General features: G+C 62.0%; 54 protein-coding genes and 2 tRNA genes (1 of these 56 only partly in view). 42 read left to right on the forward strand and 14 right to left on the reverse strand.

Annotation, left to right across the window (positions count from 1 at the left end):
* Positions 1-493: 493 nt before the first annotated feature.
* Positions 494-569: transfer RNA gene (locus BMY52_RS11610), tRNA-Asn, on the reverse strand.
* A gap of 53 nt (positions 570-622) precedes the next feature.
* A complete protein-coding gene (locus BMY52_RS11615) occupies positions 623-1,807 on the reverse strand; it encodes a pyridoxal phosphate-dependent aminotransferase (RefSeq protein WP_090254598.1) in 1,185 nt (394 codons plus the stop codon).
* Positions 1,808-1,883: 76 nt separating this feature from the next.
* Between BMY52_RS11615 and uvrB the strand changes: the two genes are divergently transcribed.
* Both uvrB and BMY52_RS11625 read left to right on the forward strand, forming a co-directional pair.
* Complete coding sequence (gene uvrB / locus BMY52_RS11620) at positions 1,884-3,902, forward strand: excinuclease ABC subunit UvrB (protein ID WP_090254601.1); 2,019 nt, start codon at positions 1,884-1,886, stop codon at positions 3,900-3,902.
* Positions 3,903-3,905: 3 nt separating this feature from the next.
* On the forward strand, positions 3,906-4,883 hold the full coding sequence (locus BMY52_RS11625; protein WP_090254603.1) for a L,D-transpeptidase family protein: 978 nt from the start codon (positions 3,906-3,908) through the stop codon (positions 4,881-4,883).
* On the opposite strand, the gene frdD is transcribed toward BMY52_RS11625, so the two are convergent.
* The 4 genes from frdD to frdA are packed head-to-tail and all read right to left on the reverse strand — an operon-like array spanning position 4,814 to position 8,105.
* Positions 4,814-5,179 (reverse strand): fumarate reductase subunit FrdD, encoded by a 366-nt coding sequence (frdD, locus tag BMY52_RS11630; RefSeq protein ID WP_090254606.1) that lies wholly within the window; start codon positions 5,177-5,179, stop codon positions 4,814-4,816. The genes BMY52_RS11625 and frdD overlap by 70 nt on opposite strands.
* A complete protein-coding gene (locus tag BMY52_RS11635) occupies positions 5,176-5,580 on the reverse strand; it encodes a fumarate reductase subunit C (RefSeq protein ID WP_090254608.1) in 405 nt (134 codons plus the stop codon). Before BMY52_RS11635 ends, frdD begins: the two co-directional genes overlap by 4 nt.
* Positions 5,577-6,326, reverse strand: coding sequence for a succinate dehydrogenase/fumarate reductase iron-sulfur subunit (locus BMY52_RS11640; RefSeq protein WP_090254610.1), 750 nt, complete (start codon positions 6,324-6,326; stop codon positions 5,577-5,579). Before BMY52_RS11640 ends, BMY52_RS11635 begins: the two co-directional genes overlap by 4 nt.
* Before the next feature lie 3 nt (positions 6,327-6,329).
* Positions 6,330-8,105 (reverse strand): fumarate reductase (quinol) flavoprotein subunit, encoded by a 1,776-nt coding sequence (gene frdA / locus BMY52_RS11645; protein WP_090254612.1) that lies wholly within the window; start codon positions 8,103-8,105, stop codon positions 6,330-6,332.
* 191 nt (positions 8,106-8,296) lie between these two features.
* On the opposite strand from frdA, the gene BMY52_RS11650 reads away from it, so the two are divergent.
* The gene (locus tag BMY52_RS11650) at positions 8,297-9,736 is read left to right on the forward strand and encodes a tetratricopeptide repeat protein (protein ID WP_090254614.1); all 1,440 of its coding nucleotides are present in this window, start codon (positions 8,297-8,299) and stop codon (positions 9,734-9,736) included.
* Between the two features lie 22 nt (positions 9,737-9,758).
* Here the strand turns inward: BMY52_RS11650 and BMY52_RS11655 are convergent, their stop codons facing one another.
* The gene (locus BMY52_RS11655; protein ID WP_143050472.1) at positions 9,759-10,397 is read right to left on the reverse strand and encodes a class I SAM-dependent methyltransferase; all 639 of its coding nucleotides are present in this window, start codon (positions 10,395-10,397) and stop codon (positions 9,759-9,761) included.
* A gap of 203 nt (positions 10,398-10,600) precedes the next feature.
* Between BMY52_RS11655 and BMY52_RS11660 the strand changes: the two genes are divergently transcribed.
* A complete protein-coding gene (locus BMY52_RS11660; RefSeq protein ID WP_245740815.1) occupies positions 10,601-10,969 on the forward strand; it encodes a DUF4870 family protein in 369 nt (122 codons plus the stop codon).
* A 58-nt stretch (positions 10,970-11,027) separates the two neighbouring features.
* Here the strand turns inward: BMY52_RS11660 and BMY52_RS11665 are convergent, their stop codons facing one another.
* A complete protein-coding gene (locus BMY52_RS11665; RefSeq protein ID WP_425429237.1) occupies positions 11,028-11,891 on the reverse strand; it encodes a glycine betaine ABC transporter substrate-binding protein in 864 nt (287 codons plus the stop codon).
* Positions 11,892-12,016: 125 nt separating this feature from the next.
* On the opposite strand from BMY52_RS11665, the gene BMY52_RS11670 reads away from it, so the two are divergent.
* From BMY52_RS11670 to BMY52_RS11765, 20 genes are all read left to right on the forward strand, one after another.
* A complete protein-coding gene (locus BMY52_RS11670) occupies positions 12,017-12,478 on the forward strand; it encodes a cobalamin biosynthesis protein (RefSeq protein WP_218140430.1) in 462 nt (153 codons plus the stop codon).
* Entirely contained in the window at positions 12,475-13,191 is a 717-nt protein-coding gene (locus BMY52_RS11675; protein ID WP_245740817.1) for a TVP38/TMEM64 family protein, read from the forward strand. The genes BMY52_RS11670 and BMY52_RS11675 overlap by 4 nt, the downstream gene beginning before the upstream one ends.
* Before the next feature lie 68 nt (positions 13,192-13,259).
* Complete coding sequence (locus BMY52_RS11680) at positions 13,260-14,765, forward strand: protein adenylyltransferase SelO (RefSeq protein WP_090254618.1); 1,506 nt, start codon at positions 13,260-13,262, stop codon at positions 14,763-14,765.
* Between the two features lie 93 nt (positions 14,766-14,858).
* Complete coding sequence (locus BMY52_RS11685) at positions 14,859-15,290, forward strand: DUF1289 domain-containing protein (protein ID WP_090254620.1); 432 nt, start codon at positions 14,859-14,861, stop codon at positions 15,288-15,290.
* Positions 15,291-15,489: 199 nt separating this feature from the next.
* Positions 15,490-17,421: a threonine--tRNA ligase gene (gene thrS, locus BMY52_RS11690; RefSeq protein WP_090254622.1), complete on the forward strand. Its 1,932-nt coding sequence runs from the start codon at positions 15,490-15,492 to the stop codon at positions 17,419-17,421.
* A gap of 3 nt (positions 17,422-17,424) precedes the next feature.
* Positions 17,425-17,943 (forward strand): translation initiation factor IF-3, encoded by a 519-nt coding sequence (gene infC / locus BMY52_RS11695; protein WP_090254624.1) that lies wholly within the window; start codon positions 17,425-17,427, stop codon positions 17,941-17,943.
* 88 nt (positions 17,944-18,031) lie between these two features.
* The gene (gene rpmI / locus BMY52_RS11700; RefSeq protein ID WP_090254626.1) at positions 18,032-18,229 is read left to right on the forward strand and encodes a 50S ribosomal protein L35; all 198 of its coding nucleotides are present in this window, start codon (positions 18,032-18,034) and stop codon (positions 18,227-18,229) included.
* Between the two features lie 27 nt (positions 18,230-18,256).
* Positions 18,257-18,610 carry a 50S ribosomal protein L20 gene (gene rplT / locus BMY52_RS11705; RefSeq protein WP_090254628.1) on the forward strand — a complete coding sequence of 118 codons (354 nt, stop codon included), beginning with the start codon at positions 18,257-18,259 and terminating at the stop codon, positions 18,608-18,610.
* Positions 18,611-18,781: 171 nt separating this feature from the next.
* On the forward strand, positions 18,782-19,801 hold the full coding sequence (gene pheS, locus BMY52_RS11710) for a phenylalanine--tRNA ligase subunit alpha (protein WP_090254629.1): 1,020 nt from the start codon (positions 18,782-18,784) through the stop codon (positions 19,799-19,801).
* A gap of 18 nt (positions 19,802-19,819) precedes the next feature.
* Complete coding sequence (gene pheT, locus BMY52_RS11715) at positions 19,820-22,198, forward strand: phenylalanine--tRNA ligase subunit beta (RefSeq protein WP_090254631.1); 2,379 nt, start codon at positions 19,820-19,822, stop codon at positions 22,196-22,198.
* 3 nt (positions 22,199-22,201) lie between these two features.
* The gene (gene ihfA, locus BMY52_RS11720; protein WP_025281356.1) at positions 22,202-22,501 is read left to right on the forward strand and encodes an integration host factor subunit alpha; all 300 of its coding nucleotides are present in this window, start codon (positions 22,202-22,204) and stop codon (positions 22,499-22,501) included.
* Positions 22,482-22,865, forward strand: coding sequence for a MerR family transcriptional regulator (locus BMY52_RS11725; RefSeq protein ID WP_090254633.1), 384 nt, complete (start codon positions 22,482-22,484; stop codon positions 22,863-22,865). Before ihfA ends, BMY52_RS11725 begins: the two co-directional genes overlap by 20 nt.
* Before the next feature lie 55 nt (positions 22,866-22,920).
* Positions 22,921-22,997: transfer RNA gene (locus tag BMY52_RS11730), tRNA-Pro, on the forward strand.
* 50 nt (positions 22,998-23,047) lie between these two features.
* Positions 23,048-24,409 (forward strand): AmpG family muropeptide MFS transporter, encoded by a 1,362-nt coding sequence (locus BMY52_RS11735; RefSeq protein ID WP_090254635.1) that lies wholly within the window; start codon positions 23,048-23,050, stop codon positions 24,407-24,409.
* A 50-nt stretch (positions 24,410-24,459) separates the two neighbouring features.
* Positions 24,460-25,521 (forward strand): hypothetical protein, encoded by a 1,062-nt coding sequence (locus BMY52_RS11740; RefSeq protein ID WP_090254636.1) that lies wholly within the window; start codon positions 24,460-24,462, stop codon positions 25,519-25,521.
* Positions 25,518-27,239 carry a single-stranded-DNA-specific exonuclease RecJ gene (recJ, locus tag BMY52_RS11745; protein ID WP_090254638.1) on the forward strand — a complete coding sequence of 574 codons (1,722 nt, stop codon included), beginning with the start codon at positions 25,518-25,520 and terminating at the stop codon, positions 27,237-27,239. Before BMY52_RS11740 ends, recJ begins: the two co-directional genes overlap by 4 nt.
* Positions 27,240-27,296: 57 nt before the next feature.
* On the forward strand, positions 27,297-28,013 hold the full coding sequence (locus BMY52_RS11750) for an ABC transporter ATP-binding protein (protein WP_090254745.1): 717 nt from the start codon (positions 27,297-27,299) through the stop codon (positions 28,011-28,013).
* Positions 28,010-30,520, forward strand: coding sequence for an FtsX-like permease family protein (locus BMY52_RS11755; protein WP_090254639.1), 2,511 nt, complete (start codon positions 28,010-28,012; stop codon positions 30,518-30,520). Before BMY52_RS11750 ends, BMY52_RS11755 begins: the two co-directional genes overlap by 4 nt.
* On the forward strand, positions 30,517-31,647 hold the full coding sequence (locus BMY52_RS11760; protein WP_245740819.1) for a lipocalin-like domain-containing protein: 1,131 nt from the start codon (positions 30,517-30,519) through the stop codon (positions 31,645-31,647). The genes BMY52_RS11755 and BMY52_RS11760 overlap by 4 nt, the downstream gene beginning before the upstream one ends.
* A 35-nt stretch (positions 31,648-31,682) precedes the next feature.
* Positions 31,683-32,372 carry a cytochrome b/b6 domain-containing protein gene (locus BMY52_RS11765; protein ID WP_090254642.1) on the forward strand — a complete coding sequence of 230 codons (690 nt, stop codon included), beginning with the start codon at positions 31,683-31,685 and terminating at the stop codon, positions 32,370-32,372.
* A 120-nt stretch (positions 32,373-32,492) separates the two neighbouring features.
* Here the strand turns inward: BMY52_RS11765 and BMY52_RS11770 are convergent, their stop codons facing one another.
* Entirely contained in the window at positions 32,493-32,942 is a 450-nt protein-coding gene (locus BMY52_RS11770; RefSeq protein ID WP_090254643.1) for a c-type cytochrome, read from the reverse strand.
* 240 nt (positions 32,943-33,182) lie between these two features.
* Between BMY52_RS11770 and BMY52_RS11775 the strand changes: the two genes are divergently transcribed.
* From BMY52_RS11775 to BMY52_RS11785, 3 genes are read left to right on the forward strand one after another with little or no spacing between them, the layout of a single operon-like run.
* Entirely contained in the window at positions 33,183-34,799 is a 1,617-nt protein-coding gene (locus BMY52_RS11775) for a methyl-accepting chemotaxis protein (protein WP_245740821.1), read from the forward strand.
* Between the two features lie 6 nt (positions 34,800-34,805).
* Positions 34,806-35,516, forward strand: a complete 711-nt coding sequence (locus tag BMY52_RS11780; RefSeq protein WP_090254647.1) for an HAD family hydrolase — start codon at positions 34,806-34,808, stop codon at positions 35,514-35,516.
* The gene (locus BMY52_RS11785; protein WP_090254648.1) at positions 35,513-35,716 is read left to right on the forward strand and encodes a hypothetical protein; all 204 of its coding nucleotides are present in this window, start codon (positions 35,513-35,515) and stop codon (positions 35,714-35,716) included. Before BMY52_RS11780 ends, BMY52_RS11785 begins: the two co-directional genes overlap by 4 nt.
* Here BMY52_RS11785 and BMY52_RS11790 read toward each other — a convergent pair whose 3' ends face one another.
* Positions 35,717-36,337, reverse strand: a complete 621-nt coding sequence (locus BMY52_RS11790; RefSeq protein WP_090254650.1) for an arylesterase — start codon at positions 36,335-36,337, stop codon at positions 35,717-35,719. It lies immediately after the preceding gene.
* Here BMY52_RS11790 and BMY52_RS11795 point away from each other — a divergent pair.
* From BMY52_RS11795 to truD, 7 genes are read left to right on the forward strand one after another with little or no spacing between them, the layout of a single operon-like run.
* Complete coding sequence (locus tag BMY52_RS11795) at positions 36,336-37,025, forward strand: ABC transporter ATP-binding protein (protein ID WP_090254652.1); 690 nt, start codon at positions 36,336-36,338, stop codon at positions 37,023-37,025. The genes BMY52_RS11790 and BMY52_RS11795 overlap by 2 nt on opposite strands.
* On the forward strand, positions 37,022-39,514 hold the full coding sequence (locus BMY52_RS11800) for an ABC transporter permease (RefSeq protein ID WP_090254654.1): 2,493 nt from the start codon (positions 37,022-37,024) through the stop codon (positions 39,512-39,514). The genes BMY52_RS11795 and BMY52_RS11800 overlap by 4 nt, the downstream gene beginning before the upstream one ends.
* 48 nt (positions 39,515-39,562) lie before the next feature.
* Positions 39,563-41,737 (forward strand): GTP diphosphokinase, encoded by a 2,175-nt coding sequence (relA, locus tag BMY52_RS11805; protein ID WP_090254656.1) that lies wholly within the window; start codon positions 39,563-39,565, stop codon positions 41,735-41,737.
* 35 nt (positions 41,738-41,772) lie between these two features.
* Positions 41,773-42,372, forward strand: a complete 600-nt coding sequence (locus BMY52_RS11810) for a tetratricopeptide repeat protein (protein WP_245740823.1) — start codon at positions 41,773-41,775, stop codon at positions 42,370-42,372.
* Positions 42,369-44,315, forward strand: coding sequence for a DNA repair helicase YoaA (gene yoaA, locus BMY52_RS11815; protein ID WP_342707706.1), 1,947 nt, complete (start codon positions 42,369-42,371; stop codon positions 44,313-44,315). Before BMY52_RS11810 ends, yoaA begins: the two co-directional genes overlap by 4 nt.
* Before the next feature lie 11 nt (positions 44,316-44,326).
* The gene (gene tsaB, locus BMY52_RS11820; RefSeq protein WP_090254659.1) at positions 44,327-45,055 is read left to right on the forward strand and encodes a tRNA (adenosine(37)-N6)-threonylcarbamoyltransferase complex dimerization subunit type 1 TsaB; all 729 of its coding nucleotides are present in this window, start codon (positions 44,327-44,329) and stop codon (positions 45,053-45,055) included.
* Positions 45,052-46,071 carry a tRNA pseudouridine(13) synthase TruD gene (gene truD / locus BMY52_RS11825; protein WP_090254661.1) on the forward strand — a complete coding sequence of 340 codons (1,020 nt, stop codon included), beginning with the start codon at positions 45,052-45,054 and terminating at the stop codon, positions 46,069-46,071. The genes tsaB and truD overlap by 4 nt, the downstream gene beginning before the upstream one ends.
* On the opposite strand, the gene BMY52_RS11830 is transcribed toward truD, so the two are convergent.
* The 3 genes from BMY52_RS11830 to BMY52_RS11840 all read right to left on the reverse strand — a co-directional run bounded on the left by BMY52_RS11830 (position 46,068) and on the right by BMY52_RS11840 (position 48,108).
* Positions 46,068-46,793 carry a Crp/Fnr family transcriptional regulator gene (locus tag BMY52_RS11830; protein ID WP_177169946.1) on the reverse strand — a complete coding sequence of 242 codons (726 nt, stop codon included), beginning with the start codon at positions 46,791-46,793 and terminating at the stop codon, positions 46,068-46,070. The genes truD and BMY52_RS11830 overlap by 4 nt on opposite strands.
* Before the next feature lie 75 nt (positions 46,794-46,868).
* A complete protein-coding gene (locus BMY52_RS11835) occupies positions 46,869-47,444 on the reverse strand; it encodes a Tll0287-like domain-containing protein (RefSeq protein ID WP_090254665.1) in 576 nt (191 codons plus the stop codon).
* A 118-nt stretch (positions 47,445-47,562) separates the two neighbouring features.
* Positions 47,563-48,108, reverse strand: coding sequence for a Smr/MutS family protein (locus BMY52_RS11840; protein WP_090254667.1), 546 nt, complete (start codon positions 48,106-48,108; stop codon positions 47,563-47,565).
* A 76-nt stretch (positions 48,109-48,184) separates the two neighbouring features.
* Between BMY52_RS11840 and surE the strand changes: the two genes are divergently transcribed.
* Genes surE through rpoS form a run of 5 tightly spaced genes read left to right on the forward strand, consistent with a single transcriptional unit; the run spans position 48,185 to position 52,130 of the window.
* The gene (gene surE, locus BMY52_RS11845) at positions 48,185-48,940 is read left to right on the forward strand and encodes a 5'/3'-nucleotidase SurE (protein ID WP_090254669.1); all 756 of its coding nucleotides are present in this window, start codon (positions 48,185-48,187) and stop codon (positions 48,938-48,940) included.
* A 23-nt stretch (positions 48,941-48,963) separates the two neighbouring features.
* Complete coding sequence (locus tag BMY52_RS11850; protein WP_090254749.1) at positions 48,964-49,602, forward strand: protein-L-isoaspartate(D-aspartate) O-methyltransferase; 639 nt, start codon at positions 48,964-48,966, stop codon at positions 49,600-49,602.
* Positions 49,599-50,183 (forward strand): YqaA family protein, encoded by a 585-nt coding sequence (locus tag BMY52_RS11855; RefSeq protein ID WP_090254671.1) that lies wholly within the window; start codon positions 49,599-49,601, stop codon positions 50,181-50,183. The genes BMY52_RS11850 and BMY52_RS11855 overlap by 4 nt, the downstream gene beginning before the upstream one ends.
* Before the next feature lie 16 nt (positions 50,184-50,199).
* Complete coding sequence (locus tag BMY52_RS11860) at positions 50,200-51,027, forward strand: peptidoglycan DD-metalloendopeptidase family protein (RefSeq protein ID WP_090254673.1); 828 nt, start codon at positions 50,200-50,202, stop codon at positions 51,025-51,027.
* Between the two features lie 35 nt (positions 51,028-51,062).
* Positions 51,063-52,130: an RNA polymerase sigma factor RpoS gene (gene rpoS / locus BMY52_RS11865; RefSeq protein WP_218140431.1), complete on the forward strand. Its 1,068-nt coding sequence runs from the start codon at positions 51,063-51,065 to the stop codon at positions 52,128-52,130.
* Positions 52,131-52,135: 5 nt separating this feature from the next.
* On the opposite strand, the gene BMY52_RS11870 is transcribed toward rpoS, so the two are convergent.
* Positions 52,136-52,510, reverse strand: a complete 375-nt coding sequence (locus tag BMY52_RS11870; RefSeq protein ID WP_177169947.1) for an Mth938-like domain-containing protein — start codon at positions 52,508-52,510, stop codon at positions 52,136-52,138.
* 138 nt (positions 52,511-52,648) lie between these two features.
* Between BMY52_RS11870 and alaC the strand changes: the two genes are divergently transcribed.
* The 3 genes from alaC to BMY52_RS11885 form a co-directional block, all read left to right on the forward strand.
* A complete protein-coding gene (alaC, locus tag BMY52_RS11875; RefSeq protein WP_090254753.1) occupies positions 52,649-53,848 on the forward strand; it encodes an alanine transaminase in 1,200 nt (399 codons plus the stop codon).
* A gap of 332 nt (positions 53,849-54,180) precedes the next feature.
* On the forward strand, positions 54,181-54,546 hold the full coding sequence (locus BMY52_RS11880; protein WP_090254677.1) for a response regulator: 366 nt from the start codon (positions 54,181-54,183) through the stop codon (positions 54,544-54,546).
* Positions 54,547-54,583: 37 nt separating this feature from the next.
* Positions 54,584-56,835 carry the 5' portion of a chemotaxis protein CheW gene (locus tag BMY52_RS11885; RefSeq protein WP_090254679.1) on the forward strand. It continues 136 nt past the right edge of the window, so only the first 2,252 of its 2,388 coding nucleotides appear in the window; it begins with the start codon at positions 54,584-54,586; its stop codon lies off the right edge, out of view.

Consider the following 56,835-nt stretch of genomic DNA (forward strand, 5'->3'; position numbering starts at 1 on the left):
CTGCTGCCCTATCACTGGGAACCGCGCACCCAGGCCTGCGGGGAGAATGCCAGCGGGGAGTGAGGGGGTCTATATGGGTCCTACCGGACGCGTACTGCGGAAAACAGTCGGGGATCTCAGAACGGTGCGTTTGGGCAGCGGGGGCAGGAATGGTCCGACTGACGACGACCACCCGAGGGGATGTGGAGCGGCCAAGAGTCCAACGCTCTCGCCTACACGCGAATGGATGTGGGATTGCCTGATGGAGCGGGGGGAGAGGAGGGCATAGCAGGTGAGATGGAGATCCAGCAGACCGCTGGGCTCGACCTCATGGGTATCGTCAACATCCATGCACGGCCTCCTTGGCGACGGGGCTCAAATCTCCCTTGACCCTAGCAAATGGAAGGACGAATTGCACGCCAGCGGTGATGGTCCACTTCAGTGGGCGCTTGAAACCCACCCCCCAGAAACGAAAAAGGCCACCCAAAAAGGTGGCCTTTTTCGTCATTTTATTTGGCTCCCCGGGACGGGCTCGAACCGCCGACCTAGTGATTAACAGTCACCCGCTCTACCAACTGAGCTACCGGGGAATTGCTTGGAAGCCCGGCATATTACGGATATCGCCGGGCTTCGTCAAGGGCCTTTATGCCCCTACTGCGCGACCAATGCGCTCCACGGCCTGCTTGAGGTTATCCAGGCTGGTGGCGAAGGAAATGCGCACGTGGCCTTCGGCGCCGAAGGCGGAGCCGGGGACCAGGGCGACGCCTACCTGATCGAGCAGGTGTTCGGCGAATTTCACGTCACTGTCCATGCCCAGCTTCTCCATGGCGCCCTTCACGCTGGGGAAGGAGTAGAAGGTGCCGTCGGAGGGCAGGCACTCCACGCCCGGGATGGCGTTCAGGGCTTCCACCAGGTAGTCGTGGCGGTCCTGGAAGGCCTTGCACATCTCGGCCACGCAGGACTGATCGCTGTTGAGCGCCACCTGGGCCGCTTCCTGGGCGATGGACGTGGGGTTGGAGGTGCTCTGGGACTGGATCTTCTTCATGGCGGCGATCAGCGGCTTGGGACCACCGGCATAGCCGATGCGCCAGCCGGTCATGGCATAGGCCTTGGAGACGCCGTTGAGCACGATGGTCTGATCGTACAGGTCGGGGCAGGCCATGAGAATGTTGCAGAAGGGTACGTCACGGAACATCATGTGTTCGTACATGTCATCCGTGGCCACCACCACATTGGGGTGACGCAGCAGCACCTCACCCAGTGCGGCCAGTTCCTCACGGCTGTAGGCCACGCCGGTGGGGTTGGAGGGGCTGTTGATCACCACCAGGCGAGTGCGGGGCGTGATGGCTGCTTCCAGTTGCTGGGCCGTCATCTTGAAGCCCTGGGACTGGTCGGCACTGACGATCACCGGCTTGCCGTCGGCCAGCAACACCATGTCCGGATAGGACACCCAATAGGGGGCCGGGATGATGACTTCATCACCCTCGTTCAGCAGGGCCTGGCAGAGGTTGAAGAAACTCTGCTTCCCGCCGCAGGACACCAGGATCTGATCCGGCTGGAAGCTGTGGCCGTTGTCGCGCTGGAACTTGTCGATGATGGCCTGCTTCAAACCCGGCGTGCCGTCCACGGCGGTATACTTGGTCTTGCCCTCGCGGATGGCGGTGATGCCCGCCTCCTTGATGTGGTCCGGTGTGTTGAAGTCGGGTTCGCCAGCGCCAAGGCCGATCACGTCGCGTCCTTCGGCCCGCAACTGGGCGGCGAGGGCGCTGACGGCCAGTGTGGGGGAGGGCTTGATGCGCTGAACGCGGGATGAGAGCTTGATGTCCAAGGCGGTATCCGGGAATGCTGGTGGATGGAAAAATCAATTCAAAATGATACTCAAACTGTGCTGATAAGATAAGCCCATGGAGCAACCTTTCCACCTTTCCACCCGCTTTGACCCGGCGGGAGACCAGCCCGCGGCCATCGAGGGCCTGCTGGATGGCCTGGATTCGGGCCTGGCCCACCAGACCCTGCTGGGTGTGACCGGCTCGGGCAAGACCTTCACGATCGCCAACGTGATCCAGAAGTCGCAGCGGCCCACCATCATCATGGCGCCCAACAAGACCCTGGCAGCCCAGCTCTATGGCGAGATGAAGGAATTCTTCCCGGATAACGCCGTGGAATACTTCGTCTCCTACTACGACTATTACCAGCCTGAGGCCTATGTGCCGTCGTCGGACACCTTCATCGAGAAGGATTCGTCCATCAACGATCACATCGAACAGATGCGCCTGTCCGCCACCCGGGCCCTGCTGGAGCGCCGCGATGCCATCATCGTGGCCAGCGTCTCGGCCATCTATGGCCTGGGTGATCCGCGGGCCTACCTGCAGATGGTGATGCACCTGAAACGGGGGGATGTGATCGATCAGCGGGAGATGCTGCGCCGGCTGGCGGAATTGCAGTACACCCGCAACGATCTGGAGCTCAAACGGGGCACCTATCGGGTGCGCGGCGAGGTGATCGATATCCACCCGGCGGACTCCGAGCGGGAGGCCGTGCGTATCGAGTTGTTCGATGAGGAGATCGAGCAACTGTCCTATTTTGATCCGCTCACCGGCGAGGTGCTGCGGCGGGTGCCACGACTGACCATCTACCCCAAGACCCACTACGCCACCCCCCGAGAGACCCTTCTGGAGGCGGTGGACCATATCAAGACGGAACTCAAGGAACGTCTGGACGCCCTGCGTCAATCGGATCAACTGGTGGAAGCCCAACGCCTGGAGCAGCGTACCCGCTTTGATCTGGAGATGATGCTGGAGCTGGGCTACTGTTCCGGGATCGAGAACTATTCCCGCTATCTCTCCGGGCGCAAGGCCGGTGAACCGCCCCCCTGTTTCCTGGACTATCTGCCGGAAGACGCCTTGCTGGTGATCGATGAGAGTCATGTCACGGTCCCGCAGTTGGGGGCCATGTACAAGGGCGATCGCTCCCGTAAGGAGACCCTGGTGCAATATGGCTTCCGCCTGCCTTCAGCCATGGACAATCGCCCCTTGCGCTTCGAGGAGTTCGAGGCTCTGGCACCCCAGGCTATCTACGTTTCAGCCACGCCCGGCCCTTATGAGCAAAAGATGTCGGGGCAGGTGGTGGAGCAGGTGGTACGACCCACGGGCCTGGTGGACCCGGAAGTGGAAGTGCGACCGGCGACCGCTCAGGTGGATGATGTGCTCTCGGAAATCCGGCTGCGCACCGCGGTCAACGAACGGGTGCTGATCACCACGCTCACCAAACGCATGGCGGAAGATCTCACCGAGTACCTGGGAGAACATGACATTCGTGTGCGTTATCTGCATTCCGACATTGATACCGTGGAACGCGTGGAGATCATCCGCGATCTGCGTCTGGGGAAGTTTGACGTCCTGGTAGGTATCAACCTGTTGCGCGAGGGCTTGGATATGCCTGAGGTCTCGCTGGTGGCGGTGCTGGACGCCGACAAGGAAGGCTTCCTGCGTTCCGACCGCTCGCTGATTCAGACCATCGGCCGCGCGGCCCGCAATCTGAACGGCAAGGCCATCCTCTATGCCGATAAGGTGACCGGGTCCATGCAGCGGGCCATGGATGAAACCGAGCGACGCCGCGAGAAGCAGGTGGCCCATAACCAGGCCCACGGCATCACGCCCAAGGGGGTGGAGAAGCGCATTGCCGATATCATGGAGGGTGCCTACGCCGGTGGGTCCATGGCCACCCCGAAGCGTTATGCCAAGGTGGCCGAGCAAGAGGCGGAATACGGGCGTATGTCACCCAAGGAAACAGCCAAGGAGATCACTCGTTTGGAGAGCCAGATGTTTGAACATGCCCGCAACCTGGAATTTGAGGAGGCAGCCCGTTTGCGGGATCGGGTCGAGAAACTCAGGGAAGGGATGCTGGGCGTGGTGGAGGGCTGAGGTATGACAAACCGTTCATTGTGTTTGGCCCTGGCGTTGTGCCTGTTCGCCGGCCCGCTGTCAGCCTTTGAGCGGGCTTGGCCCGTCGAGGAAGATGTGGATGTCGTGGGCGAACTCAGTCATGTGGAAGCCACCTACGAGGATACCCTGATCGACGTGGCGCGCCGCCACCAAGTGGGTTTTGAGGCGATCCGCCGGGCCAACCCCGAGCTTAACACCTGGATTCCCGGAGAGAATGCCCGGATCCTGTTACCCCATCAATTCGTGTTGCCCGACGCCCGACGGCAGGACATCGTGATCAACCTGCCCGAGATGCGCCTGTATTATTTTCCTCGGGGTGAATCCCGGGTGGTGACCTACCCGGTGAGTATTGGTCGCATGGATTGGGGCACTCCGGTAGGCACCCTGGATGTGATCGAAAAACGGGAAAATCCCACCTGGACGCCGCCAGACTCCATACGCAAGGCCTACGCCGAGCGCGGTGAGGAGTTGCCCCGCGTGGTGGCACCGGGGCCAGACAACCCCATGGGAGAATATGCCATTCGCCTGAGCCGGCCCAGTTACCTGATACACGGTACCAACTGGTCCACCGGGATCGGCATACGCTCTACGCACGGCTGTATCCGCATGGATAATGACGACATTGGTGAGTTGTATCCCCGGGTCTCGCTCGGTGCATCAGTCAATATCGTCAACCAGCCGATCAAGGTGGGTTGGCGAGACGGGATGCTCTACCTGGAAGTCCACCCGCCATTGGAAGAGTTGGAGGATCAGGCCCAAGGCATGGACCAGGCCGTCACCAAGGTGATGGAAGCAGTGGGAGAACGGGATGCCCGGGTGGACTGGCAGCGAGTGCGTCGCGCGATAGACGAACTGACCGGGGTGCCCCAGGTGATTGGCTGGGACATTGATCAGGCCCGGACGACCAGTACCAGCGCGACCAGTACTGCCAGCGCCGAGCCACCGACTGCCGATCCATAGCAGATCTGCTTGAGTCGGGGCGTTGCGTGCACACCCAGGTCATGCAGGGTGTGCAGGATGCGGTGTGCCGCATGGAAAAAGAACAGGGCGATCAGTATGGCCAGTCCGAACCCCACCAGGGGATGACCCAACAGGGCGCGCATCTGTTCATAGCCCATGGCATCCGGCCCGAAGCCCATGCCCATGGGCACCAGCAGCCCCACGATCAGTACCAGGATGGGCCCCACCAGGGCCGCCAGCATGCCGCCACCGCCGAACAGGGACCAAAAGATGGGTTCATGTGAGCGTGGTTTCATTGCAGGCCTCTCAGGGCAGCGACCAGGATCACCAAAGACACCACGCCCCAAGCCCATAAGGCCATGCGGTTCAGGGTGGCATCGGAAAATCCCCGGGGAAAACGGCGTGTTTTGAAGGGTGGAACGGTCAAGGGCAGAACCTTGAACCAGGTCCAGGCATGGAAGGTAAACGCGGCCAGCACCACCAGGTGCAGCAACCAGGAGAGCGGCGAGAACAGCACCGCACGCCAGGCCTCAAAGGCCCCTGGCCCCACGGCCAGGGCGGCCATGCCCATCAGCAGGAACACCCCATACAGGGCGATGACCACACTGGTGCCCTCGCGCAACAGATAAAACTGGTAACTGGGGCGGCGCAGCCACCAACGCTGCATGCCGCGGGTGTAGGTTCTGGGTGGGTTCATCGGCGCCCCCTCGGCTTCAGGAACCGCAGGAAGTAATCCTGGGTGCTCACAATCTTGTTCTGGTTGATGGCTCGGGCCGGGTCCACGTGTTTGGGGCACACCTCCGAGCATTCCCCCACCAGGGTGCAGCCCCAGACACCTTCCTCGGCGTTGATCACGTCCATGCGCTGTGCCTTGCCTGCGTCCCGGGAGTCGGCATTGTAACGATGCAGCAATGCCAGGGCGGCCGGACCGGTGAACGCCTCATTGAGGCCGTACTGGGGACAGGCGGCATAGCACAACAGGCAATTGATGCATTGCGCGTAGCCCAGGTAGTCCTGGATCTGATCCGGTGTCTGGTTGCGCGGCTGATCGCCCGGATCGTCATCGGCCGAAGGGATCAGGTAGGGGTGTACCGACTCCAGTTTGGCGAGAAAGTCCGTCTGGTCGATGGTCAGATCCCGCAGGATGGGGAAATGCGCCAGGGGCTCCACCCGAATGCGGGACGGATGGTAGTCCCGCAGGAAGGTCTGACAACTGAGCACGGGCTCGTTGTTGACCATGCAGCCGCAACTGCCGCAGATGGCCATGCGGCAGGACCAGCGAAAGGTCAGGGTGCCATCCAGGTGATCCTTGATGTACTGCAGGCCCTCGAGCACGGACATCTCCGCCGTGAAGGGCACCTCGTAGCTCTGGTAATACGGTGCCTCATCCGTCTCCGGATGAAAGCGCAGGCATTCGATGATGATGGTGCGGGTCTGGGTCATCTCTTACTCCTCCCGCGCCGTCTGATCGGGCTGGCTGTCGCGACCGTAGATACGCTCCCTCGGGCTGGAGCGGGTGATGGTGACCGGTGCATGGGAAATGCGGGGTGGCCCATTGCCTTCATGATGAGCCAGGGAGTGACAGAGGAAGGCTTCGTCGTCGCGTGTATCGAACCCATCCTGGCGCAGGTGCGCGCCCCGTGACTCCTTGCGGGCCAGGGCCGAATGCGCCATGGCCTCCGCCACCTGCAGGGTATGGCCCAGTTCGATGGCGGTGAGCCATTCGGTGTTGAAGCAGCGCCCCCGGTCATCCAGTTTCACGCCCCGACGATAGCGATCGCGCAGGGCCGACAGGCGTTCGCAGGCCTGGCTCATGCGCTCGGCGTCGCGGACAATGCCGACGCCGGATTCCATGATGTCATGCATTTCCGAGCGTATCACCGCCACTCGTTCTCCCTCATCGGCGTTGAGCATGTTCAGGCGCCGGGCTTCGGCCTCGTGTGCCTGGGCGTTCAGGTCGGCGGGCGCCGCGGTGATCTCCCGGGCCAGTCGCGCCGCCGACTCGCCTGCAGCGCGACCGAAGACCAGCAGTTCAGCCAGTGAGTTGGACCCCAGCCGATTGGCGCCATGGATGCCCACACTGGCACATTCGCCGACGGCGAACAGACCTTGCAGCGGGGTGGCGCCGTTCACGTCACATTGCACGCCGCCCATGGTGTAGTGCACGGCTGGCCGCACGGGAATGGGGCTGTGCACCGGATCGGTGGCAGCGAAGGTGCAGGCCAGTTCCCGGATCATGGGCAGGCGTTCCATGATCTTCTTCTCGCCCAGATGCCGCAGATCCAGATGCACGGCACTGCCATTGGTTGTCTCCACGGTGCGACCGGCCTGATCCTCATGCCAGAAGGCCTGGGACACGCGATCCCGGGGACCCAACTCCATGGCACGGGGGCGGGGCCAGGGGTCCAGTGGACCCATGCCGTAGTCCTGCAGATAGCGATAGCCGTCCTTGTTCAGCAGGATGCCGCCCTCACCGCGGGCCCCTTCGGTGATCAGGATGCCTGAGCCGGGCAGGGCGGTCGGGTGCCATTGCACGAATTCCATGTCCCGCAGGGGCACACCCTGGGAATAGGCCATTCCCATGCCCTCACCGGTAACGATGCCGGCATTGGTGTTCTGCCCGAAGACCCGACTGGCGCCACCGGTGGCCAGGACCACCGCCTTGCAGCGCAGCAGCACACTCTCGCCGGTGGCGATATTGAAGGCCAGAACACCCTGAACTCGATCGCCTTCCACCAGCAGGTCCGTGCAGAAGAATTCATCGAAGCGCCGGATGGATGGATACTTGAGCGAGGTCTGGAACAAGGTGTGAAGGATATGGAACCCGGTCTTGTCGGCGGCAAACCAGGTGCGTGGCGACTTCATGCCCCCAAAATAGCGCACGTTGATGCCACCGTCTTCCTGGCGACTCCAGGGACAGCCCCAGTGCTCCAACTGGGTCAGTTCCCGGGTACACTGGCCGATAAAGTACTCCACCACATCCTGTTCGCACAGCCAGTCGCCGCCGGAGACGGTGTCGTCAAAGTGCTTGTCCAGGGTGTCGTCCGGGTGGATCACCCCGGCGGCGCCCCCTTCGGCGGCCACCGTGTGGCTGCGCATGGGAACCACCTTCGAGACCAGGGAGATGGATAGCCCGGGATCTGACTCGGCGGCGGCGATCGCTGCCCGCAGTCCCGCCCCGCCACCACCGATGATGACCAGATCTGATTCAATCACATCCATCCTGCTCAACCTTGTTTGACGATGAGGATTTGCGTTCGCGCAACTCGAACAACGTCGCCATTAGAGGACATCTGCCCGCCAAGTTCAAATCCCGAGTCTGAGATGGCCCCGGGGTTCGTCCCGCGGGCTCAAGTTGGCTATGATCTGCGCTGCACCAAGGCAGCACCATCCACCTCGAGTACCCGGATAGCATGAAGCGGCTAAGAACCCATTATGAAAACCTGCAGGTGACCGAAAATGCCAGTCAGGAGGTCATAAGGGGAGCGTACAAGTTTCTTTCGCAGAAATGGCACCCTGACAAGAACCAGGCGCAGCGGGAAAAGGCGGAGCGGGTCACCAAGATCCTCAATGATGCCTATACGGTACTCTCCGACCCGGAACAGCGTCGCGCCCATGATGAGTGGATCGCCGAGCAGCGCACCGTGCGCAAACTGGCAGATCAATCCGATCATCCCGGCAGCAGCAGTTCCAAGAACTACGTATACCATTACTCCTATGCCCTCAGCCCCGAGTTGGCAGGACATCGGGAGAGATATGTCAGTCTCAATGATGGCACAGTGATGGATGTGCGCACGGGCCTGCACTGGTTCTGCCATTCCGTAGGCGAGCGCTGGCACCCAGGGGGGATCTTCACCGGCACGCCGCAGTTGCACGATGCCGAACTGGCCGCGGCCTTGCCCGCGCGGGTCAACACCGGCGAGGGGCAGGGACGGTTCAAGGACTGGCGGCTACCCAGCGAAAAGGAACTCAAGTCGCTGTATACCCGCAAGGGGATCAGTCTGCGGCGTGTGCTTGATGACTCGATCTTTTCCATTGACGACAAGGGCCCTTACTGGACGCTGACCGACAATCCCTGGCTATATGACAACGTACCCCGGGTGGTGACCCTGCAAGGGGAAGCCCAGCGTGGGGATGGCGAATTGGTGCTGGCACGCGTGCGCCTGGTGCGTGGTCCCGACCGGGCAATGCTGGCCGAATTGATGCATCAGATCGCCACTGATTACCTGGCCCGGGGTGAGCGCCAGGAGGCCATCCACTACTACCAATGCTCACTGGAACTGGCCGAGCAGGCCAGCGGCGTCGAGGAAAGCAATATCATGGTCCTGATGCGGGATCTGGCCTTGGCCCATTTCGAATCCCACCAGCCTACCGAGGCTGAAACCTGGCTACACCAGGTGCTGGAACGCAAGCGCCAGCTCCATGGACAGGATCATCTTGAGGTGTTCAAGGCCCTGGTGGATCTGGCCAGCTTGCACAAGTCGCTGGGTAACTTCCGGGCTGCCCTGGATGACCTGACCGAGGCCTACCGGATTCTGACTCGCCTGGAGAGCGTAAGCCAGGGCATGATGCTGGGCGTACTCTATGACCTGCTGGCCCTGCAGGTCATGCACGGGGAGCAGCGCAAGGCAGAAACGCTGATCAGTCGGTACCTTGAGCACTCCGAGGGGGCGGATCTGGGGGCGTTTTCGGAGCGCACGAACGTGTTGTTCATCATTCTGGGGTTATTGCGCTCCAGTTCCGGCCAGGGGGCTGCGGACCCTCAGCATCTGTATCGGACGTTTCTGGAGTGTTCTCCACCACCGGTGGAGGAGGCGGAGGACTTCACGCGGGCTCCATTTGCCTCGGCCTAGGGGCGGGCGGGCACGGCGATCATCAAACCTGGCCCTTGTGAAACAGAGCGACGTTCTTCACCGGGATCTCGAGTCGCCAGCCGTGGTGCCGGGCAATCCAGGCCATCGTGTCCGGCGAGTAAAAGCAGATGTGGGTTGGGTCGCGCCGGTAATGCCAGCGCAGAAAATGCGCGTCCGCTGGACGAAACTCCGTCATGACCCCCAGCCACCCGCCCGGGCGCAGCAGGGCGTTCAGCCGCTCGAACTCGGCTCCCGGTGCATGGAAATGTTCGGCGGTTTCGCTGCAGGTGATGAAATCATATTCCTGAGCAAGGATCCCCTTGTCCGGGAAGAAGACCGGGTCGTAGTCCCGAGTGGGAAACCCCTTTTCCTCCAGCATGCGGGAGAGGGTGGGACCCGGACCACAGCCATAGTCGAGCCCTCTGGCCCCGGCGCTCAGGCGACTCTGCATGGGCTCGCTCAGGCGCGACAGGAATGCGCGGTAACGGGCATCTTCAGGATCATTGCAGTGAGTGGTGTATTGGGCGCCTTCTTCCTTGGGCGATAGCCAGTGCCTGGGGTCAAGCCAGACCAGCCGACAGTCACCACACAGGAAATAATCGCCCTTCGACAGGTGTGCGTAGAGCCACGGGTGTGTTTTCCCGCACAGGGGGCAGGACATGCCCTCAGTGGCGTCCCATGCCACCCAGGCGCGCGGGCTCGATGATCTCGATCCAGTCACCGTCCGGGTCGGTGACAAAGGCCATGGGGACTCCCGTTGATGGCTGGATGTACTACCAGGGTCAGTTGGAATGCGCATCTTACCCTGCAGGGGCTGGATTGAGTATGCTGAGGACTCAACCTTGCATTCAGGAGTGAAAACTGATGGTCGAAGAAACCCCGGTGCCCATGGAGCACAACCCCCATGCGGACGATCTGCTGATGCCCAAGGTGGTCTATATCCTGTATATCCTGGGCCCCTTCGTCACTTTTACCGGCATCATCGGGGTGATCATCGCTTATGTCTACCAGGGGTCGGCGCCGGACTGGCTCAAGACGCATTACCGATTTCAGATCCGCACCTTCTGGATGGGTCTGGCGTTTCTCATCCCCGGCATTCTGCTCACGATGGTCTTGATCGGCTGGCTTGTCCTGCTGTTCTGGGTGGTGTGGCTCATCGTGCGTTCAGTGAAGGGCATGAAGACCCTGGGTGAACGCCGACCCGTGGAACAGGTGGAGCGCTGGTCCTTCTGAATCAGGACCTCACCTGCCCCCTCTCCCGCTTGCGGGAGAGGGGGCACCTCGTCCAGGTTTACTGGAGCCAGGTATCTACCACGTCACGGTTCTGTTCGACCCACTGCTTGGCATTGTCATAGGGGTCACCGCCTTCTTCGTTCATGACCATCAATTCAGCCACTTGGTCCGTCGTCCAGTTGAAGTTATCCAGAATGGCGTAGACCTCGGGCATGTCGTCCTTAAGGCCGGTGCGGACGATGGTGTGGATGGCTTCTTCACCGCCATAGACACCCTTGGGATCTTCCAGGTACTTCAGGTCCCAGCGACCTTCCTTCCAGTGAGGCGTCCAACCGGTGACCACGACCCAGTCATTGGTGCGAATGGCGTTGGCGAGCACACCAGTCATGGTGGCGTCAGAGCCTTCCACCAGGCGAAGATTCAGGTCATACGCCTCAATGGCTTCTTCAGTGCTGCTCATGATACCCGCGCCCGGGTCGATGCCGATGATCTGGCCACCAAAACGACCAGCGTTGTCGTTGAGTTCGTCAATGGAGTCGATCTCAACATAGGTAGGCACCATCAGGCCGATCCGGGTACCCTCCAGATTCGGACCCAGATCCTCTACACGGTCACCCACTTCCTCCACGTAATTGGCATGGGTGGTGGGCAGCCAGGCGGCCACGAAAGCATCCTGATCGCCAGTGGCCACGGATTGCCACATGGCGGCGGCACTCACGGAGACGGTTTCCACATCATAGCCGGCTTCCTCCAGGACCACGCGCATCACGTTGGTGCTGGCCACGGCATCGGCCCATTCCACGTAGGGAATATTGACCTGACCTTTGTCAGCCACTGCGGTCAGTGGAGCACTCGCCAGGCCCAGGGCCAGGCAGGTGCCGACGAACATTTGGGGGAGATTACGCTTGAAATCGATACTCATAGAGATCCTCCATAGAGAGTTTGAGGCGCTATTGACGTTGCGCCCGGCCATTGAAGCCTGATTTTCATCATACACATTATCCGCGGCAGGGAAAAAAGACCCATGGATAAGCTTGGTTTTGCGCGATGCCTGAACACGACCGCCCATTCATGACCGGCTCGGGTGCCTTGCCGAGGCGGGTGCTGGGCCTGGGGTGTCAACAGGGCATCTCCCTTGAGACCCTGCGGGGCGCATTGCAAGAGGCCCTGGCGCAGGTGGGCGCAGATATGGAAAGCGTGATGGCGCTGGCCACTTTCGAAGCCCGCGCAAGGGAGTCGGCCATCACGACGCTGTCGCTGGAGCAAGGTTGGCCTCTGTATGCCTATACCGCCGAGGCGCTGGCTGGCGTCACCGTATCCCATCCATCCGAGCGGCTGCGTCACTTGACGGGGACCCCCTCGGTGTCCGAGGCGGCCGCCATTCTGGCTTCAGGTGCCCAGGCAGGCGACATGATTCTGGAAAAGTATGTGTATCGGGGGGCGGATGGAGGGTATGTGACCGTGTCGATCGTCGAATTGAACCCAATGTGCGCCAATAAGACCCCTTGAACCCACCCATCCCTACAAAATACCTGCCGTGGATCCTGGGGCTGTTGGGGCTGTTCCTGCTGACGGCCACCTGGGCCGGTGTTCAGTTCGGCGGCGACATCATTCGTTGGGTGGCCGGTTTTCAAGAGCCGCTGGTATCTGGCGTGGATGCCCATCCCATGCTGGCCGCTGCGATCTATGTATTGGTGGTGACCATCGGCAAGATCACGCCTTTCCCCGGTGGATTTCTGCTCATGCTTTCCGGTGGGTTTTTGTTCGGAGCCCCCTTCGGGGCGGTGTTGAGTGCCCTGGGATCCGCCTCCAGTGCGGTGATGGTGGGCGTCATCGGTCGATGGCTATTCTTCGAGGCCATTCACCGTCGCTGGGGAGCGCACCTGACACCCTATGAGGATACGCTGGCCGCCAATGGGTTCAATTTCATTCTGGCCGCTCGCCTGTTTCCCATCGTGCCTGCGTGGATCATCAACCTGATCCCGGTCGTATTTCCGGTTCCTTTCCGGCATGTATGGATCGCTACCTTCCTGGGGCTCATCCCCCTTTCATTCATGGTTGCCAGTCTGGGTGAGGGCCTCTCCAATCTGACGCAGGTGGAGGGGCTGAGCCCATCCGATGTGATCAGACCCTCCCTGGTCCTGCCGCTGGCGGGATTGGCCTTGCTGGCACTCATCCCTAGCGCGGTTCGGCTCTGGGGTCAGCGCCTTCGTGATCGGTGAAAGGATTGATGTTAACCTGATAAATTAGATCAGGTATTTCCCGACCATGACACTTGGAAGGTTGCACCATGTCCACTGCGCCCGTGCTGGAATCCACGACGTCCCCCGTGACCTTCGACAACCGTTACGCTCGCTTGCCGAAGCCTTTCTTTGTCCGCATGAACCCGACGCCCGTGGCGTCCCCCCGACTCAGGGCTCTGAATACCGGCTTATGCGGAGAACTGGGCATCGATCCGGGGGCCTTATCGGAGGATGCGTGGGCCCAGGCCCTGGCCGGTAATGCCGTGCTGCCCGGTTCCGAACCCCTGGCCATGGCCTATGCGGGGCACCAGTTCGGCCACTTTGTGCCTCAATTGGGTGATGGTCGGGCCCTGTTGCTGGGGGAGGTAGTGGATCGGGCGGGGGTTCGACGCGATATTCAACTCAAGGGGTCGGGGCCCACACCATTCTCCCGGATGGGGGATGGTCGGGCGGCACTGGGCCCCGTGCTGCGTGAGTATCTGCTCAGCGAAGCGATGCATGCCATGGGGGTCTCCACCACCCGCGCACTGGCGATGGTCACCACCGGCGAGACGGTGTACCGGGAGGAGCCCCTGCCGGGCGCCGTGCTCACTCGGGTGGCCCAAAGTCACATCCGTGTGGGCACCTTCCAGTTCTTCGCGGCGCGGCGCGACCCTGCGGCAGTGAAATCCTTGGCGGACCACGTCATTGAGCGTCATTACCCGGAGGTTCGGCAGGCATCTTCTCCTTATCTTGCCCTGCTGGAATCGATTGCTGGCCGTCAGGCCGAACTGGTGGCCCGTTGGATGCTGGTGGGGTTCATCCATGGGGTGATGAATACGGACAACATGGCCGTTTCGGGTGAGACCATTGATTATGGTCCCTGTGCCTTCATGGATACCTACCACCCTGGCACGGTGTTCAGTTCCATTGATCAGCGAGGGCGATACGCCTTTGCCAATCAGCCTGAAATTGCTCAATGGAATCTGGCACGACTGGCGGAGACCCTGTTGCCACTCATCGATGATGACGCATCCAGGGCCATCGATCAGGCCACGCAGGTTCTGGAGGCCTTCCCGTCCAGTATCTCCACCCACTGGCTCGCCGGTATGCGTGACAAGCTGGGACTTCAAACGAAAGAGGACAGCGATCTGGAACTGGTACGTGAGTTGCTGGATATCATGCGCAAGCAGGAGGCGGATTTTGCTCTGACCTTCCGTTATCTGAGTGATCTGGCTGCCGGCGAGGAGGTTCACACACGGGTACGGTCGCTGTTCAATCATGCCCAACCCTTCGATGTCTGGTTGCCGTGCTGGCAGGCCCGAGTGGCACGTGAGCCCCATGGGGCAGGTGAGCGCGGGGCCCGGATGCGACGCGTGAATCCGGGGTATATCCCGCGTAATCATCGTGTGGAACAGGCCATTAGGGCTGCGGTAAGCGAAGCGGACTTCGGCCCGTTCGAGCACCTGCTTGGCCTGGTGACACAGCCGTTTCAGGACCACCCCGGACAAGAGGCCTTCATGCAACCGGCCCGGCCGGAAGAGCGGGTCCATCAGACCTTTTGCGGCACCTGATAGCCGAGGGTTCATGCGTGTTCGAGGCATGCGCCCGGGTTAGGATAGGGCGGTGGACCATCACTCAGCCATTCCAAGGAGTCTTTTCATCCCATGCAGAGCCCGTGCATCCATGTCTGCCAGACCGAGGAGGGTCGGTGCATCGGCTGCGGCCGCACCCTCATGGAGATCGCCGCCTGGACGCGGTTCACCGACCGGGAACGCAAGGTCATCATGGAGCGGCTTCGCGAAGAGGGGTATGGGGACGCGCCATCCGATGCCCCGGTCCGTGCTCCCCGGCCCCAGGCCGCAAACCATGAGGAAGACCCGAAGCCGGCGGAACAGGCCGGCATTCCCCGCAACATTCAGATCACCGAGGCTGATCGGCGCCGGCCCGAGTCGGTTTGCATTGACGGCATCCGCTATGGCGAGCAGATTGTGGATCTGGTCAAGGCGTTGCAGGGCATTGCCCAGGGTGGGCATGATGCCGCCACCTGCCGATCCATGGCCCTGCAAGCCCTGCAGCGACCCGCCGGCCGCCGCTGAACCACCTTGTCTTGGGGGCCGTAATCCTTTAGCCTGATCGTCTATCCCGGATTCAAGTGATCCGGGTCGCGATACGCAGCCCAGGCTGCAAACCTTGCCTACTCCGGGCCCACGGTTTGCGGCCTTTTTAGTGGGGGGCTCCCCCAAACACATCAACGTGCACGGCCCCGCGTACAGGCCGGCGCAGGAGACATTCGATATGCCCGTAATCACCCTTCCCGACGAAAGCCAGCGCCACTTTGACGCGCCCGTCACCGTGGCCGATGTGGCCGCCGATATCGGTCGAGGCTTGGCCAAAGCCACTCTGGCCGGCAAGGTGGATGGCCGCCTGGTGGATGCCAGCCATTGCATTGATGACGATGCACGTCTGGCCATTGTCACCGACCGCGATCCCGAAGGCCTGGAAATGATCCGTCATTCCACCGCCCACCTTATGGCCCATGCGGTCAAGAGCCTGTTCCCCAGCGCCCAGGTCACCATCGGACCGGTGATAGACAATGGATTTTATTACGATTTCGCCTTTGATCGGCCCTTTCATCCGGAAGATCTGGAGAAGATCGAGGCCAAGATGAAGGAACTGGCCAAGGCGGACATCCCTGTGGAGCGCAGAGTGATGCCCCGGGACGAGGCAGCGGAGTTCTTTCGGGCTCAGGGGGAGGAGTACAAGGCCCGCATTATCGAGGATATTCCTCAGAACGAGGATATCTCCCTGTACACCCAGGGTGACTTCGTTGACCTGTGCCGCGGCCCCCATGTGCCCAGCACCGGCAAGCTCAAGGCCTTCAAGCTGACCAAGGTGGCCGGGGCGTACTGGCGGGGTGATTCCAACAATGAGATGCTCCAGCGCATCTATGGCACCGCCTGGCCCAACAAGCAGCAGCTGGAAGACTACCTGCACCGCCTGGCCGAGGCAGAGCGCCGGGATCATCGCCGCATTGGCCAGGAACTGAATCTGTTCTCGATACAGGATGAGGCCGGTGGCGGTCTGGTGTTCTGGCACCCCAATGGCGCCCGGATCCGCCGCGCCGTCGAACAGTTCTGGTACGACATGCACGAGCGCGCCGGTTACGAGTTCCTCTATACCCCCCATATCGCCAACCTGGAGTTGTGGAAGACCTCCGGGCACGCTGATTTCTACGCGGACTCCATGTATGAGCCCATGGAAGATGACAATCAGTCCTTCCAGCTCAAGCCCATGAACTGCCCCTTCCACGTGCTGGTTTACAAGGATCGGCTGCGTTCCTACCGGGATCTGCCCCTGCGCTGGGCAGAGATGGGAACGGTGTATCGTCGGGAGATGTCTGGCGCCCTGCATGGATTGATGCGGGTACGCGGATTCACTCAGGATGACGCCCACATCTTCTGCCGCGAGGACCAGATCGAAGGAGAGATACTGCGCATCCTGGATCTGACCCTGGATGTGCTGCGCGCCTTCGGCTTTGAGGACTTCGACATCAACCTCTCCACCCGCCCGGACAAGGCGGTGGGTTCCGATCATATCTGGGAGCATGCCACCGCTGCCTTGCGGGGTGCCCTGGAGAAGAAAGGGCTGGCGTACGAGCTGGATGAAGGAGGCGGCGCCTTCTATGGCCCCAAGATCGACATCAAAATCCGCGATGCCATTGGTCGTCAGTGGCAGTGTTCCACCGTGCAACTGGATTTCAACCTGCCGGAACGGTTCGATCTGGAATACGTGGCGGATGACAATCAGCGCCGTCGTCCCATCATGGTCCATCGGGCCTTGCTGGGCTCCGTGGAACGCTTCTTCGGCGTACTCATCGAACATTACGCCGGATCTTTCCCCCTGTGGCTGGCACCGGTACAGGCCCAGGTACTCACGATTACCGATCGGCAGGACGATTATGCTCAGGAAGTGGTGCAAACCCTGCGAGCCCAAGGCCTTAGGGCTGAAATGGACTTGAGAAACGAGAAGATCGGCTTTAAAATCCGCGAGCACACTTTGCAGCGGGTGCCTTATCTTCTGGTGTTGGGAGACCGGGAGATGGAAACCCGATCCGTGGCCGTAAGGTCCCGCACCGGGCAAGACCTGGGAACCATGGACCTGGATGCACTCATTCAGCGTCTGTCCCGGGAAGTGGCGGATCGCGGCCGAACCATTGTGGAGGATTAAAGTATCAGCGCTGGAAAAGAGAACCGACTCAACGAGCAGATCAGCGTCCCGCAGGTCCGCCTCATCGCCGAGGACGGAGAGAACCTGGGGGTCATGCAGACTCGCGACGCCATGAAGATTGCCGAAGAGGCTGAACTCGACCTGGTCGAGATCGTGCCGACCGCGGATCCACCGGTTTGCCGGGTCATGGACTACGGTAAGTTCAAGTTCGAGTTGAGTAAAAAGACGCAGGCTGCCAAGAAGAATCAGAAACAGGTTCAGATCAAGGAAGTGAAGTTTCGTCCAGGCACCGATGAGGGCGACTACAACGTCAAGATCCGAAATCTCACCCGGTTTCTGGAACACGGCGACAAGTGCAAGGTCACCATTCGTTTCCGGGGTCGGGAAATGGCTCACCAGGAATTGGGTGGCAAGCTGCTGGATCGGATTGAGCAGGATCTGGAAGAACTGGCTACCGTGGAACAGCGGCCCAAGATGGAAGGTCGCCAGATGATCATGGTGCTTGGGCCCAAGAAGAAATAATGCATAAAACGGATTCACGGGTTCCGGTACACCTGTGCGTCCCGATCAACAGGACCGCCGTGAAGGCGGCCTTACCAGGAGTTCGAAGATGCCGAAGATGAAGACCAACCGAGGCGCCGCCAAGCGCTTCACCAAGACCGGGGCAGGGGCGTTCAAGCGCAATCAGTCCCACCGTCGTCACATCCTGACGAAGAAGAGCACCAAGCGTAAGCGCCAGTTGCGTTCGGCCTCCCATGTCCATCCCTCGGATGTGGCTGCCGTTCGCCAGATGCTGCCCCACCGCTAAACCGATTCTTCATCAGGAGTACGAGATATGCCCCGAGTCAAAAGAGGTGTAACCGCCCACGCCCGGCACAAAAAGGTGCTGAAGAAGGCAAAGGGTTACTATGGTGCCCGCGGTAACGTCTATCGCGTTGCTGCTCAGGCCGTCACCAAGGCCGGCCAGTATGCCTATCGTGACCGCCGCCAGCGTAAGCGCCAGTTCCGCGCCCTGTGGATTGCCCGTATCAACGCGGCGGCCCGCCAGTTCGATCTGTCCTACAGCCGCATGATTCACGGGCTGGACAAGGCCGGTATCGAGATCGACCGCAAGGTGCTGGCTGATCTGGCCGTGCATGATATTGCCGCTTTCGGTCGCATTGCCGAAAAGGCCAAGGCTGCCCTTTAAGCGGGTCTCCATGGCAGGGCTGGGGGCTTAGGCCAGACCGCTCGCCGAGACAGGCTGCCTGGGACGTCCGTTATGGGCTGGCTTTGCACCCCCAGGGGGCGCGCTATGTAAAAGGGGAAAGGCCTGGCCTTTCCCCTTTTTGTTTTCACTGCCAACGACGGAAAGCATCACGTGGAATCCCTCTCCAAACTGACCGAAGCGGCGCTCAATGCCATCAAGGGTGCCAAGGATCTGCGCAATCTCGAAGATTTGCGCGTCCACTTTCTGGGCAAGAAGGGCGTGATCACCGAGCAACTCAAGACCCTGGGGTCCCTGCCAGTAGAGCATCGCAAGCAGGCGGGACAGGCCATCAATCAGGCCAAACAGTTGGTCAATCAGGCCCTGGATCAGCAGCGTAGCGTGCTGGAGGCCGCCGCCCGAGAGGCACGTCTGGCCTCTGAAACGGTGGACATCACCCTGCCGGGACGTCGTCAGGAGTCGGGGGGCGTGCACCCGGTCACATTGACCATCGAGCGCATGGAGCGATTGCTGGGGCAGTTTGGTTTCCAGGTGGCCGAAGGCCCGGAGGTGGAGGACGACTACCACAACTTCGAGGCCCTTAATATTCCTTCGCATCACCCGGCTCGTGCGATGCACGATACCTTCTATTTCGATGCCGGCACCCTGCTGCGCACCCACACTTCGCCGGTCCAGGTGCGGGCCATGGAGGGGCAAACCCCGCCGCTTCGTATCATTGCCCCGGGGCGCGTCTATCGCTGCGACTCCGATCTCACCCACAGCCCCATGTTCCATCAAGTGGAAGGACTGCTGGTGGATGAGGGTGTCACCTTCGCCCAGTTGCGAGGGGTGCTGGATACCTTCCTGAGGGCCTTCTTCGAACAGGACGACCTGCAAACCCGCTTCCGGCCCTCCTATTTCCCTTTCACCGAGCCGTCGGCGGAGGTGGACATCCAGTGCGTGCACTGTGGCGGGAATGGATGTCGGGTATGCAAGCACACCGGCTGGCTGGAGGTCATGGGCTGCGGCATGGTGCATCCCAATGTCTTCGAGCACGTGGGCATCGACAGCGAACGCTACACCGGCTTCGCCTTTGGCTTGGGGGTGGAGCGCATGGCCATGCTGCGCTACGGCGTCAACGACCTGCGTCTGTTCTTCGATAACGACGTCCGCTTCCTGCGCCAGTTCGTCTAGCTAATAAGGTAGTCATTCATGAGAATCAGCAATCATTGGCTCGGCCAGTGGGTGGACCATGGCCTGACCGTGGAAGAACTGGGGCATCGCCTGACCATGGCTGGCCTGGAACTGGATGCCATTGAGGCGGCCGCCGGTGCGTTTACAGGTGTCGTGGTGGGGCAGGTGCTCTCGGTCAAGCCTCATCCCGATGCCGACAAGTTGCGCCTATGCCTGGTGAACGATGGTGGTGGGGAGCCGGTCCCCGTGGTCTGCGGTGCCGCCAATGTGTATGAGGGCATGAAGGCACCCTTCGCGCCGGTGGGTGCAACGCTGCCCAATGCCTTCACCTTGAAGAAGATCAAGCTGCGCGGTGCCCCCTCTCACGGCATGTTGTGCTCCGCCCGTGAACTGGGCCTCTCCGAGTCCAGCGACGGTTTGATGGAATTGCCGACCGATACGCCGGTGGGGCAGGACCTGCGCGAACTCCTCAGTCTGGATGACCACATCCTTGAGGTGGATCTGACACCCAATCGGGCTGATTGCCTGAGCCTGTCGGGTGTGGCCCGGGAAGTGGCCACCCTGACGCGTCAGCCACTCAAGGTCGTGGAAGCCCAACCCGTTGCGGCGGCCTGCGATGACACGTTCCCGGTGCGTCTGGACGCCCCCGCGGATTGCCCACGCTACGCCAGCCGGGTGGTGCGGGGCGTGGATGCCGCTGCATCCACGCCCGTCTGGATGCAGGAACGCCTGCGTCGCGCGGGGATTCGCAGTCTGGGGCCCCTGGTGGATGTGACCAACTATGTGATGCTGGAGTTGGGGCAGCCCATGCATGCCTTTGATCTGTCGGTATTACGCGGTGCCATCATCGTGCGCCGTGCCCAGGAGGGCGAAGTGCTCAAGCTGCTGGATGAAAAGGATCTCACCCTGAGCGGCGATGATCTGGTGATCAGCGATGAGGAAAAATGCCTGGCCCTGGCAGGCATCATGGGCGGCGCTGCCAGCGGCGTAAAGGAAAGCACCCGCGATGTCTTTCTGGAGTCAGCGCATTTTGCCCCCATGGCGGTGGCGGGTCGGGCCCGTCATCATGGCCTGCATACCGACTCCTCCCATCGTTTCGAGCGGGGCGTGGATCCCGAACTGCCGTCCCTCGCCCTGGAGCGTGCCACGCAGCTCCTGTGTGAGATTGCAGGTGGGCAGCCAGGGCCCGCGCAGGTGGAGGAGAGTCAAGGCCATCTGCCGGTCCGCACCACGATCGACTTCCGGCCTGCGCGTGCGAATGCCTTGCTGGGTGCCGATATTGCCCCGCCAGTCATGCAGGAGATCCTGACCCGCCTGGGCTGCCAGGTGAATGATGCACAGACCCCCTGGCGGGTCATGCCCCCCTCTTTCCGCTTTGACCTTGCGATTGAGGCAGATCTGATCGAAGAGATTGCCCGGGTGCATGGCTATGACACCCTGCCCACGCACCTGCCCGCGGTTCAACCCCAGGTGAGCTGGCTGGATGAGGCACAGGTATCGACCCGTCGCATGCGTGCCTGCCTGACGGATCTGGGGTACCTGGAGGCCGTGACCTTCAGCTTTGTGGACCCGGAATTTCAGGCCCGCTTCGCTCCGGGGGTGGATCCACTGAGGCTTGCCAACCCCATTTCCTCGGAGTTGGCCGTGATGCGCACCAGTTTGTGGCCGGGGTTGGTGAAGGCGGCGCAGTACAATCTCAATCGCCAGCAGGAGCGCCTGCGCCTCTTTGAAATTGGTTTGAGATTTGTGCCCCAGGATGTTGAGCTCAAACAGGAAAAGATGATTTCTGGCCTGGTCTGCGGGCCGGCATGGCCCAATCAGTGGGGTCAGCCGGACCGCACCGCCGACTTCTTCGACATGAAGGGGGATGTGGAGTCCCTGCTGGGCCTGTCCGGCCTGGATCGGCAGATGGAGTGGCAAGCCTGCGAGCATCCGGCGCTGCATCCCGGTCAGTCCGCGGAACTGCGCCTGGAGGGCGAGGTGATCGGTTGGGCAGGCACCCTGAACCCGGATCTGGAAGACTGGCTGGACCTGGATACCAGCGTGTACCTGTTCGAACTGAAACTGGAGGCCATCAACCGGGGGGAGGTGCCCAGGTTCCGAGGCCAGAGTCGATTCCCCGCCATTCGTCGGGACCTGGCGGTGCTGGTGGATGAGGGTGTGCCCGCTGCCCGGGTGGTTCAGGTGATCAAATCCATGGACTACACCGCGCTTCAACAGGTGAATCTGTTTGATGTGTATACAGGAAAGGGTGTACCTGAAGGAAGAAAAAGTCTTGCTTTGGGCTTGATTTTACAGGATTTATCCAGCACTCTTACCGACAGTCAGGTGGACGACATGATCGCTGCTGTCGTGGACAAATTACAAAAAGAGGTTGGGGCGACCCTCAGGGCTTGAGCAATGGCACTGACCAAGGCAGAAATGGCGGAACAGCTCTTTGATGAGCTGGGGCTCAACAAGCGTGAGGCCAAGGAACTCGTTGAGTTATTCTTCGAGGAGGTGCGCACTGCGTTGGAGCGGGGCGAGCAGGTGAAGTTGTCGGGATTTGGTAATTTTACGCTTCGCGACAAGAACCAGCGGCCCGGACGAAATCCCAAGACAGGCGAAGAGATCCCGATATCCGCCCGCCGCGTGGTGACGTTCCGGCCCGGGCAAAAACTCAAGGCGAGGGTCGAGTCTTATGCTGGAAGCGGGCAATAACAGCGAGTTGCCGGCCATTCCCGGCAAACGCTATTTCACCATTGGCGAGGTCAGCGAACTGTGCGGAGTGAAGCCGCATGTGTTGCGCTACTGGGAGCAGGAATTCCCGTCCCTCAAGCCGGTCAAGCGTCGGGGCAACCGTCGCTACTACCAGCGTCAGGATGTGATCCTGATCCGTCAGATCCGCAGTCTGCTCTACGAACAGGGTTACACCATCGGCGGAGCCCGGCAGAAACTCTCCGGTCAGGAAGCCAAGGAAGATACGACCCAGAGCCAGCAGATCATCCGCCAGATGCGTCTCGAACTGGAGGAAGTCCTGCAGATTCTCAAGCAGAAACCGCCCCATGCCGGAGAGCATAAATAGGTCGGCATCGCCCCTTCCCAAACCGACCTAAGTTCCCTATAATGCGGCACTTCTTCGGGGCGTAGCGCAGCCTGGTAGCGCACCTGCATGGGGTGCAGGTGGTCGGAGGTTCAAATCCTCTCGCCCCGACCAAAAGACCTCAAAAAGCCCGGCTCTGCCGGGCTTTTTTGATTTGGCCTCTAATGCATACCCCTCATACGCAACGCAGTTGGCGCAGTGCCTTTGCCGTTTATCGCCATCCCCGGGTGATCGGCATGCTGTTCCTGGGATTTGCCGCCGGTCTGCCGCTGCTGCTGGTGGGCGGCACGTTCACCGCCTGGTTGCGAGACCTGGGGGTGGAGCTGGCGGCCATCGGTTTTCTCAGTTGGGTGGGCATGGCTCATTCCATCAAGGTCTTCTGGGCCCCGGTGGTGGACCGACTGGCACTGCCCCTGCTCACCCGCTGGTTTGGCCGACGCCGGGCCTGGATGCTCCTGGCGCAGACGGTGATCGGTGGCTCGTTACTGGGCATCGCCTTGACCGATCCCATCCAACACCTCTGGCTGGTGGCGGTGTGGGCCGTGCTGGCCGCTTTTGGTTCCGCCACCCAGGACATCGCCATCGATGCCTATCGCATCGAGGCGGTCACGCGGGATCGACAGGGGGCCATGGCGGCCTCCTATATCTTGGGTTATCGGGTAGCCCTGCTGGCCGCCGGAGCCGGGGCCCTGCACCTGGCGGCCGTGGGCAACTGGAGCATCGCCTATGGCGTGATGGGGCTGCTCATGGGGGTGGGGCTGATCACTACGCTCATCATCCGTGAACCTGAAGTCACGGTGGATCAGACCACCCAGCGCCTGGAGCAGCGGGTGGTGGATTATCTGCAACGCACTCGTCACCGGGGCTGGCGTCGGGGACTGACCGCCTGGTTCATTGGTGCCGTGATCTGCCCCTTTGCGGATTTCATGAAACGCTTTGGGTGGGTGGCGCTGCTCATCCTGCTGTTCATCGGCACCTTCCGCATCAGCGATATCTTCATGGGCGTCATGGCCAACCCCTTCTATCTGGACCTGGGGTTCACCAAGACGCAGATTGCCAACGTGGCCGCGGCCTTCGGTCTGGCCATGACCCTCATCGGGGCCGCCCTGGGGGGGGTGCTGGTGGCGCGCTTTGGCATCATGCGCATGCTCATCTTCACTGCCTTCCTCGCTCCGCTCACGAATCTGACCTTCTCATGGCTGGCCTTGCTGGGTCCCGAGACGTATGGTCTGGTCATGGCCATCATGGCCGACAATGTCAGTGGCGGACTGGCCATCTCCGTGTTTATTGCCTATCTCTCCAGCCTCACCAATACGGCCTATACGGCCACACAGTACGCCTTGTTCAGCTCCCTGATGACGTTACCCGGACAATTTCTGGCTGGATTCACGGGCGTGTTGGTGGAGCATATTGACTGGTTCTGGTTCTTTATCTCGTCAGCCTTCATCGGCGTGCCAGCAATCGTGCTGGCCTTGGTACTGGCCCGCTGGGCCAACCCGGACCGGATTGAACAGCCCGGACAATAGATCGAGCGCACCCCGCGCGCCCTTATCCCGTGCACTCATCAGGAGCCGCCGTGACTCAATCCACACTGCACCTGTTCATCCCCGGACTCCTGCACAGGGTGCCGGAATGGCTCGCATCCTATGGGGAGGTGGGGCGGTATCCCGCACTGGAATGGCTGTTGTCCCGTGGGGCGTTGACCCCTTCCCGGGGCTGGCCCAGCGAGACCACCCTGTGTCGGCTCTTTGGTATCACCGAGGGCACGCCCGCCGGGGCCCTGACACGCATGGCCAGCCATCCCGACGACCCACTCACGGGCCATTGGCTTTGCGCGGATCCCGTGCATCTGGAGGCAGGCATCGACGACCTGGTGCTGACGGACGCCTCCCGGCTGAGTCTATCGGTGGATGAGGCCCAGGCCCTGGTGGGGCAGGTGAATGAACATTTCACCCACCGTCCCTGGACCCTGGAGGCCTCAACGGCAGATCACTGGCATATGCATCTTTCCGAGGCGACCGATCCGGGCCTGCAGACCACACCGCTTTCAGCGGCGGTGGGCCAGCGAATCAGTCAGCTTTTGCCTCGAAAGAGTCCCCGTGCTGACGTCTGGCTGCAGGATCTGAATGAATTACAGATGCTGTTATTTCCCGCTTCTGTGAATCAGGAGCGGGAGGGGCGGGGGCTCAAACCCGTCAACAGCCTGTGGATCTGGGGTGAGGCCCCCTTGCCAACGGCGCCCGCTCAACCTCCGTTGGCCGCTGCGTTCGGGCAGGGGCCATTGCTTGAGGGGCTGTGCCGATGGGCCCGGGTGCCTTGCCAGGCGCTCCCGGAAAATGCCCAGGTCTTGCTGGATACCCGCGAGGATGTGCGTTCGGGAGGTGATGCCCTGGTGGTCCTGGATGATGTCTGGGCTCAGGCAGCCTACGATGATCTTCCGGCCTGGCAGACAGGCGTGGAGGCACTCGAACGCCGATGGTTCGAGCCGCTACTCAAGGCCATGCAGCGGGGCAGGGTGCGCAGGCTTCACCTTCATGCCGGAGATGGCCAGGTGGCCATCCTGGGCCCGGGGGGGCGCTGGCGTTTCTGGCGCGGTAGCCGCTCCTTGGGTGATCTGCTGGGAGGGGAGGCACCATGAAGGCCCACCGACGCCTGCAACGCCCCAGCGATACGCCCCAGGGAGCCGACCTGCTCACCCGACTCTATGCCCATCGGGGTATCCACGACCCGGCACAGATGGATCATGCCCTGGCGGGGCTGGCCCCGACGCAGTTACTTTCCGGGGTCGAGGCGGCCAGTGCCCTGTTGCAGCAGGCCCTTGAGGAGCGATGGTCGATCCTCGTGGTAGGTGACTTTGATGCCGACGGGGCCACCAGCACGGCCCTGGCCTTGCGTGCCCTGCGGGACATGGGAGCAACCCGAGTGGATTATCTGGTACCCAACCGCTTTGAATATGGCTATGGACTCACCCCGGAGATCGTTGCCGTGGCCCGTGAGCGTGAACCCGATCTGCTCATCACCGTGGACAACGGCATCTCCAGCCTGGACGGAGTGGCCGCTGCCCAGGCGGCAGGCATGAAGGTATTGATCACGGATCATCACCTGCCGGGTCAGCACCTGCCGCCCGCCGATGCTGTGGTGAATCCCAACCTCCCGGACGATGCGTTTCCCAGCAAGGCACTGGCGGGAGTGGGGGTGATCTTCTACGTGATGGCCGCGCTGCGGGCCCGACTCCGCGCCACGGACTGGTTCACCCAGCGTGGGCTGGCCCAGCCCAATCTGGCGGATTTGCTGGATCTCGTGGCCCTGGGCACGGTGGCCGACGTGGTGCCCCTGGATCGCAATAACCGGATTCTGGTGGATCAGGGATTGCGACGCATGCGCGCCGGGCGCGCCGTTCCCGGCATCCGAGCGCTACTCGAAGTGGCCGGTCGCAACCCGGCCCGGGTGGTGGCGTCAGACGTGGGGTTTGCCGTGGGCCCGCGTCTGAATGCGGCTGGGCGCATGGATGACATGTCCATCGGCATCGAATGCCTGTTGACCGATGACCCAGCCCAGGCCCGTGCCCTGGCACAGACTCTGGATGACCTGAATCGGGAACGCCGGGAGGTGGAAAAGGACATGCAGGAACAGGCACTGGTCACGCTGGAGACCCTGCTGGCTGAGCGTCCCGACCTGGCCCACTGGCATGGGTTGTGTCTGTACGAGCCCGACTGGCACCAGGGGGTGATCGGAATTCTCGCCTCGCGCATCAAGGACCGTGTGCATCGCCCGGTGATTGCCTTTGCCCGAGCGGATGAGGGCAACCTCAAGGGATCGGCTCGCTCCATCCCCGGCCTGCACATTCGCGACACGCTGGAAGCCATCGCCACCCGTCATCCGGGGTTGATCACCCGGTTTGGCGGGCATGCCATGGCTGCGGGTCTAAGCCTGCCGGAGGACCACCTGACGCCATTCCGGGAGGCCTTCGAGGCCACTGTACGCGAGACCCTGGATCCCCGCGATCTGGAGGGAATCATCCACAGCGACGGCCCGCTCCTTGATCATGAACTCAATCTCGAAACCGCCGAACGCCTGCGCGCTGCCGGCCCCTGGGGACAGGGTTTTCCGGAACCCTTGTTCGATGGTGTGTTCCATATACGGGAGCGTCGCCCGCTGAGTGATGGACGTCACTTGCGTTTGACCCTGCAGCCGGTGGATGGCTCGGTACGGGTGAACGCGGTGGCCTTCAATATCGATCCCGAGGAGTGGCCCGACGGCCTTGAGCGCGTCCATCTGGCCTATCGGCTGGATGCCAATGAGTTCCGCGGGGCCTGCACGGCGCAACTGGTGGTGGAACACGTGGTGAGGGGGTGAGCCCTCCCCCTCATCCCCGCCCCTTTGTGGATGAATAGAACATACGCCTGGATGATCATGGATACACCCCAATCACACGCCGCTGCTCCCCCATTGCTACAACTCACCCACGTGAGCAAGCACTACACCGAAGGCCACCAGCGCCGCACGGTCCTGGATGGCATCAATGCACAGGTGCAGACCGGCGAGATCGTTGCCCTGGTGGGGCGCTCCGGGTCCGGCAAGTCCACGCTGCTCAATCTGCTGGCGGGTATCGATCGTCCCGATACAGGAGAGATCCATATCCGGGGTCGCCGGCTGGACACGATGGGAGAGCGGGAGCGCACCCTGTTCCGTCGCCGCGAAGTGGGTTTCGTTTATCAGTTCTTCAATCTCATCCCGACCTTGACCGTGGCCGAGAACGTGGCCCTGCCCATGGAGCTTAATGGCGTTGGCAGCCGTGAGCGCGGCGAGCGGGTGGACCACCTGCTGAACCTGGTGGATCTGGCCAACCGTTCCCAGGCCTTCCCCGACGAACTCTCCGGAGGCGAGCAGCAGCGCGTTGCCATGGTACGAGCCATCGCCCACGAGCCGGCCCTGTTGCTGGCGGACGAACCCACCGGCAATCTGGATGCGGAGACCGGTGCGCGGATCATCGCGCTGCTAAGGGATCTGGTCAGGGATCAGGGCCGTACGCTGGTGATGGTGACCCATAGCCAGGAGGTGGCCGCCATCGCCAGCCGAGTGTGGACCCTGGACGAAGGTCGTATCACCCCCTCGGATAACACGCCATGACGCTGCTGGCTAAAGCGTTGATCCGGGACCACCGCAAACGGCCCTGGAATATCCTGTTTTCGATCCTGGGTGTCGCCTTGGGTGTGGCCATCGTGGTGGCTGTGGATATCGCCAACTCCAGTGCTTCCCGGGCCTTCGAACTGTCTTTGGAAACCGTGACTGGCCGGACCACTCACCAGGTGCTGGGTGGACCGGCGGGACTGGATGAGAGCCTCTATGCCCAGCTGCGCCGACAGGGCTTCCGGGAGAGCGCTCCGGTGGTGGAGGGCCACGTCCAGGCCCGCGGCGAAACCTTCACCCTGTTGGGGCTGGAGCCCTTTGCGGAGGCTCCCTTTCGTGACTATGCCAACGGTGCCCGCGGGGAGGGCGTGAGTGCCCTGATAACGGATGCCGATGCCGTGATGCTGAGCTCCCGAACCGCCGCACGACTGGATCTGGAGCCGGGAGACCGCTTTACCGTAACCATCCGGGGACGGGAGGAAACAGTCACTCTTCGTTCGGTATTGGAGACCGATGAACCGGGGCTGGACGGTATCATGCTGGCGGATATTGCCCATGCTCAGGTCTTGTTGCAGCGGCTGGGGCGCCTGGACCGTATCGATCTCATTCTGCCCGATCACGATACCCTGGAGCGCCTGCGGGCCCTGCTACCCGAGGGGGCCGAGGTGATGGCGACCAAAAGCCGCAATGAGGCCACGTTGCAGCTGTCACGGGCCTTCCACATCAATCTCACCGCCATGAGTCTGTTGGCCCTGCTGGTAGGGGCCTTTCTCATCTACAACACCATGATTTTCTCGGTGCTGCGGCGGCGTCGCCTGCTGGCCACCCTGCGCATGCAGGGCATGACCGGTGCCGAGTTGTTTCGTCTGGTCATGACTGAGGCACTGATGGTGGGCCTGACTGGCGCGATCCTGGGGCTGCTGGCCGGTACCCTGATCGGGCAATTCCTGCTGCAGATGGTCACGCGCACGGTCTCGGACATGTATTTCGTGCTCACGGTAACGGAGTTGCATCTGACTGTCTGGGGAGTGCTCAAGGGCCTGCTGCTGGGGATCGCCGCGACGCTGGCAGCGGCCCTGGGGCCCGCCTGGGAGGCCGCCCGGATCTCGCCCCGGGATGCTCTGCGTCGCTCCACGCTGGAGCGGGGCGTGGGGCGTCTGATGCCCTGGCTGATCGGTGTCGGCCTGATCCTGATGGGGCTGAGTTGGCTCCTGCTGCAATGGCCCGGTCAAAGCCTGTTGCTGGGATTTGCAGCCCTGTTCCTGCTGATTCTGGGCTATGCCCTGTTGATCCCACCGGCCTTACTGATCCTGGCCCGGGGCCTGGCCAGCCCCCTGGCGTCGGCCTTTGGCGCCATGGGGCGACTATCGGCTCGCGGCGTGAGCGCAGGGATGAGCCGGGCGGGGCCTGCCACGGCTGCGCTGGCCCTGGCGGTTTCGGCCACCATCGGTGTGGGGGTAATGGTGGAAAGCTTTCGCACCACGGTGGACGCATGGCTTGGTCAGACCCTGCAGGGTGATGTCTATGTGAGTGCTCCAGGACGCTCCGGCGTCGGCATCAATCCGGTCTTGCCGGAGGCGGCCCGGGCTCGGTTGGAGGCCCTGGAGACCGTAGAGACCGTGAGCACCGCTCGGCGGGTTCACGTGCATTCGCCCCAGGGCACCCTGGAAATGATGGCGGTGGACCCGGCACCGCGCACCCCCGAGAGTTACCGCTATCGGGCCGGGGACGGATCATCTGCCTGGCGCTCCTTGGAAAACCGCGACGCCGTACTGATTTCCGAGCCCCTGGCCTGGCGCTTGTCCCTGGGACTGCATGACACCCTGACCCTGCGCACGGATCGAGGCCTGCGGGCGTTCACCATCGTCGGCGTGGTGCAGGAATACGGTTCGGACCGTGGCCTGGTCACAGTGCACCGGGCGCTGTATGACCGTTACTGGGACGACCCGGGTGTGGCCTCGCTGGGTATCTATTTGCGGGATGGCCTCCCCCTGGATACCGCCCTCGGACCGATACGTGCCGCAGTGGCCGACCTGGGGAGTCCGGTATTGGTGACCTCCAGCGGTGAGATCCGCGAGCTATCCATGGATATCTTCGACCGCACCTTTGCCATCACCCACATACTGCGACTGCTCACGGTGGGCGTGGCCTTCATCGGCATCCTCAGCGCCCTGATGGCCCTGCAGATGGAGCGCTCCAAGGAGAATGCCGTACTGCGGGCGACGGGCGTCACTCCCCGTGAACTGGGGGGCATGGTGACCTTGCAAAGCGGCCTGTTGGGGTTGGCGGCCGGGATCCTGGCCATACCCCTGGGGCTGATCATGTCGCACATGCTGATCGAGGTGATCAACCTGCGCTCGTTTGGCTGGAGCATGCAGCATCAGGTCTCACTGCGGGTGCTGATGGAAGGGGTGTGGCTGGCCCTGCTGGCGGCTCTGTTGGCCGGGATCTATCCGGGATTGCGCATGGCACGGGCCCAGCCGGCGGAACATCTGAGGGAGGAATGAGCATGATTCGATGGTGGTCTGGAGGGGGTTTGGCCCTGTCAGCGGTCCTGTTGCTGGCCGGGTGTGGTGAACAAGGGCCAAAAGAGGGCGAGGATGCCCTGGCCGTCTCCCAAGCCTTGGGGGGCGATGACATGGAGGGCTATGCCCGGGCGCTGGCACCCCGGGATTTTCAATTCCCCGAGGATCATGCGGCCCACCCGGCGTATCGTAATGAGTGGTGGTATGTGACCGGGAATCTGGATGACCCCGAGGGTCGACGTTTCGGATTCCAGATGACCTTCTTCCGGTTTGCGTTGTCCCCCACACCGCCGGAATCGGAGTCCACCTGGGCCACTAATCAGGGCTGGATGGCGCATCTGGCAGTGACCGACGTGGCCGGTGACCGGCATCAGGCCCTGGAACGTTTTTCTCGTGGGGGCGCCGGATTGGCTGGGGCGGAGCTGGACCCGTTCCGCGTCTGGCTGGATGACTGGGAACTCAAGGCTGAGTCAGGCAACGACTTCCCCTGGCGGCTATTGGCTGCGGAGGGGGATCTTGCCCTGGATCTGCGCCTGACCCCTCTGAAGGACAAAGTCTTTCAGGGAGACCGCGGGCTGAGTCAGAAGTCGCCTGAACCGGGCAATGCCTCGTATTATTTTTCCATGACCCGACTGAAGACCAAGGGAACCCTCCGCCTCGGGGAGCAGGATTACCCGGTGACTGGTCTGTCATGGATGGACCGGGAATGGAGCACCAGTGTGCTTGGCGAAAACCAGGTAGGCTGGGATTGGTTCTCCCTGCAACTGGATGACGGGCATGATGTGATGGTCTACGAACTGCGTCTGGAGGACGGTGGTGTGGACCCCTTGAGCAAGGGTCTGTGGGTGGAACCGGACAGCCGGCATCAGGTGATCCCGCAGGATGCCTTTGAACTGGAGGTCAAGCAGACCTGGATCAGTCCCCAAGGGGGCACCTATCCCGTGGCCTGGCATTTGCGCCTGCCGGAACAGGATCGGGATCTGGAAATCCGTGCGGTGCGCGAGGATCAGGAAATGGATCTGACGGTGCGTTACTGGGAGGGGGCGGTGGATGTCTTCGAGGCCGGCCAACCCGCCGGACGCGGTTTTGTGGAGATGACCGCTTATTGAGCGGAAGATACTGGATCAATTGTTGAGGTAAGTCCATGCAGGATCATGAATATCCGGATGTTTCCCGAAAACGTATCCCGGTCTGGGATCTGCCGACACGCATCTTTCACTGGTTATTGGTGCCGTTACTGATTGGCCTGTGGTACACGAGCCAGGATGTCATGACCCTGAACTGGCACATGTGGTTGGGCTACACCCTGCTGGCCTTGCTGCTGTTTCGCATCATCTGGGGGGTCATGGGTACACGGTCATCCCGATTCAGCCACTTTCTGGCAGGTCCGGTGAGCGTCTTCCGCTATCTGCGTGACCTGTTGAGTGGCAAATCCCCGACCCATACCGGACATAACCCGCTGGGTGGGTGGTCAGTGATGTTGATGCTGGGTTTGCTGCTGTTTCAGGGGCTCAGTGGTTTGTTCGCCAACGATCAGATCTTCACTCGGGGGCCTTTGGCACGCATGGTGTCCTCATCCACCAGTGATGCCCTGACCAGCCTGCACAAGGCCAATTTTGATCTGCTGCTGATTGTGATTGGCATCCACGTGTTGGCGGTGTTTCTGTACTGGTTGATCAAAGGCGACAATCTTGTCGGACCCATGATCACCGGGCGCAAGTGGGTGGCCGTCGGCGAGGCGTCGGGCTTTCGTTTTGCCAGCTTGTGGTGGGCGTTGGTGGTGCTGGGTGTGTCGGCAGTGGGCGTGTGGGGGGCGGTGACCTTTTTGCCCTAGGTATTGGAGGGGGTACGCCCCTCACCCCAGCCCCTCTCCCCAAAGGAGAGAGGGGCTATTCATCAAGGTACCCTTCTCCACTCCGGGGAGAAGGGCAGGGGATGAGGGGATATCAACGCCTCATTCGCGGAAATCGTCGTGGCAGGCCTTGCAGCTTTGGCCCACGGCGCCGATCTGACGACGGATGTCCCGCTCGCTGGCTTCTTCGGTGATCAACTGCGCCAGTCGGGCGCTGGCCTGCTCGAATTCGGAGGCAGCCTCATCGAAGGCCTCCCGATTCATCCACACCTCCGGCATGGCATCGGTATCGCCCATGTCGGAACCTTCAATGAATCCCTGCCAGGGCAGGTCAGCCACCCGGTCCAACTGCTCGGCGCGCTGGCCGGCCATTTCCCGGTCAAACGGGATGTCTCCCTGAGCCATGGCGCCCAGCGGCCCCATATTCCACTTGAATACCTGGAAAACGCCCTTGCGATAGTCGATGGCGTCCTCGGGATCCGCTGCCGAGACCGCGCCGGCGGTCAGGGTGAGGGCCAGGCCGGCGATCAGCATTTTGGTGATGGTTTTCATGAATCGTACCTCCGATGTCTCGTTTGTAGAGCGACTGAGTGTAGCAGTTGACCCCACGTCGGGGCATTCAAGCATTCTATCGAACAGACGCTATAAAACCATGCAAGGCTCATGTGTCCATGGCAGCCTTGCCCCGCCGACCCGTGCCAAGGTGCTGGGTAACCCGTTCAAAGTCAGTTTGCAGGAGACCGATCGAAAGGAACGGTGCTCCAGAGGGAGGAAGTCCAGATGGGCTCGCTTTTGACCATCCGAATCAAATTGCTGGCGATGACCGGGCTGGCCCTGGTGTTCATGGTCGTCCTGGCTGCAGTGGGACTGGGAGGCATGTACCAGAATCACGCCCAGTTGAGCACCATCTACCAGGATCGGGTGATTCCCATGGATCAGTTGAGCCGGATCGGTGACACCCTGGCGGATGATCGCGCACAGTTGCTGATAGCCCTGCATAATCCCAATCTGGACAATATCGAGGCCGCCAACGAGGCCATCCAGGCCAACGATCAGCATAGGAGCCGGGTCTGGCAGGCTTATCTTGACACTTACCTCACTCCCAGAGAACAGGAATTGGCGGATCGCCTGGCCGAGCAGATGAAGGGGCTCGAGGAACAGGCCATGGGACCCGCGGCGGAGGCCTTGAGCAACTTTCATCTGGAGCGCGCGGAAAGTCTCTTGCGAGAACAGGTGACCCCCCGGGCTGAGGCTGTCAACGCCACCCTTGCGCAGTTGATGGACCTGCAGATGAACGTTTCAGAAGACATCTACCAGAGTGCTCTGAGCCAGTACCAGAACACCCGCAATGGCATGATCGCGGGCTTGCTGCTGGTGATGGCCATTTCTTCGGCGGTGGCCGTCATGGTCATCCGGCGCATTACCGGTGCGGTGGATGAACTGGACCAGGCAAGTCGTGAGATGGCCAAGGGCAATCTCACGGTCAGCGTCACCGAGTCCGGACAGGATGAACTGACCCGGGTCGCCAGGGGATTCAATCAGATGGTGGAGAGTGTTCGGGGGATCATCGGCCAAGTGACCGGCGCCACGACTCAGGTGGCGTCAGCTGCCGAGGAGTTGACAGCGGTGACGGGTGAGACCCGTCAGCGCGTCGATCAGCAACAGAACCAGACCGAACAGGTGGCCACGGCCATGAACGAGATGACCACAACAGTGGTGGAGGTGGCCCGCAACGCGGCCGATGCCTCACAGGCGGCCCAGCAGGTGAATCAGGAGGCCGGTGAAGCCCAGCAGGTCTCCGCGCAGGCGATCGAGGCCATCAAGGAACTTGCCGATGAAATCCGGCGGGCGGCCGAGGTCATCAAGCAGCTGGAGGCCGACAGCGAAAAGATTGGTGCCGTGCTGGATGTGATCCAGGGCGTGGCCGAGCAGACCAACCTGCTGGCCCTGAATGCCGCCATCGAGGCGGCCCGGGCGGGGGAGCAGGGCCGGGGATTTGCGGTGGTGGCCGATGAGGTGCGCACCCTGGCCAGCCGCACCCAAAAATCCACCCATGAGATCGAGGAGATGATCAAGGCACTCCAGGGCGGCACGCGTAATGCCGTGGCCGTGATGCAGTCAGGTCTCAAGCGAGCGGAAGAGACCTCGAACGGTGCCGCCATGGCGGATCGCTCCATGGCCTCCATTGTCAGCGCGGTTGGCACGATTAGCGATATGAGCACTCAGATTGCCAGCGCCGCCGAGGAGCAAAGCGCTGTGGCCGAGGATATCAACCGCAATGTGGTACGTATCAGCGAGGTGGGGCACGATGTGTCCAATGGCTCGGGCGAGATCGCCAGTGCTGCCCAGGAACTCTCACGGTTGGCGGCCGATCTGAGTCATGCCATGGAGCGATTCCGTGTAAACTGAGGTGCCATGAACCTGCGCTGCATCACCTTTGACCTGGATGACACCCTGTGGGCCTGCGCTCCGGTGATCCAGAATGCCGAACGCACCTTCCATGATTGGCTGAGCCTCCATTATCCGAGTATCACCCGCCGCATGAATCTGGAGGCCATGATCCAACACCGCCAGCGATGGTTTCGTCCCCGTGCGCATCTGCATCATGATCTCACTGGATTGCGCAAGCAGTGGCTGGCGGCCCTGGCGGTTGAATACGGCTGCGATGAGGCCCTGGTGGAACCCGCTTTTCAGGTCTTCTGGGAGGCCAGGAACCAGGTATCGCTCTATGATGATGTCCTGGAAACCCTGGACAGGCTGCGCCACCATTACACCATCGGTGCCATTACCAACGGCAACGCGGATGTGCATCACATCGGCATTGGCCAGTATTTTGATTTCGTGGTCACTGCCGCCAGCGCCGGCCATGCCAAGCCATCGCCCGAGATCTTCACGGCGGCCCTGGATGAGGCCGCCGTGGCCGCTCACGAAGCCCTGCATGTGGGGGATGATCCTGAGCGGGATGTGCGGGGCGCGGCACGAGTGGGCATGCACACGGCCTGGGTGAACACCCACGGGGTGAAGTGGCCGGGCGGCCCTCGGCCAGACCTGGAAATGCCCCACGTCGGTGAGTTGCCGGAAAGGCTGCTAGATGGATCCATCAACCTCGAGGAGCGTGCTTCGTGAAGCGATTTGGCATTCGCATTACCTTGCCCCAGGGTGACAGCATGTCGGCATCTCATCTGCTGGGAGAGGGCTGGGAGCATTTCCGCTGGTATGAGACGGCCCGGGAGAGGGATGCGGCCCTTGAAGACATGCAAAATCCCCCGCCGTACTATCGCCGCGGCGACCTGATTACCCAGGTACTGGAAAAAGTGGAGCGCTGATCAGCCGTCCAGTTCCGGCCCCAGCACCTCCCAGACGGTATCCAGCATCACCGGTTGGGCCTTGGCGGTGGGGTGGATGCCGTCGGACTGCATCATGCCCTCCTCAAGCACCACGCCTTCCAGCAGGAAGGGCACCAGGGGGAGGTCATGATTCGCTGCCAGATCATGATAGATCTGGTGGAACCTCTCAGTGAAATGTCTGCCCAAATTGGGCGGAATCTGGATGCCCACCAGCAAGACCCGGGCCCCGGCATTGTGGCTGAGATCAATCATCTCGCGCAGATTGCGGGACATCTCCTCCAGCGGGATGCGCCGCAAGCCGTCGTTGCCGCCCAGGCTCAGCACCACCCAGTCGGGCTCGTGTCGCTCCAGAAGCCGCGGCAGACGGGTCAGGCCGCCGCGAGTGGTCTCGCCGCTGATGCTGGCATTGAGCACCTGAAAATCCCGGCCTTGCGCATCCAGACGGGATTCCAGCAGGGCGACCCAGCCCTGTTCCGTGGGCATGCCGTAGGCGGCGCTCAGACTGTCCCCCATCACTAGCAGGGTGGGGCGTTCATCCGCCACGCTGGCCGCGGCCGGCGTCAGGAACAGCAACATAATCAGAAGGAGTCTTGGTCTCATGGTCTCTCACTCTCCCGCCCCGGTGGTCTCCGCGAGTGGTGTCGTCAAATCCGTTATGGGTCCGGCCGGACGTTTATCCATTCTAAAGGGTGTGGATCTGCATGTGGCGCCCGCTGAGGCCGTGGCCATCCTGGGTGCCTCCGGCTCGGGCAAGTCGACCCTGCTGGGTCTGCTTGCGGGGTTGGATCTCCCCAGTGGGGGGGAAGTTCGCTTGCTGGACCAGGATCTGGGCGTCTTGAGCGAAGATGCACGCGCCGGGTTGCGTGCCGGTCGGGTCGGTTTTGTGTTCCAGTCTTTCCAGCTGCTGCCGGCCCTGACGGCCCTGGAGAATGTGATGCTCACGCTGGAGCTCTCCGGTCACGATGGCGACGCCCGTGCCGGGGCCCGGGAGGCCCTGGAGCAGGTGGGCCTGGGTCACCGCCTGGACCATTACCCCAGCCAACTCTCCGGGGGCGAACAGCAGCGGGTGGCCATCGCCCGGGCCTTCGCCGCCCACCCGCAGGTGCTGTTTGCCGATGAGCCCACGGGCAATCTGGATCAGCAGACCGGCGAGCAGATCATCCAGTTGCTGTTCAACCTCAAGTCTGCTTACGGCACGGCCCTGGTGCTGGTGACTCATGACCCGGATCTGGCCAGCCGCTGCGAACGACGCTATCGCATCACCGACGGCATCCTGGGGGCCGCATGAATCAGGCGCTGCGTTACTCCTGGATCTCCCTGGGTCGGGAATGGCGGGCCGGGGAATTGCGTATTCTGGCGCTGGCCCTGGTGATCGCCGTGGCAGCCGTCACCTCGGTGAGCTTTTTCACCGACCGGGTGCAACGAGCCATGTCCTTGCAGGCCACTGAACTGTTGGGAGCGGATCTGAGCATCACCTCGTCCCAGCCCATACCGGGCGAATTCGGCCGGGAAGCTCAGGAGCGGGGCCTGGATACCGCCCGCTATGTGAGCTTCCCCACCGTGGTGGTGTCTGACGAGGATTCGGAACTGGCCGAACTCAAGGCGGTGAGCGATCGCTGGCCCCTGCGGGGCACGGCCCGCGTGAGCACCACACTCTTCGGCGAGGAGCAAGAGACCCAGTCCGTGCCCGACTCCGGTGAGGCCTGGGTAGAGGCACGCTTGCTGCAGTTGCTGAATCTGTCCGTGGGGGACAGCCTGGACGTGGGCGAGATCTCCCTCAACATCACCCGGGTGCTGACTTACGAGCCGGATCGGGGCGGAGATCTGTTCCAGTTGGCACCCCGGCTGTTGCTCAATGTGGAGGATCTGGAGGCCACCGGGCTGATCGTGCCCGGCAGCCGGGTCAATCATCGTTTCCTGGTGGCCGGGGATGAGGCCGTCATCAACCGCTATCGGGACTGGATCGAGCCGCGGCTGGGGGATAATCAACGCCTGGAGAGCGTGGCTGATGCCCAACCCGCCTTGCGGAATGCCATCGCCCGGGGCGAGCAGTTCCTGAGCCTGGCCGCCCTGGTGGCCGTGCTACTGGCCGGTGGGGCGGTGGCGGTGGCGGCCCGTCACTACAGCGATCGGCAATCGGACACCAGCGCCGTGATGCGTTGTCTGGGGGCCTCACGACGGTTTGTCCTGCAAGTGTTTACGTTGCGTTTGCTGTGGCTGGCCTTACTGGCCAGCGCCATCGGCCTGCTGTTGGGGTTCGGGGCACAGGGCGTACTGGCCTGGCTGCTGTCGGGCTGGTTTGCCACGGAATTGCCACTGCCCTCCCTGTGGCCGATATTCACCGGGATGGGGGTCGGATTGATTACGGCCCTGGGTTTTGGCCTGCCGGCCCTGCTGCGCATTGGCCAGGTGCCGCCGCTGCGGGTCCTGCGTCGGGACCTGGGTGCCCCGCCGCCCGCCATGTGGCTGGTCCTGGGGCTGGCCATGCTCACGCTGGGCGTGCTGCTGCTGTGGCAGGCCGGTGATGTGCGTCTGGCCGGTTTTGTGCTCGGTGGCGCGGCCATCACTGTCGCTGTGCTGTGGGTGGCGGCGTTACTCATGGTCAAGGCCCTCACCCCCCTGCGCAGCCGGGGTGGGGTGGCTTTGCGCTTTGGCCTGGCCAATCTCTCCCGGCGCGGCGCCTTGAGTGCCGTGCAACTGTCTGCCTTTGGTCTGGGCATCATGGCCTTGCTGCTGCTGGCCCTGGTGAGGGTGGACCTGCTCTCGGAATGGGAAGGCAGCTTGCCCGAAGGGGCGCCCAATCACTTCATGATCAACGTTCAGCCAGACCAGGTGGAGCCCCTTCAGGCCCTGTTTGAGCGCCATGACATGGAAAGGCCGGTGTACTATCCCATGATCCGGGGGCGGCTCTCGACCATGAACGATGCGCCGGTTCGCCCGGAAGACTACACCAATCCCCGGGCCGAGCGTCTGGTGACACGGGAATTCAATCTCTCCTTCGCCAGGGATCTTCAACCCGGCAACCGCGTGGTGGCGGGGCAGTGGTGGAATGTCCAGGATCCGGAACCGGGCTTCTCGGTGGAAGAAGGCCTGGCCGAAACCCTGGGGATTGAACTGGGAGACATCCTGGAGTTTCGTATCGCGGGTGAACCGGTTCAGGCCCCCGTGACCAACCTGCGCAGCGTGGAATGGGATTCCTTCAACGTGAACTTCTTCGTGCTGTCCTCGCCGGGGGTACTGGAGGATTTTCCAGCCACCTATATCACCAGTTTCCATATGGACGAAGCAGGGCAGCGCATGCTGACCGAGGCCGTGCGGCAGTTTCCCAGCGTTACTGTGCTGGACGTGAGGGCCTTGATGCAGCAGGTGAGGGACATCATCGACCGGGCCAGCCTGGCAGTGGAATACGTCTTTTTATTCACTTTGGCTGCTGGGGTGACGGTGTTGTTTGCCGCCATCCATGCCACCCGTGACCTGCGCCGACGGGAAAGCGCCATACTGCGCACCCTGGGGGCCAGCCGTAAGCAGGTGCTGGCGGGGCTGCTGGCAGAATTCATGGTGATGGGTGCCTTGGCCGGACTGCTGGCCAGCGCGGGGGCGAGTGCCGTGGGTATGGTGCTGGCCCGGGAGATCTTCGATCTACCCTACTCAGTGAACCCCATTCTCTGGTTGATGGGCGTGGGGGGAGGTGCCCTTGGCGTGGGGCTGGCCGGCTGGCTGGGTGCCCGCTCTGTCCTGCGGCAGCCTCCATTGCTGACGCTGCGTCAGGTGGGGTGAGCGGGCAACATCGCCCGCCGCACCCAATGCCGGATATACTCTGCGCCCATGCGTCATACCCAATACGACAAGACCCCGCTCGCTCAGCAGCCCCATGAGGCACTGCTGGCGAGATTTGCGCCCACGGATGGCGTGGCCCCCGAGGCTCGCCTCGGCGAAGCCATCGCGGAAGCCCTGCGAGATCATCAGCGAGTCGGCTCGCAGCCACACTGTCTGGATGTGGCCGAAAATCTGCGCGTACTGGGGGTGGATAACGACACCCTGATTGCTGCCCTGTTGCTGGATGGAGATCTGGATGGCTCCCTTCAGGACAAGGATATCCGCGAGCACTTTGGTGATACGGTGGCCTGCCTGGTGCGCAACGTGCAACTGCTCACCACCTTCAAACGCTCCGCCAGCCAGGTGGAGAGCACACCGGAACAGGCCGAACGGCTCCGGCGCATGCTGTTGGCCATGGTGGACGATGTGCGTGCGGTGCTCATCAAGCTGGCCTATCGCCTTCAGCATCTGCGCCTGCTGGCCGCCGAGCCGGATGACCTGGCCCGGGCCATCGCTCGCGAGACGCTGGAGATCTTCGCTCCCCTGGCCAACCGCCTGGGGGTGGCCCAACTCAAGTGGGAGATGGAGGATCTGTCTCTGCGGATCCTGGAGCCCAAGGAATACCGTCGGATCGCGAAGCTCCTGGAAGAAAGTCGCACAGAAAGAGAGCATTACATTATTGATTTCACAGATCACCTGAGAGAGGCATTGCAGCAGGAGCAGGTTGAGGCCGATGTGCGTGGCCGCCCCAAGCATATCTACAGCATCTGGAAAAAGATGCAGCGCAAGAACCTGGAATTCGAGGATCTTTACGACCTCAGGGCCGTCCGGGTGATTGTGGATCGACTGTCCACCTGCTACGCGGTGCTGGGGGTGGTGCACAGCACCTGGCCCCATATTCCCAAGGAGTTCGACGACTATATTGCCAACCCCAAGGACAATGGGTACCAGTCCCTGCATACGGCGGTCCTGGGGCCGGAGGGCAAGGTGGTGGAGGTGCAGATCCGTACCCAGGGTATGGACGAGTTCGCCGAACTGGGGGTGGCAGCACACTGGCGCTACAAGGAAGGCGGACGTGAGGATCAGGCCCTGTCCCGGGCCATTACCTCCCTTAGACGACTTCTGGAAAACCAGGATAACGATCGGGAACTTCTGGATAATTTCCATTACGAGTTGTTCCATGACCGGGTCTTTGTGCTCACGCCCAATGGCGACGTGATCGACCTGCCCAAAGGAGCCACACCCCTGGATTTCGCCTACACCATTCACACCGAGGTGGGGCACCACTGCCGGGGCGCCAAGGTGAATGGGCGCATCGTGCCGCTGACCTACGAATTACGTTCCGGCGAGCGTGTGGAGGTTCTTACCAGCCAGTCCGGAGGCCCCAGTCGGGATTGGATCAATCCCAATATGGGTTTTCTGCGCACGGCTCGGGCTCGGGCCAAGGCGCGCGGCTGGTTCCGGCAGCAGGATCACGACAAGAATCTGTCCGAGGGTCGGGCTGTTCTGGAGCGGGAGGCCCAGCGCCTGGGAGTGAACGCCCCGGACATGGACGAACTGATGCGACGCTTCAAGCAACCGGGCCGGGATGAGTTGCTGGTGGCCATCGGAGCCGGAGAGATCACACCCGCGCAATTGGCCGGCGCCATGCAGGTGCCCATCGAACTCACCCCGGAAGAGACCCTGATGGGTCGCCGTCACCGGCATCCCTCAGCAACGGACAAGGCCACCGATAAGGGCATCCGGATCCGGGGCGTGGGCAACCTGCTGACACAGATGGCCGGTTGTTGCCGACCGGTACCCGGAGACCGGGTGATCGGCTACATCACCCGTGGCAAGGGGGTCACCATCCATCGCCGCGACTGCGTGCACATCCTGCGCATGTCGGAGGAAGAACGTCCGCGCCTGGTGGAGGTCACCTGGGGCGAGGATACCCAGGCCTACCCGGTCAAGGTCACCGTTGAGGCCTTTGACCGTCAGGGGCTGCTCAGGGATATCACTCAGGTACTGGCCAATGAGCGAATCAATGTCCTCTCTGCGGCTACCCAGACCGATCCAGCCGAAAACACGGTCACCATGGATCTCACCCTGGAGATCACCGACACCACGCAACTGAGCAAAGTGCTGGACAAGATCGGTGCAGTGGCTAACGTTTTCTCGGTGCGCCGGGTATCCGCCGGCTGATTCGTGCCGAATCGACCAACCATGAGGTGTTCCACATGACCATGCCCTTGAGCCCCTTGCGGTCAATTCTGCCGCTAGGGATCCTGGTGATACTGGCCACCGGCTGTGCCGGCATGCCCGACATGCGTCCGCCGGCGCCCACACCCAGTGAACCCCATGCCCGTGCTCAGGTGCCCACGCCGGAGCCGGTACCCGAGCCGGAAGCCCGGACCGAACCCACACCAGAGACCAGTCGCGTACCGGCACCCTCCATTGCCCGGCAGGAATCCCCCCAGCCGCAATCGGCCCCGACACGGCAGCCACCGGCCGTACTGGCCCTGGCCAAGGATGCGGACAATCGCATGCAGGCGGGCGATGCCGATGGTGCGGCCGCCGCCCTGGAACGGGCCCTGCGCATCGCCCCCGATGATGCCCGCCTGTGGCAACGACTGGCCGCTGTACGACTGGAACAGGGGCAACCGAATCAGGCCGTGAATCTGGCGGGTCGGTCCAACGCCCTGGCTCGAGGGGATCGGGAATTGCAGGCCCGCAACTGGCGCATCATTGCCGAGGCACGACGGCGCATGGGAGATGCCACTGGTGCCCGAGATGCCGAGGAGCGGGCGCGCTCCCTGGCCCCGGGAGAACTGGGTTGAGCCAGGACTGCAAACACATGCTGGGAGACGATGGCCCCCTGGCCCGGGAGCTTCAGGATTTTCACCCTCGTCAGGCACAGCAGGACATGGCTCAGGCTGTGGCCGAGGCCATGGAGGCCCAGGCCACGCTGGTGGTGGAGGCAGGCACCGGCGTGGGCAAGACCTTTGGTTACCTGGTGCCTGCACTGCTCAATGGTGGCAAGGTGATCATCTCCACCGGCACCCGCAATCTGCAGGATCAGCTCTATCACAAGGACTTGCCCCTGGTAGCGCGTGCCCTGGGGGTCTCCCCGCGAACGGCCCTGCTCAAGGGCCGGAGCAATTACCTCTGCCCGCATCGTCTCAATATGACTCTGGCGGAGGGGCGCATGCTGGAGCCCCGTCTGGTGGAGCCTCTGCGCCGGGTACAGGCCTGGGCGGAAAAGACACGTCATGGTGATATCGCCGAACTCACCGACCTGGGGGAGGATGCGGAGATCTGGCCCCGAGTCACCTCCACGGTGGACAACTGTCTGGGTCAGGACTGTCCCGAATACAACGCCTGCCATGTGGTACAGGCCCGACGCCGGGCGCAGGAAGCCGAAGTGGTGGTGGTTAATCACCATCTACTGTTTGCGGATCTGGCGCTGCGTGGCGAAGGTTTTGGCGAGTTGCTGCCCTCGGCCAATGCCTTCGTGCTGGACGAGGCCCACCAGTTGCCGGATGTGGCCGGCAACTTCTTCGGGGTCACTCTCAGTGCACGGGCCTTGACGGATCTGGCCCGGGACAGCATTGTCGAATTGCTCAACAATGCTCCGGAGATGAGTGAACTTCGGGATCGGGCCGATACCCTCACCCAGGGGGTCAAGGATTTTCGTCTGGCGCTGGGAGAAGGTTCGGGGCGGGGCCCCTGGGTATCGCTGTCCGCAAAACCCGCGGTGGAGCAGGGGCTGGATGCACTGGAAAATCGTCTGACCTCGCTGGCCGATGGCCTGGAGGCCGTGGCGGAGCGAGCCAAGGGCCTGGAGTCCTGCGCCCGTCGCGCCCGTGAGCAACTGGAGCGGCTATCGCTGTTCCGCGGCCCCCAGGACAACGCCGTGCAATGGTATGAAGCCTGGACCCGCAGTTTCAGTCTGCATGTGACGCCCCTGGATGTGGCTGCCCTGTTCAACGAACATCGCGGTGCCTATCAAAGTGCCTGGATATTCACCTCTGCCACCCTGTCGGTGGACGGCGGATTCGATCATTTCAACCACCGCATGGGGCTGGAGGATCCACACAGTCTGCTTCTGGACAGCCCATTCGACTATCAGGCCCATGCTCGACTGTTTCTGCCACCGCGTCTGCCCGAACCCAATGACGGCCGATTCACCGGGGCCCTGGTGGACATGGCCGCGCCACTGATCCGCGACAATCCCGGCGGCACCTTCCTCTTGTTCACCAGCCTGAAAGCGCTGCGCGAGGCGGCACAACGGTTGCGCGATCAGCTGGACCGGCCGTTGCTGGTTCAGGGTGAGGCCTCGCGCAATGTCCTGCTGGAGCGTTTTCGCAGGGCTGGTAACGCCGTGCTGCTGGGCTCTCATAGCTTCTGGGAGGGAGTGGATGTGCGTGGTACCGCGCTCACTTGCGTGATCATTGATCGTCTGCCTTTCGCGGCGCCCGGAGACCCGGTGCTGGAGGCACGCATTGCCCGAATACGCCAGGGCGGAGGCAATCCTTTCCGCGACCTGCAACTGCCCCAGGCCGTCATCACCTTGAAACAGGGTGCCGGGCGACTGATCCGGGACATCAGCGATCATGGCGTCCTCATACTGTGTGATCCGCGCATTCGTTCAAAGAGTTATGGCAAAACCTTCATCAAGAGTCTGCCACCCATGCAGCCGGCTGCCGACGAACGGGAGGTGATCCAGTTCCTTCAGTCCGGTGCGCCCCTTCAGACCCTGCCTGACCGAGGCTCCCATTGACCCCCCCGACGTTGTGCAAACTGTTGGCCATCGAGACCTCCACCGAGGCCTGCTCAGCCGCCCTGTGGGTGGATGGTCGGATCCATCTGCGTTTCCAGGAGGCGCCACGGACCCACGCGAGGCTGATCCTGCCCATGATGGAGGCCGTGCTGGCTGAGGCGGGCATTGCCCTGGGGCAACTGGACGCACTGGCGTTCGGTCGAGGTCCAGGGGCATTTACCGGGGTGCGGGTGGCCACGGGCGTCATTCAGGGTGTGGCCTTTGGCGCTGACCTGCCGGTGGTGCCCATCTCCACGCTGGCAGCACTGGCCCAGCAGCGGATCGATGCAGGCGCCCAGCAGGTGCTGGCGGCCCTGGATGCGCGCATGGGGGAGGTGTACTGGGGGGCCTTCAAGGCCGACGTGCAGGGGCTGGCCAATCCCGTTGGCCTTGAAGGCGTCTGCCCACCCCTGGCGGTGCCTCAACCTCCGGAAGGGCACTGGGTGCCTGTCGGGCGAGGCTGGTCCGCCTATCAGGAGGCATTGGCACAACGCCTGGACATGGAAGCCGAGCCACCCTGGAATGATCGCCTGCCCAGCGCCACGGAGGTGGTGCGCCTGGCGGTGCGGGATTGGGCCGCCGGCGCAAGTGTGCCGGCGGATCAGGCCATGCCGGTCTACCTGAGGGATCAGGTGGCCAACAAACCTCGACAAGTCATGCGACCCGGTACCGTGGGCGCGGCCCAGGACACAGAGCGATGAATGCCTTTACCGATCTCAATACCCCATTGCTCACGGCACGCCTGCGTGCACAGCCGGCGGATTTCCTGGTGGATGAACTGCCCATCACCACGCCAGAGGGGGAGGGTGAACATGTCTGGTTGCAACTGCGCAAAACGGGTCTCAATACGGATCAGTTGGCGGGCATGCTGGCTCGTGCCGCCGGCTTGCCACGGCGGGCCGTGAGTTATGCCGGTCTGAAGGATCGTCAGGCCGTGACCACTCAATGGTTCAGTGTCCATCTGCCCGGGTGTGATGCCCCCCAGTGGTCTGATCACCTGCCGCCGGAAGTGGAGATCCTCGCCGCCCAGCGGCATCGCCGTAAACTGCAGACGGGACATCTTCGCGGCAATCGTTTTCATATTCGTCTGCGCGATTGTGAGGGAGATCGCCGTGTGGCGGAGGAGCGGTTGACTGCCATTGCCCACCGGGGGCTGCCCAATTTTTTCGGAGAACAGCGCTTTGGCCACGACCGTGGCAATCTGGATAAGGCTCGCGCCTTATTCGCCAAAGAAATCCGTGTGCGCGACCGTAAACTCAGGGGGCTGTATCTCTCGGCGGCCCGCTCTGAAATCTTCAATCGGGTTTTGGCCAGACGGGTGGAGGAAGATCACTGGGATCAGGCACTGCCCGGAGATGCCATGCAACTGGATGGCTCGCGCAGCTTCTTTATTCATCGGGAGGAGGATCCCACGGTAGCGGCGCGGGTTGCCGCCTTCGAGGTCCATCCCACCGGCCCGCTGTGGGGGCAGGGGAATGCCATCACCGAGGGCGCAGCAGCACAACTGGAGGCCCAGGTCATGGAGGCCACGGACCTGAGCGAACTGGCACGTGGCCTGGAGGGTGCCGGTTTGTCTCAGGAGCGGCGTGCCCTGCGCATCCGCGTGAATGAGCTGTCCTGGTCGTGGCTTGATGCGGCAGATCTGGAATTGCGCTTTGAACTGCCTGCTGGTGCCTATGCCACCACGGTCATTGCCGCGGTGGCCGATACGGCTTAGCCGATCCGCGGAGAACCCGTGAGTGCGGTCAGCTTGGTGGCGGTATAACCCCCACCAAGCTGGTTGAGTGCCTCACGGTCATGCAGTGTCAGCACCCCTGCCTTCTCGGATACATAGCCGCGACGCTTCCACTCCGCAAAGAAGCGACTCACCGTCTCCACGGTCAGGCCCAGCAGTTCGCCTGTTTCGGTGCGTGAAAGCGGCAGGGGGACCTGAGCATGGCCGCCGTTCTTGTCAGCCCAGTACAGCAGAAAGGTGGCCAGGCGCTCGTTGGCCTTCTTGGTGCCCAACTCGACTGCCAGGGTCTCCACCTGCTGCAGGGCAGCCGCCCATCGTGCCAGCAAGGCATTGTTCAGGGTGGGATGATCCGTCTGCAGGCGTTTGAGCACGCTCAACGGCAATCGACAGAGCTGCACGGGTGTGAGCGTCGTGGCGGTATGGTTGTAGGTCTGTCCCAGCAGGCTCTCCACCCCCATGATATCCCCCTGGGTAAGCAGACGCAGGATCTGCTCACGGCCATTGACGGCAGTACGAGTGAGCTTGATCACGCCATCCTTGAGGGTATAGGAGGCCAGGGCCTCGGCGTTTTCCTGGTAGATCACCTCGCCTGCAGGGATCACCAGGTGCTCGGACGGATTATTGAGTCTTTCGACCACGTCATCCGGCAGGGCACCGAACAGGCTCTCCGCGCGCACGGGGCAGCGCATGCAGTCGTTGTCCATGAGTGGGGCCGGCGGCCGGCCCCCGTTGGGTTTGTTTCGTATGCTCATAGTGCCGGGCCAGTCCCGGTGATGTCGTTACATGGGTTGAACAAGGGTGAAGGCTCCACGAATTTGTCCTTCTGAATAACCCGTTGCCTGATCATCGGGGTATTTGCGCAACAGCGCCTGCTCCACATCGTAACGCACCTCAGTGCCATGACAGGTCATGCAGAGCTCGCCGGCAGGGATGGCACGCATGTAGCGGATCTGCCGGTCCCCATTCTCCTCCCGAACCTCGTAATGCTCCATGGTCTTGGGATCCTCACCCTCAGCCAGGCGCTCCTCGAAGGCATTGAGTACGCCACGCTCCCAATCGTCAGGGGCGTTGTCCGGATTGCGAAGCTGCAGGCTGGTGCGACCGGTCTGTATGCCGGTGCGGGTGGAGATTTCCTCGGCAATCTCGGGAGCGCGCTGGTGACAGACGTCGATGGCATGTATCGGCCCCCCGTCTTCAACGGCCGTCTTGAGTTCAGTTTTCAAGGACTCGGAGAAGTGCTGAACCGCCTCCCGGGCCTGCTCCAACCGGACCTCGGTATCATCCTGGGCCCAAACCGGTGTGTGGATCAGTGCCACCGTCACCAAGGCCAGACTGGGAAATTTCATTCGTCTCATGTGAAGCCCTCCCCACGATTTCACTGTTTTCCCGGCACGGATACTTGCCATACTAGCATGAGATTACGCAATTAAATCCACACTGGAATAATGAAATACATGAAAGTTAGGATGGGCGTCAGTCCTTCAACCGCAACAGCACAAGAACAGCACCGGTTCCCCCCAGGCTGGGTGGAGCCGAGCAGTAGGCCAGAACCTCGGAACGCTGTCTGAGCCATTGGGCTACACGACTCTTGAGCACGGGCCCCCGGTTGCTGGATCGCAACCCCTTGCCATGGATGATTCTCACGCAGCGCAGACGCCGTTCCCGGGCTTCGGCCAGGAACAGCGCCAGCGCTTGATGAGCCTCCCGGGCGAACAGACCATGAAGATCCAGTTCGTCGGCAATGCGATACTGTGCCCGGCGCAGTTTCCGAAACACCTGGCGCTGCAGACCTTCGGCCATGTAGATCAGTTCGTCGCCGGGTTGCACATCGGTGCCATCAAAGGGATCCTCCCCCAGGGCCTCGATCACCCGACGGCGGTCTGCCTCGGCCTGGCGGGGTCGCGGTGGGGGAGGGCGGCGCTGCAAGGGCTGACGGTCGCTGCGCACGGGCCGCACCTGCCCGACCGCGGCCCGGAACAGGGCCATGTCGTCGTCCTCCGGCAGGTCGTTGGGGGGCATGACAGATCTCCGTTGGGACATGCGTCTAACACGGGGTTTCCAGTATATTAGCCACTTGACATCACAGTGACCCACTATGCGTATCCTGCTCAGTAATGACGATGGTGTCCATGCACCGGGACTGCAACAACTGGCCAAGACCCTGCGAGGCCGAGGCCAGGTGACCGTGGTGGCGCCGGATCGGGATCGAAGCGGCGCCAGCAACTCACTCACGCTGTCTCGACCGCTGCGAGCCACTACCCTGGACAATGGCGATGTGCGCGTGGACGGTACACCCACGGACTGTGTGCACCTGGCACTGACCGGACTGCTGGCCGAGGAGCCGGACATGGTCATCTCCGGCATCAATGCCGGCGCCAACCTGGGTGACGATGTGCTCTATTCGGGCACGGTGGCTGCCGCCATGGAAGGGCGGTTTCTGGGGCTCCCGGCCATTGCCGTTTCCCTGGCAGGTCAGCAGCAATGCAAGCATTACGATTCTGCAGCTCAAGTGGTCCTGGAACTGCTGGATCGACTGCGGACCATTCCCTTGCCTTCCGACACCATCCTCAATGTCAACGTTCCCGACCTGCCCCGGGAAGAAATACTGGGTTACCAGGCCACCCGACTCGGGCATCGGCACAAGGCGGAGCCGGTGACCCGCTCCACCGATCCCCGGGGGCGTCCCATTTACTGGGTAGGGCCCTCGGGCCCGGAGCAGGATGCCGGGTTGGGCACCGACTTTCATGCCGTGCGTTCCGGGTACGTCTCGGTGACGCCGATTCAGGTGGACCTGACCCGCTATGAGGCCATGGACATCGTCAGCCGCTGGCTCACGGAGGGCGAGGCTTGAATCATGATCTGACCGGAATCGGCATGACCTCCCAGCGCGCCCGGGATCGCCTGGCCGGGCGTCTTCGGGAACTGGGCATCCAGGATCCCCGTGTGCTGGAGGTCATACGCGCCACGCCCCGCCATCTGTTCGTGGATGAGGCCCTGGCGCATCGTGCCTATGAAAACACCGCGCTGCCCATCGGTTTTGGCCAGACCATCTCCCAGCCCTTTATCGTCGCGCGCATGACAGAAGCCCTGCTGGCCGAAGCCACGCCACACATGGTGCTGGAGATTGGCACGGGATCCGGGTATCAGGCAGCTGTGCTGGCGCAACTGGTGGAGCGGGTGATCAGTCTCGAGAGGATTCGCCCGCTGCAGCGCCAGGCCCGTGAGGTGCTCAGCCTCATGCGATTGCAGAATATCAGCCTGCGCCATGTGGATGGCAATCATGGCTGGCCGGAAAATGCCCCCTATGATGCCATCCTGCTCACTGCGGCGCCCCGGGTGATCCCCGAGACCCTGCTGCTGCAACTGAACATGGGTGGGCAGTTACTGGCGCCGGTGGGCGAGGAAAGTGGAGCCCAGACCCTGGTGCGCATCACTCGCACCCCCGAGGCCTATGTCAAACAGGACCTGGGCCCGGTGAGCTTTGTGCCGCTGTTGCCGGGAGAGGTGTCATGAGGCTTTTTGGTCCCTTGTATGATCGGGTCATGACCTGGTCGCGGCATCGCCATGCACCACGTTACCTGGCGGCCTTGTCCTTTGCGGAATCGTCTTTTTTTCCCGTACCCCCCGACGTGATGTTGGCCCCCATGGTGGCCGCGCGTCCCGATCGAGGTCCGCGCCTGGCCCTGATGACCACGGTATTTTCCGTATTGGGCGGGTTGCTCGGGTACCTGCTGGGCTATCTGGCCTTTGAACTGCTGCAGCCGATGGTCATCAGCGCCGGCTATGGGGATGAGTTGATCCAGGCACAGGAGTGGTTCTCCGTGTGGGGCGTCTGGGTGGTCCTGGTGGCTGGTTTTTCACCCATTCCCTACAAGCTCTTCACCATCACCGCCGGAGCCATGTCCATGGCGGTGCTACCCTTCGTGGTCGCTTCATTCCTGGGTCGGGGGGCACGCTTCTTTGCTGTGGCCCTCATCCTCGGTTGGCTTGGGCCCCGGATGGAACCGCGCCTGCGCCCCTATATCGAATGGATAGGGTGGGCGTCGGTTGTCCTGCTGGTTTTGGCGGTCATCATTTATCAGTTACAGGGGTGAGAAACAGACAGTGCGCATGGCAGCGGTGGCAGCCTGGGTGTTCATCCTGCTGATGCTGGCCGCCTGTGGCACGCTGCAGAGATCAGGTGAATTGGGATTCCGTTCAGGTGTGCATACGGTGCGCCATCACGAGACCCTGTATGCCATCGCATGGCGGTATGGCCTTGAATGGCAGGATCTGGCCCGCTGGAACGACATCGACGAGCCCTACACCATCTATCCCGGACAGCGTTTGCGCATGAATCCCCCATCCGGTGATCGTCAACCTGCCGTGGCGCAGGCGCCCCCGGCCCAGCGGGGTGGGACGCCCCGCGAGACCCGCAACGAACCTCCACCAAGACTACAGCCCCGCCCGGTTGAACAGCGGGCTGATACGGGGCCGCCCGCCTCCTCCGGGGATCGTCCTCAAGCTAGACCCTCCCCGCCCTCCACGAGTGCCCCCCCCACCCAGCGCAGTGCTGCCTCCAGCGGGCCCATCGATTGGCGATGGCCCACCGATGGCGAGGTGATACGTGCATTCCCGGCCTCCGGTACAGGCAAGCGGGGGATCGGTATCGCCGGGCAGGCAGGCCAGTCGGTGCGGGCCGCGGCCAAGGGGCGAGTGGTCTATAGCGGAAGTGGACTTGTCGGATATGGAAAGCTTATCATCGTGAAGCACGATGATACCTATCTCAGTGCCTATGCGCACAATGAGAAAATCCTTGTAAATGAAGGGTCTGAGGTGTCTCAGGGGCAGGAGATTGCGCTCCTGGGGGACACCGGAACCGATCGCCCCATGCTGCATTTCGAGATTCGAAAAGACGGGAGGCCCGTGGATCCATCAAGCTATTTGCCAGACCGATAAAACCTAAGGGGCAACCGCCCCGCACAGGAGGTCACATGCCGAGAAGGCGAGATAAGAGCCCCGTGTACGAGGATGATGAGGAGAAGGTTGAGGCGGAAGGACTGTCGGCATCCGGAGATCGGGTGAAGGTGTCACTGGATGACACAGAGGAAAGCGATGGCACGCCGGCACTTTCGGACGAGGTGGTGGGGTCGGCGACCGAAAATGATGCGGAAGAGGAGAGTGAGGAAGGCGAGGTCGTATTTGCCGCGGGAGAACCGCCAAGAGCCGATCTGGACGCCACTCGACTGTACCTCAGCGAGATCGAGTTCTCTCCTTTGCTGACACCGGAGGAGGAGGTGTATTACTCCCGTCTGGCCCAGAAAGGAGACGAGACCGGTCGACGCAAGATGATCGAGTGCAATCTGCGCCTTGTCGTCAAGATTGCCCGTCGCTACATGAATCGGGGCCTGGCGCTGCTGGATCTCATTGAGGAAGGCAACCTGGGTCTGATCCGGGCCGTGGAGAAGTTCGATCCCGAGCGCGGCTTCCGCTTTTCCACCTACGCCACTTGGTGGATCCGACAGACCATTGAGCGGGCCATCATGAACCAGACCCGCACCATTCGTCTGCCCATCCACGTGATCAAGGAACTGAATGTCTACCTGCGCGCCGCCCGGAAGCTGGCCCAGGAACTGGACCACGAGCCCACAGCTGAGGAAGTGGCCCGCCACCTGGATAAGCCGGTACAGGACGTCAAGCGGATGCTGGCCCTCTCCGAGCGCGTGACCTCGGTGGATCTCCCCATTGGCAAGGAGGGTGACCGCCCCTTGCTGGATGTGATTCCCGACGAACAGACACCCGAGCCCGCGGATCTCGTCCAGGACGAGGATGTGGTGCAGTACGTGGATGACTGGCTCATGGAGCTGGACGAGAAGCAGCGGGAGGTGATCGTCCGCCGCTTCGGTCTGCACGGGTTTGAGCGTTCCACCCTGGAGCAGGTGGGCTTTGAACTGGGTGTTACCCGGGAGCGGGTACGGCAGATACAGATGGATGCCCTGAAAAGGCTGCGCAAGATCCTGGAAAGTCGGGGGTTTTCGGAGGATACGCTGCTGCAGAACTGAAGCATTCAGTTCGGGATCAACAACGCCGCTGCCACCCGGCGCCCCTCGCCCATGATGATGTTGTAGGTGCGACATGCCGCTGAGGTATCCATCACCTCCAGACCGACGCCCCGATCACGCAGGGCACGCAGCACATCCCGGGGTGGCCAGCGCAGGACAGGGCCTGTGCCCAGCAGTACGATCTCCGGCTGCAGGGCCAGCACGGGCTCGAAGACCTCGGGCTGCAGGTCTTCAACTTGGGCGACCGGCCAACGGGGTATCAACTGGTCGGGCAGCACCACCAGGCTCTCGTGATGAGGTACCTGATTCACCTGCACACCACCGCCTCCATAGGCAGTGATGATGTTCTGGCCTTCGCCATACTCGCGCCTCATCTTCATGGTACGAAAAGTACAACCCGGCCGGGCCACTGGCAAGCCGTGGTACCTGGCCCCGAGCGCACTGATTGACAGCCCCCGGGTGCCCCTTTATTGTTTCTGGTTTCCCTTTTTCCGACCATCCAGCCCTTGGAAACACCCGTGATCGACGACTTTCCCAGAATCAAGCGTCTTCCGCCGTATGTCTTCAGCATTGTCAACGACCTGAAGGCCAAGGCCCGCGCCCGTGGCGAGGATGTGATTGATTTCGGTATGGGGAATCCAGACCAGCCCACGCCCCCTCACATCGTCGAAAAGCTCGTGGAGGTGGCCCGCCGAGGCGACACCCATCGCTACTCCGTGTCCAAGGGCATTCCGCGTCTGCGGCGGGCCATCTGTCACTGGTACAAGGACAATTACGATGTGGACCTGGATCCGGAGACCGAATCCATCGTGACCATCGGCTCCAAGGAGGGTCTGGCCCACCTGGCTTTGGCCACCCTGGGGCCCGGCGACGCGGTGCTGGTGCCCAACCCGGCCTATCCCATTCATCCTTACGGTTGCGTCATTGCTGGCGCCGATATCCGTCATGTGCCCCTGACACCGGATGTGGATTTCTTCGCGGAACTGGAGCGAGGTATCCAGGAATCCTGGCCGCGACCAAAGATGTTGATCCTGAATTTCCCGGCCAACCCCACCACCCAGTGTGTCGACCTGGAATTCTTTGAGAGAGTGGTGGCCATTGCCCGGGAGCACAAGATCTGGGTCGTGCACGATCTGGCCTATGCAGAGATTGTCTTTGATGGCTACAAGGCTCCCTCCATCCTGCAGGTGCCTGGGGCCAAGGATCTGGCGGTGGAGTTCTACACCCTATCCAAGAGCTACAACATGCCGGGCTGGCGCGTGGGTTTCATGTGTGGCAATCCCACGCTGGTAGCGGCCCTGGGACGCATCAAGTCCTACCTGGACTACGGCACCTTCACACCCATTCAGGTGGCGGCCATCGCCGCGCTGGAAGGCCCTCAAGACTGTGTGGAGGAGATTCGCCAACTCTATCTCAGCCGCCGGGATGTGCTTTGCGACGGGTTGAATGCCCTGGGCTGGGAAGTGGAAAAGCCCAAGGCCACCATGTTCGTCTGGGCACCCATTCCGGAACCTTACCGCGAGATGGGGTCGCTGGAGTTCTGCAAGAAACTGCTGCGTGATGCCAAGGTGGCTGTCTCGCCGGGCATCGGTTTTGGCAGTCAGGGTGACACCCATGTGCGCTTCGGTCTGATCGAGAACGAGCACCGTACCCGCCAGGCCCTGCGTGGCATCAAGGCCATGTTCCGGGAAGATCAGCGAGCGGCCAAGATCGCCTGAGCGCGTCAGGCCCTGTGGGGGTGAGTGGCCGCGCCGCCGCCCCCCGATTGTTTGGCTCCCCCTTCATTTTCGCCGCATCCGGCCGCTAAGACAGTGGACGGTGCGTTGGCGTGTGTTCGAGCGGAAATTGGCCGCACTCAATGCTGCATTGCAAGAGAGAAACCCGTCACAAAACGGTTCCCGATATCGGACACCTGAGGTAGCATGCAGGTAGATGGACGCAATACCGGGAGTGAATGATTTTTCTCATTTTTATTGGGGGTATGGGGGCAGACCACGCCGTAACCCGCCCGCTCAAGGTCAAGTCTTAAGGGAAGGGGAGTACGTACCACATGGCCAAGTCAATTCTTACGGTGGACGATTCCGCGTCGATTCGCCAGATGGTGTCCTTCACGCTCAAGGGGGCCGGTTACACTGTCACCGAGGCGGTGGATGGGCAGGACGGTCTGGACAAGGCCCGTTCCGGCAATTTCAATCTGATTTTTACTGATCAGAACATGCCTCGGCTGGATGGCCTCAGCCTGATCAAGGAACTGCGCGCGCTGCCGCAGTACAAGAGTGTGCCGATTCTGATGCTCACCACCGAATCCGGCGAAGCCATGAAGGCCCAGGGACGTTCTGCCGGAGCCACGGGTTGGCTGGTGAAACCTTTCGATCCCCAGAAGCTTCTCGAGGTTGTGCGTAAGGTGATCGGCTGATCATCACACCCCTGACATTCCTTGAAGGAGGACGGGAATGACCATCGACATGACCCAGTTCTATCAAGTGTTCTTCGACGAGGCCGATGAACATCTGGCGGATATGGAGAGCCTGCTCCTGGAACTGGATGTCGATCAGCCGGATCTGGAGATGCTCAATGCCATCTTCCGTGCCGCCCATTCCATCAAGGGGGGTGCCGGCACCTTCGGTTTCAACGATATGGCCCGGGTCACCCATATCCTGGAAACCTTGCTCGACCGCCTTCGTAAACAGGAGCTTCAGCCCATCACCGAGATGGTGGATGCCTTTCTGGAAGCCGGCGATGTTCTCAAGGCACAGTTGCAGGCCCATCGTGAGGGCGACGAATACCAGGATGAGCGCATCGACCGAGTCTGCACCTGGCTGGAGCGACTCACGCACGGTGAACAATCGCCCAGCGCGGCCCCCCCAGCGTCTCCCGAGCCATCCCTCACCCGGGAACGGCCGGCCGAGCCCAGCTGGCAGATCACCTTTGACCCCCACGCGCCCGAGTTCAAGGCGGATGTTCATCTGGATGCCCTGGCCGACAGCCTGGGTGAACTGGGCACGCTGAAGCGACATTCCGAGGCAACCGGACGTCCGGTGACCTGGCATCTTGCCGGGCATGGCATCAGCTTGGCGGATATTCAGGACATCTTTGATTTCATCTGCGACCTCAAAGGGGTGCAGATCATGCCCATGGATGGCGCAACAAAAAGTATGCTGTCCGCCTCGGATGACGGTGATGAGTCCTTTGGGTTTTTCGATGAGGCCCCTGGCGCGCCCGAGCCCGAGGAGGCCGAGGATCCGGGATACGGTTTCTTTACGGATTCACCGCCCCCCCCCATGTCGGCGCCATCGGATCACCATGGCGAGCAGTCCGATAGCAGCTATGGTTTTTTTGAGGATGCCCCGGGCGCCGAGGCCTGCCACGACAGCGATACGGGAAGCTACGGACTCTTCGGCAACAGCCCAGGCATGGCGCAGGTGGCTTCTCAGGCCGCCCAGGACCGGGAGGAGGATGCCCAGGGTTACGGCCTGTTCGATCCCTCCCCCGGCTATCCCACCTCTATCCACTCAGAAGATGATGGACACCCCGGAGCACCCGAAGCACCGACAAAGGGGGGGGGCACGGGCCGCCCCCCGCCCAACAAGGAAGCAACGGCCAAAGCCCAATCTCCCAAGCGCGGCCCCGGTGGGGATTCGTCCATTCGTGTCAGTGTCGAGAAGGTGGACCAGCTCATCAATCTGGTGGGAGAACTGGTCATCACCCATGCCATGCTGGCCGAGTCTGCGTCTCGACTGGATCCTGTCACTCACGAGAAGATCTTCAGCGGCCTATCCAATCTGGAACGCAACTCACGGGACCTGCAGCAGTCCGTCATGTCCATCCGCATGATGCCGATCAGCTTTGTTTTCAATCGTTTCCCCCGGGTGGTGCGCGATACCGCGGCCAACCTGAAGAAGAAGGTCACCCTGCGTCTGGTGGGTGAGGAGACGGAGCTGGATAAGGGGCTCATCGAGCGCCTGGCAGACCCCCTGAACCACCTGGTGCGCAATAGCATTGACCATGGCATTGAATCCCCGGAAAAACGTCTTGCAGCCGGCAAGCCCGAGACCGGCGAGATTGTCCTGCGCGCCAGTCACCAGGGCGGCAACATCGTCATCGAGGTGAATGACGATGGCGCCGGGCTGAACCGGGAAAAGCTCCTGGCCAAGGCAGCCGAGCGGGGCGTTCCCTTGTCCGATAACCCCTCGGACAAGGAAGTGTTTCAACTGATCTTTGCGGCCGGCTTTTCCACTGCGGATAAGGTGACCGACATCTCCGGACGGGGGGTGGGCATGGATGTGGTCCGCCGCAACATTGAACAAATGAACGGCCGGATCGAGATCGACTCCGCGCCGGGGCAGGGCACACGAATCACCATCCGGCTGCCTCTGACCCTGGCCATCCTGGACGGGATGGCCGTGCGCCTGGGCGACGAGACCTTCATCCTGCCCCTGACGGCCATCCGTGAATCCATCCAGCCCAAACGGGAGCAGTTCAAGACAGTCTCCGGCAAGGGCAAGGTGCTCAATACCAGCGGGGAATACCTGCCTCTGGTGATGCTCCAGGACGTGTTTGACATGGGGCAGGCCGGCCAGCGCCTTGAGGACTCCATTGTGGTGATCGTGGATACCAATGAGGGCCGCATGGCCCTGGTGGTGGATGAACTGATGGCTCAGCAGCAGGTGGTCATCAAGAGCCTGGAAACCAATTATCGCAAGGT

Source organism: Ectothiorhodospira marina, assembly GCF_900109495.1.
GTDB classification, from domain to species: Bacteria; Pseudomonadota; Gammaproteobacteria; order Ectothiorhodospirales; family Ectothiorhodospiraceae; genus Ectothiorhodospira; species Ectothiorhodospira marina.

Excerpts from the sequence above, each read along its gene's own strand:
- uvrB (WP_090254601.1), top strand. The coding sequence starts at position 1,884 with ATGGAGCAACCTTTCCACCTTTCCACCCGCTTTGACCCGGCGGGAGAC.
- BMY52_RS11625 (WP_090254603.1), top strand. The coding sequence starts at position 3,906 with ATGACAAACCGTTCATTGTGTTTGGCCCTGGCGTTGTGCCTGTTCGCC.
- frdD (WP_090254606.1), bottom strand. The coding sequence starts at position 5,179 with ATGAAACCACGCTCACATGAACCCATCTTTTGGTCCCTGTTCGGCGGT.
- BMY52_RS11635 (WP_090254608.1), bottom strand. The coding sequence starts at position 5,580 with ATGAACCCACCCAGAACCTACACCCGCGGCATGCAGCGTTGGTGGCTG.
- BMY52_RS11640 (WP_090254610.1), bottom strand. The coding sequence starts at position 6,326 with ATGACCCAGACCCGCACCATCATCATCGAATGCCTGCGCTTTCATCCG.
- frdA (WP_090254612.1), bottom strand. The coding sequence starts at position 8,105 with ATGGATGTGATTGAATCAGATCTGGTCATCATCGGTGGTGGCGGGGCG.
- BMY52_RS11650 (WP_090254614.1), top strand. The coding sequence starts at position 8,297 with ATGAAGCGGCTAAGAACCCATTATGAAAACCTGCAGGTGACCGAAAAT.
- BMY52_RS11655 (WP_143050472.1), bottom strand. The coding sequence starts at position 10,397 with ATGTCCTGCCCCCTGTGCGGGAAAACACACCCGTGGCTCTACGCACAC.
- BMY52_RS11660 (WP_245740815.1), top strand. The coding sequence starts at position 10,601 with ATGGTCGAAGAAACCCCGGTGCCCATGGAGCACAACCCCCATGCGGAC.
- BMY52_RS11665 (WP_425429237.1), bottom strand. The coding sequence starts at position 11,891 with ATGAGTATCGATTTCAAGCGTAATCTCCCCCAAATGTTCGTCGGCACC.
- BMY52_RS11670 (WP_218140430.1), top strand. The coding sequence starts at position 12,017 with ATGCCTGAACACGACCGCCCATTCATGACCGGCTCGGGTGCCTTGCCG.
- BMY52_RS11680 (WP_090254618.1), top strand. The coding sequence starts at position 13,260 with ATGTCCACTGCGCCCGTGCTGGAATCCACGACGTCCCCCGTGACCTTC.
- BMY52_RS11685 (WP_090254620.1), top strand. The coding sequence starts at position 14,859 with ATGCAGAGCCCGTGCATCCATGTCTGCCAGACCGAGGAGGGTCGGTGC.
- thrS (WP_090254622.1), top strand. The coding sequence starts at position 15,490 with ATGCCCGTAATCACCCTTCCCGACGAAAGCCAGCGCCACTTTGACGCG.
- rpmI (WP_090254626.1), top strand. The coding sequence starts at position 18,032 with ATGCCGAAGATGAAGACCAACCGAGGCGCCGCCAAGCGCTTCACCAAG.
- rplT (WP_090254628.1), top strand. The coding sequence starts at position 18,257 with ATGCCCCGAGTCAAAAGAGGTGTAACCGCCCACGCCCGGCACAAAAAG.
- pheT (WP_090254631.1), top strand. The coding sequence starts at position 19,820 with ATGAGAATCAGCAATCATTGGCTCGGCCAGTGGGTGGACCATGGCCTG.
- ihfA (WP_025281356.1), top strand. The coding sequence starts at position 22,202 with ATGGCACTGACCAAGGCAGAAATGGCGGAACAGCTCTTTGATGAGCTG.
- BMY52_RS11725 (WP_090254633.1), top strand. The coding sequence starts at position 22,482 with ATGCTGGAAGCGGGCAATAACAGCGAGTTGCCGGCCATTCCCGGCAAA.
- BMY52_RS11735 (WP_090254635.1), top strand. The coding sequence starts at position 23,048 with ATGCATACCCCTCATACGCAACGCAGTTGGCGCAGTGCCTTTGCCGTT.
- recJ (WP_090254638.1), top strand. The coding sequence starts at position 25,518 with ATGAAGGCCCACCGACGCCTGCAACGCCCCAGCGATACGCCCCAGGGA.
- BMY52_RS11750 (WP_090254745.1), top strand. The coding sequence starts at position 27,297 with ATGGATACACCCCAATCACACGCCGCTGCTCCCCCATTGCTACAACTC.
- BMY52_RS11755 (WP_090254639.1), top strand. The coding sequence starts at position 28,010 with ATGACGCTGCTGGCTAAAGCGTTGATCCGGGACCACCGCAAACGGCCC.
- BMY52_RS11760 (WP_245740819.1), top strand. The coding sequence starts at position 30,517 with ATGAGCATGATTCGATGGTGGTCTGGAGGGGGTTTGGCCCTGTCAGCG.
- BMY52_RS11765 (WP_090254642.1), top strand. The coding sequence starts at position 31,683 with ATGCAGGATCATGAATATCCGGATGTTTCCCGAAAACGTATCCCGGTC.
- BMY52_RS11770 (WP_090254643.1), bottom strand. The coding sequence starts at position 32,942 with ATGAAAACCATCACCAAAATGCTGATCGCCGGCCTGGCCCTCACCCTG.
- BMY52_RS11780 (WP_090254647.1), top strand. The coding sequence starts at position 34,806 with ATGAACCTGCGCTGCATCACCTTTGACCTGGATGACACCCTGTGGGCC.
- BMY52_RS11795 (WP_090254652.1), top strand. The coding sequence starts at position 36,336 with ATGGTCTCTCACTCTCCCGCCCCGGTGGTCTCCGCGAGTGGTGTCGTC.
- BMY52_RS11790 (WP_090254650.1), bottom strand. The coding sequence starts at position 36,337 with ATGAGACCAAGACTCCTTCTGATTATGTTGCTGTTCCTGACGCCGGCC.
- BMY52_RS11800 (WP_090254654.1), top strand. The coding sequence starts at position 37,022 with ATGAATCAGGCGCTGCGTTACTCCTGGATCTCCCTGGGTCGGGAATGG.
- relA (WP_090254656.1), top strand. The coding sequence starts at position 39,563 with ATGCGTCATACCCAATACGACAAGACCCCGCTCGCTCAGCAGCCCCAT.
- BMY52_RS11810 (WP_245740823.1), top strand. The coding sequence starts at position 41,773 with ATGACCATGCCCTTGAGCCCCTTGCGGTCAATTCTGCCGCTAGGGATC.
- truD (WP_090254661.1), top strand. The coding sequence starts at position 45,052 with ATGAATGCCTTTACCGATCTCAATACCCCATTGCTCACGGCACGCCTG.
- BMY52_RS11830 (WP_177169946.1), bottom strand. The coding sequence starts at position 46,793 with ATGGACAACGACTGCATGCGCTGCCCCGTGCGCGCGGAGAGCCTGTTC.
- BMY52_RS11835 (WP_090254665.1), bottom strand. The coding sequence starts at position 47,444 with ATGAGACGAATGAAATTTCCCAGTCTGGCCTTGGTGACGGTGGCACTG.
- BMY52_RS11840 (WP_090254667.1), bottom strand. The coding sequence starts at position 48,108 with ATGCCCCCCAACGACCTGCCGGAGGACGACGACATGGCCCTGTTCCGG.
- surE (WP_090254669.1), top strand. The coding sequence starts at position 48,185 with ATGCGTATCCTGCTCAGTAATGACGATGGTGTCCATGCACCGGGACTG.
- BMY52_RS11850 (WP_090254749.1), top strand. The coding sequence starts at position 48,964 with ATGACCTCCCAGCGCGCCCGGGATCGCCTGGCCGGGCGTCTTCGGGAA.
- BMY52_RS11855 (WP_090254671.1), top strand. The coding sequence starts at position 49,599 with ATGAGGCTTTTTGGTCCCTTGTATGATCGGGTCATGACCTGGTCGCGG.
- BMY52_RS11860 (WP_090254673.1), top strand. The coding sequence starts at position 50,200 with ATGGCAGCGGTGGCAGCCTGGGTGTTCATCCTGCTGATGCTGGCCGCC.
- rpoS (WP_218140431.1), top strand. The coding sequence starts at position 51,063 with ATGCCGAGAAGGCGAGATAAGAGCCCCGTGTACGAGGATGATGAGGAG.
- BMY52_RS11870 (WP_177169947.1), bottom strand. The coding sequence starts at position 52,510 with ATGAAGATGAGGCGCGAGTATGGCGAAGGCCAGAACATCATCACTGCC.
- BMY52_RS11880 (WP_090254677.1), top strand. The coding sequence starts at position 54,181 with ATGGCCAAGTCAATTCTTACGGTGGACGATTCCGCGTCGATTCGCCAG.